This window comes from Microbulbifer sp. A4B17 (genome assembly GCF_003076275.1).
Lineage (GTDB): Bacteria > Pseudomonadota > Gammaproteobacteria > Pseudomonadales > Cellvibrionaceae > Microbulbifer.
In genome coordinates, this window is the sequence record NZ_CP029064.1 from 577,501 (window position 1) to 633,663 (window position 56,163).

Annotated in this window: 60 protein-coding genes, 5 tRNA genes and 2 rRNA genes (1 of these 67 only partly in view); 59 read left to right on the top strand and 8 right to left on the bottom strand. The window is 52.4% G+C overall.

Annotation, left to right across the window (positions count from 1 at the left end):
• Positions 1-971: ribosomal RNA gene (locus BTJ40_RS02540) — 23S ribosomal RNA — on the top strand; it begins 1,911 nt to the left of the window's first position.
• Between the two features lie 203 nt (positions 972-1,174).
• A 5S ribosomal RNA gene (gene rrf, locus BTJ40_RS02545) occupies positions 1,175-1,290 on the top strand.
• Positions 1,291-2,031: 741 nt separating this feature from the next.
• Here rrf and BTJ40_RS02550 read toward each other — a convergent pair.
• Positions 2,032-2,991 carry a hypothetical protein gene (locus BTJ40_RS02550; protein ID WP_108735144.1) on the bottom strand — a complete coding sequence of 320 codons (960 nt, stop codon included), beginning with the start codon at positions 2,989-2,991 and terminating at the stop codon, positions 2,032-2,034.
• Between the two features lie 154 nt (positions 2,992-3,145).
• On the opposite strand from BTJ40_RS02550, the gene BTJ40_RS02555 reads away from it, so the two are divergent.
• The 25 genes from BTJ40_RS02555 to tuf (BTJ40_RS02675) all read left to right on the top strand — a co-directional run bounded on the left by BTJ40_RS02555 (position 3,146) and on the right by tuf (BTJ40_RS02675) (position 29,272).
• Positions 3,146-4,594 carry an alpha/beta fold hydrolase gene (locus tag BTJ40_RS02555; protein ID WP_238152110.1) on the top strand — a complete coding sequence of 483 codons (1,449 nt, stop codon included), beginning with the start codon at positions 3,146-3,148 and terminating at the stop codon, positions 4,592-4,594.
• Complete coding sequence (locus BTJ40_RS02560; RefSeq protein ID WP_108731637.1) at positions 4,591-5,328, top strand: ATP-binding cassette domain-containing protein; 738 nt, start codon at positions 4,591-4,593, stop codon at positions 5,326-5,328. The genes BTJ40_RS02555 and BTJ40_RS02560 overlap by 4 nt, the downstream gene beginning before the upstream one ends.
• Positions 5,325-6,515 carry an ABC transporter permease gene (locus tag BTJ40_RS02565; protein ID WP_108731638.1) on the top strand — a complete coding sequence of 397 codons (1,191 nt, stop codon included), beginning with the start codon at positions 5,325-5,327 and terminating at the stop codon, positions 6,513-6,515. Before BTJ40_RS02560 ends, BTJ40_RS02565 begins: the two co-directional genes overlap by 4 nt.
• 26 nt (positions 6,516-6,541) lie before the next feature.
• A complete protein-coding gene (gene alr, locus BTJ40_RS02570) occupies positions 6,542-7,660 on the top strand; it encodes an alanine racemase (protein ID WP_108731639.1) in 1,119 nt (372 codons plus the stop codon).
• A 5-nt stretch (positions 7,661-7,665) separates the two neighbouring features.
• Positions 7,666-8,667, top strand: coding sequence for a bifunctional biotin--[acetyl-CoA-carboxylase] ligase/biotin operon repressor BirA (birA, locus tag BTJ40_RS02575; protein WP_238152111.1), 1,002 nt, complete (start codon positions 7,666-7,668; stop codon positions 8,665-8,667).
• A complete protein-coding gene (locus tag BTJ40_RS02580; protein ID WP_108731640.1) occupies positions 8,664-9,401 on the top strand; it encodes a type III pantothenate kinase in 738 nt (245 codons plus the stop codon). The genes birA and BTJ40_RS02580 overlap by 4 nt, the downstream gene beginning before the upstream one ends.
• A 203-nt stretch (positions 9,402-9,604) precedes the next feature.
• The gene (locus BTJ40_RS02585; protein ID WP_238152112.1) at positions 9,605-10,105 is read left to right on the top strand and encodes an SPOR domain-containing protein; all 501 of its coding nucleotides are present in this window, start codon (positions 9,605-9,607) and stop codon (positions 10,103-10,105) included.
• Between the two features lie 192 nt (positions 10,106-10,297).
• A tRNA-Thr gene (locus BTJ40_RS02590) sits at positions 10,298-10,373 on the top strand.
• A 108-nt stretch (positions 10,374-10,481) separates the two neighbouring features.
• A tRNA-Tyr gene (locus BTJ40_RS02595) sits at positions 10,482-10,565 on the top strand.
• Between the two features lie 56 nt (positions 10,566-10,621).
• Positions 10,622-10,695, top strand: a tRNA-Gly gene (locus BTJ40_RS02600).
• 69 nt (positions 10,696-10,764) lie between these two features.
• Positions 10,765-10,839 (top strand) — tRNA-Thr (locus BTJ40_RS02605).
• Positions 10,840-10,968: 129 nt separating this feature from the next.
• Positions 10,969-12,162: an elongation factor Tu gene (tuf, locus tag BTJ40_RS02610; protein ID WP_108731642.1), complete on the top strand. Its 1,194-nt coding sequence runs from the start codon at positions 10,969-10,971 to the stop codon at positions 12,160-12,162.
• Positions 12,163-12,259: 97 nt separating this feature from the next.
• Positions 12,260-12,335 (top strand) — tRNA-Trp (locus BTJ40_RS02615).
• A 116-nt stretch (positions 12,336-12,451) separates the two neighbouring features.
• Entirely contained in the window at positions 12,452-12,820 is a 369-nt protein-coding gene (gene secE, locus BTJ40_RS02620) for a preprotein translocase subunit SecE (protein ID WP_108731643.1), read from the top strand.
• 10 nt (positions 12,821-12,830) lie between these two features.
• Positions 12,831-13,364, top strand: a complete 534-nt coding sequence (gene nusG, locus BTJ40_RS02625; RefSeq protein WP_108731644.1) for a transcription termination/antitermination protein NusG — start codon at positions 12,831-12,833, stop codon at positions 13,362-13,364.
• 154 nt (positions 13,365-13,518) lie between these two features.
• Positions 13,519-13,950: a 50S ribosomal protein L11 gene (gene rplK / locus BTJ40_RS02630; protein WP_108731645.1), complete on the top strand. Its 432-nt coding sequence runs from the start codon at positions 13,519-13,521 to the stop codon at positions 13,948-13,950.
• Positions 13,951-14,646 carry a 50S ribosomal protein L1 gene (rplA, locus tag BTJ40_RS02635; RefSeq protein WP_108731646.1) on the top strand — a complete coding sequence of 232 codons (696 nt, stop codon included), beginning with the start codon at positions 13,951-13,953 and terminating at the stop codon, positions 14,644-14,646.
• Positions 14,647-14,923: 277 nt separating this feature from the next.
• On the top strand, positions 14,924-15,418 hold the full coding sequence (gene rplJ, locus BTJ40_RS02640) for a 50S ribosomal protein L10 (RefSeq protein ID WP_108731647.1): 495 nt from the start codon (positions 14,924-14,926) through the stop codon (positions 15,416-15,418).
• 77 nt (positions 15,419-15,495) lie between these two features.
• Entirely contained in the window at positions 15,496-15,864 is a 369-nt protein-coding gene (rplL, locus tag BTJ40_RS02645; protein ID WP_108731648.1) for a 50S ribosomal protein L7/L12, read from the top strand.
• A gap of 297 nt (positions 15,865-16,161) precedes the next feature.
• A complete protein-coding gene (gene rpoB, locus BTJ40_RS02650) occupies positions 16,162-20,235 on the top strand; it encodes a DNA-directed RNA polymerase subunit beta (RefSeq protein ID WP_108731649.1) in 4,074 nt (1,357 codons plus the stop codon).
• A 135-nt stretch (positions 20,236-20,370) separates the two neighbouring features.
• Positions 20,371-24,600 carry a DNA-directed RNA polymerase subunit beta' gene (gene rpoC, locus BTJ40_RS02655; RefSeq protein WP_108731650.1) on the top strand — a complete coding sequence of 1,410 codons (4,230 nt, stop codon included), beginning with the start codon at positions 20,371-20,373 and terminating at the stop codon, positions 24,598-24,600.
• A gap of 250 nt (positions 24,601-24,850) precedes the next feature.
• Positions 24,851-25,225 (top strand): 30S ribosomal protein S12, encoded by a 375-nt coding sequence (gene rpsL / locus BTJ40_RS02660; RefSeq protein ID WP_108731651.1) that lies wholly within the window; start codon positions 24,851-24,853, stop codon positions 25,223-25,225.
• Between the two features lie 110 nt (positions 25,226-25,335).
• Positions 25,336-25,806: a 30S ribosomal protein S7 gene (rpsG, locus tag BTJ40_RS02665; RefSeq protein WP_108731652.1), complete on the top strand. Its 471-nt coding sequence runs from the start codon at positions 25,336-25,338 to the stop codon at positions 25,804-25,806.
• 90 nt (positions 25,807-25,896) lie between these two features.
• Positions 25,897-28,002 carry an elongation factor G gene (gene fusA / locus BTJ40_RS02670; RefSeq protein WP_108731653.1) on the top strand — a complete coding sequence of 702 codons (2,106 nt, stop codon included), beginning with the start codon at positions 25,897-25,899 and terminating at the stop codon, positions 28,000-28,002.
• Between the two features lie 76 nt (positions 28,003-28,078).
• Positions 28,079-29,272, top strand: a complete 1,194-nt coding sequence (gene tuf / locus BTJ40_RS02675) for an elongation factor Tu (RefSeq protein WP_108731642.1) — start codon at positions 28,079-28,081, stop codon at positions 29,270-29,272.
• Between the two features lie 187 nt (positions 29,273-29,459).
• On the opposite strand, the gene BTJ40_RS02680 is transcribed toward tuf (BTJ40_RS02675), so the two are convergent.
• A complete protein-coding gene (locus tag BTJ40_RS02680; RefSeq protein WP_238152113.1) occupies positions 29,460-29,936 on the bottom strand; it encodes an aminoacyl-tRNA deacylase in 477 nt (158 codons plus the stop codon).
• Positions 29,937-30,110: 174 nt separating this feature from the next.
• Here BTJ40_RS02680 and rpsJ point away from each other — a divergent pair, with 174 nt between their 5' ends.
• The 30 genes from rpsJ (at position 30,111) to BTJ40_RS02830 (ending at position 45,320) form a co-directional block, all read left to right on the top strand.
• Positions 30,111-30,422: a 30S ribosomal protein S10 gene (gene rpsJ / locus BTJ40_RS02685; protein WP_010133849.1), complete on the top strand. Its 312-nt coding sequence runs from the start codon at positions 30,111-30,113 to the stop codon at positions 30,420-30,422.
• A gap of 109 nt (positions 30,423-30,531) precedes the next feature.
• Positions 30,532-31,167, top strand: a complete 636-nt coding sequence (gene rplC, locus BTJ40_RS02690) for a 50S ribosomal protein L3 (RefSeq protein WP_108731654.1) — start codon at positions 30,532-30,534, stop codon at positions 31,165-31,167.
• A gap of 18 nt (positions 31,168-31,185) precedes the next feature.
• Positions 31,186-31,800, top strand: coding sequence for a 50S ribosomal protein L4 (gene rplD / locus BTJ40_RS02695; protein WP_108731655.1), 615 nt, complete (start codon positions 31,186-31,188; stop codon positions 31,798-31,800).
• On the top strand, positions 31,797-32,093 hold the full coding sequence (gene rplW, locus BTJ40_RS02700) for a 50S ribosomal protein L23 (protein WP_108731656.1): 297 nt from the start codon (positions 31,797-31,799) through the stop codon (positions 32,091-32,093). Before rplD ends, rplW begins: the two co-directional genes overlap by 4 nt.
• 14 nt (positions 32,094-32,107) lie before the next feature.
• Positions 32,108-32,932 carry a 50S ribosomal protein L2 gene (gene rplB, locus BTJ40_RS02705; protein WP_108731657.1) on the top strand — a complete coding sequence of 275 codons (825 nt, stop codon included), beginning with the start codon at positions 32,108-32,110 and terminating at the stop codon, positions 32,930-32,932.
• 37 nt (positions 32,933-32,969) lie between these two features.
• Positions 32,970-33,248, top strand: a complete 279-nt coding sequence (gene rpsS, locus BTJ40_RS02710; RefSeq protein WP_020411388.1) for a 30S ribosomal protein S19 — start codon at positions 32,970-32,972, stop codon at positions 33,246-33,248.
• A gap of 15 nt (positions 33,249-33,263) precedes the next feature.
• Positions 33,264-33,596: a 50S ribosomal protein L22 gene (gene rplV / locus BTJ40_RS02715; protein WP_020411389.1), complete on the top strand. Its 333-nt coding sequence runs from the start codon at positions 33,264-33,266 to the stop codon at positions 33,594-33,596.
• 19 nt (positions 33,597-33,615) lie between these two features.
• On the top strand, positions 33,616-34,296 hold the full coding sequence (rpsC, locus tag BTJ40_RS02720) for a 30S ribosomal protein S3 (protein ID WP_108731658.1): 681 nt from the start codon (positions 33,616-33,618) through the stop codon (positions 34,294-34,296).
• A gap of 11 nt (positions 34,297-34,307) precedes the next feature.
• Complete coding sequence (rplP, locus tag BTJ40_RS02725; RefSeq protein ID WP_108731659.1) at positions 34,308-34,721, top strand: 50S ribosomal protein L16; 414 nt, start codon at positions 34,308-34,310, stop codon at positions 34,719-34,721.
• Complete coding sequence (gene rpmC / locus BTJ40_RS02730; RefSeq protein ID WP_020411392.1) at positions 34,721-34,912, top strand: 50S ribosomal protein L29; 192 nt, start codon at positions 34,721-34,723, stop codon at positions 34,910-34,912. The genes rplP and rpmC overlap by 1 nt, the downstream gene beginning before the upstream one ends.
• A 2-nt stretch (positions 34,913-34,914) precedes the next feature.
• On the top strand, positions 34,915-35,178 hold the full coding sequence (gene rpsQ, locus BTJ40_RS02735) for a 30S ribosomal protein S17 (protein WP_108731660.1): 264 nt from the start codon (positions 34,915-34,917) through the stop codon (positions 35,176-35,178).
• Positions 35,179-35,224: 46 nt separating this feature from the next.
• Positions 35,225-35,593: a 50S ribosomal protein L14 gene (rplN, locus tag BTJ40_RS02740; RefSeq protein WP_067151032.1), complete on the top strand. Its 369-nt coding sequence runs from the start codon at positions 35,225-35,227 to the stop codon at positions 35,591-35,593.
• Positions 35,594-35,613: 20 nt separating this feature from the next.
• On the top strand, positions 35,614-35,925 hold the full coding sequence (gene rplX, locus BTJ40_RS02745) for a 50S ribosomal protein L24 (protein WP_108731661.1): 312 nt from the start codon (positions 35,614-35,616) through the stop codon (positions 35,923-35,925).
• A 31-nt stretch (positions 35,926-35,956) separates the two neighbouring features.
• The gene (gene rplE / locus BTJ40_RS02750) at positions 35,957-36,496 is read left to right on the top strand and encodes a 50S ribosomal protein L5 (protein ID WP_020411396.1); all 540 of its coding nucleotides are present in this window, start codon (positions 35,957-35,959) and stop codon (positions 36,494-36,496) included.
• A 9-nt stretch (positions 36,497-36,505) separates the two neighbouring features.
• Positions 36,506-36,811 (top strand): 30S ribosomal protein S14, encoded by a 306-nt coding sequence (gene rpsN, locus BTJ40_RS02755; protein WP_020411397.1) that lies wholly within the window; start codon positions 36,506-36,508, stop codon positions 36,809-36,811.
• Positions 36,812-36,851: 40 nt separating this feature from the next.
• Positions 36,852-37,244 (top strand): 30S ribosomal protein S8, encoded by a 393-nt coding sequence (gene rpsH / locus BTJ40_RS02760; protein WP_108731662.1) that lies wholly within the window; start codon positions 36,852-36,854, stop codon positions 37,242-37,244.
• A gap of 12 nt (positions 37,245-37,256) precedes the next feature.
• Positions 37,257-37,790, top strand: coding sequence for a 50S ribosomal protein L6 (gene rplF / locus BTJ40_RS02765; RefSeq protein WP_108731663.1), 534 nt, complete (start codon positions 37,257-37,259; stop codon positions 37,788-37,790).
• 13 nt (positions 37,791-37,803) lie between these two features.
• The gene (gene rplR / locus BTJ40_RS02770; protein WP_108731664.1) at positions 37,804-38,154 is read left to right on the top strand and encodes a 50S ribosomal protein L18; all 351 of its coding nucleotides are present in this window, start codon (positions 37,804-37,806) and stop codon (positions 38,152-38,154) included.
• Between the two features lie 10 nt (positions 38,155-38,164).
• Entirely contained in the window at positions 38,165-38,671 is a 507-nt protein-coding gene (rpsE, locus tag BTJ40_RS02775; protein WP_108731665.1) for a 30S ribosomal protein S5, read from the top strand.
• A gap of 38 nt (positions 38,672-38,709) precedes the next feature.
• Positions 38,710-38,895 (top strand): 50S ribosomal protein L30, encoded by a 186-nt coding sequence (gene rpmD, locus BTJ40_RS02780; RefSeq protein WP_020411402.1) that lies wholly within the window; start codon positions 38,710-38,712, stop codon positions 38,893-38,895.
• A gap of 1 nt (position 38,896) precedes the next feature.
• Complete coding sequence (rplO, locus tag BTJ40_RS02785) at positions 38,897-39,331, top strand: 50S ribosomal protein L15 (RefSeq protein WP_108731666.1); 435 nt, start codon at positions 38,897-38,899, stop codon at positions 39,329-39,331.
• An 11-nt stretch (positions 39,332-39,342) separates the two neighbouring features.
• Positions 39,343-40,689 (top strand): preprotein translocase subunit SecY, encoded by a 1,347-nt coding sequence (gene secY / locus BTJ40_RS02790; RefSeq protein ID WP_108731667.1) that lies wholly within the window; start codon positions 39,343-39,345, stop codon positions 40,687-40,689.
• A gap of 41 nt (positions 40,690-40,730) precedes the next feature.
• The gene (gene rpmJ, locus BTJ40_RS02795; RefSeq protein WP_010133825.1) at positions 40,731-40,847 is read left to right on the top strand and encodes a 50S ribosomal protein L36; all 117 of its coding nucleotides are present in this window, start codon (positions 40,731-40,733) and stop codon (positions 40,845-40,847) included.
• 345 nt (positions 40,848-41,192) lie between these two features.
• On the top strand, positions 41,193-41,549 hold the full coding sequence (gene rpsM / locus BTJ40_RS02800) for a 30S ribosomal protein S13 (protein ID WP_108731668.1): 357 nt from the start codon (positions 41,193-41,195) through the stop codon (positions 41,547-41,549).
• A gap of 87 nt (positions 41,550-41,636) precedes the next feature.
• On the top strand, positions 41,637-42,026 hold the full coding sequence (gene rpsK, locus BTJ40_RS02805; RefSeq protein WP_020411406.1) for a 30S ribosomal protein S11: 390 nt from the start codon (positions 41,637-41,639) through the stop codon (positions 42,024-42,026).
• 15 nt (positions 42,027-42,041) lie between these two features.
• Positions 42,042-42,662, top strand: coding sequence for a 30S ribosomal protein S4 (rpsD, locus tag BTJ40_RS02810; RefSeq protein ID WP_108731669.1), 621 nt, complete (start codon positions 42,042-42,044; stop codon positions 42,660-42,662).
• 44 nt (positions 42,663-42,706) lie between these two features.
• Positions 42,707-43,711, top strand: coding sequence for a DNA-directed RNA polymerase subunit alpha (gene rpoA / locus BTJ40_RS02815; protein ID WP_108731670.1), 1,005 nt, complete (start codon positions 42,707-42,709; stop codon positions 43,709-43,711).
• Between the two features lie 123 nt (positions 43,712-43,834).
• The gene (rplQ, locus tag BTJ40_RS02820) at positions 43,835-44,221 is read left to right on the top strand and encodes a 50S ribosomal protein L17 (protein WP_108731671.1); all 387 of its coding nucleotides are present in this window, start codon (positions 43,835-43,837) and stop codon (positions 44,219-44,221) included.
• A gap of 72 nt (positions 44,222-44,293) precedes the next feature.
• The gene (locus BTJ40_RS02825; protein ID WP_108731672.1) at positions 44,294-44,551 is read left to right on the top strand and encodes a YeaC family protein; all 258 of its coding nucleotides are present in this window, start codon (positions 44,294-44,296) and stop codon (positions 44,549-44,551) included.
• Between the two features lie 133 nt (positions 44,552-44,684).
• Positions 44,685-45,320, top strand: coding sequence for a hypothetical protein (locus BTJ40_RS02830; RefSeq protein ID WP_108731673.1), 636 nt, complete (start codon positions 44,685-44,687; stop codon positions 45,318-45,320).
• 59 nt (positions 45,321-45,379) lie between these two features.
• Here BTJ40_RS02830 and BTJ40_RS02835 read toward each other — a convergent pair whose 3' ends face one another.
• From BTJ40_RS02835 to uvrA, 6 genes are all read right to left on the bottom strand, one after another.
• Positions 45,380-46,834 (bottom strand): pectin acetylesterase-family hydrolase, encoded by a 1,455-nt coding sequence (locus tag BTJ40_RS02835; protein WP_108731674.1) that lies wholly within the window; start codon positions 46,832-46,834, stop codon positions 45,380-45,382.
• A gap of 339 nt (positions 46,835-47,173) precedes the next feature.
• Positions 47,174-48,151, bottom strand: a complete 978-nt coding sequence (locus BTJ40_RS02840; protein ID WP_108731675.1) for a biotin-dependent carboxyltransferase family protein — start codon at positions 48,149-48,151, stop codon at positions 47,174-47,176.
• A gap of 12 nt (positions 48,152-48,163) precedes the next feature.
• A complete protein-coding gene (gene pxpB / locus BTJ40_RS02845; protein WP_192879373.1) occupies positions 48,164-48,892 on the bottom strand; it encodes a 5-oxoprolinase subunit PxpB in 729 nt (242 codons plus the stop codon).
• The gene (pxpA, locus tag BTJ40_RS02850) at positions 48,889-49,638 is read right to left on the bottom strand and encodes a 5-oxoprolinase subunit PxpA (protein WP_108731677.1); all 750 of its coding nucleotides are present in this window, start codon (positions 49,636-49,638) and stop codon (positions 48,889-48,891) included. The genes pxpB and pxpA overlap by 4 nt, the downstream gene beginning before the upstream one ends.
• A 65-nt stretch (positions 49,639-49,703) precedes the next feature.
• Positions 49,704-50,303 carry a hypothetical protein gene (locus tag BTJ40_RS02855; protein ID WP_108731678.1) on the bottom strand — a complete coding sequence of 200 codons (600 nt, stop codon included), beginning with the start codon at positions 50,301-50,303 and terminating at the stop codon, positions 49,704-49,706.
• A gap of 87 nt (positions 50,304-50,390) precedes the next feature.
• On the bottom strand, positions 50,391-53,216 hold the full coding sequence (gene uvrA / locus BTJ40_RS02860) for an excinuclease ABC subunit UvrA (protein WP_108731679.1): 2,826 nt from the start codon (positions 53,214-53,216) through the stop codon (positions 50,391-50,393).
• 159 nt (positions 53,217-53,375) lie between these two features.
• Between uvrA and BTJ40_RS02865 the strand changes: the two genes are divergently transcribed.
• Both BTJ40_RS02865 and BTJ40_RS02870 read left to right on the top strand, forming a co-directional pair.
• Positions 53,376-54,782 (top strand): mannose-1-phosphate guanylyltransferase/mannose-6-phosphate isomerase, encoded by a 1,407-nt coding sequence (locus tag BTJ40_RS02865; RefSeq protein ID WP_108731680.1) that lies wholly within the window; start codon positions 53,376-53,378, stop codon positions 54,780-54,782.
• Positions 54,783-54,872: 90 nt separating this feature from the next.
• Entirely contained in the window at positions 54,873-56,024 is a 1,152-nt protein-coding gene (locus BTJ40_RS02870; RefSeq protein WP_108731681.1) for an MFS transporter, read from the top strand.
• Positions 56,025-56,163: the final 139 nt, after the last annotated feature.

Sequence of the window (56,163 nt, forward strand, 5' to 3'; positions counted from 1 at the left end):
CGAAATTCCTTGTCGGGTAAGTTCCGACCTGCACGAATGGCGTAACGATGGCCACGCTGTCTCCACCAGAGACTCAGTGAAATTGAAATCGCTGTTAAGATGCAGTGTACCCGCGGCTAGACGGAAAGACCCCGTGAACCTTTACTACAGCTTTGCACTGAACTTTGAGCCTATTTGTGTAGGATAGGTGGGAGGCTTTGAAGCAGCGACGCTAGTTGTTGTGGAGCCGTCCTTGAAATACCACCCTGGTATGTTTGAGGTTCTAACTCTGGTCCGTTATCCGGATCGAGGACAGTGTATGGTGGGTAGTTTGACTGGGGCGGTCTCCTCCCAAAGAGTAACGGAGGAGTACGAAGGTGCACTCAGCATGGTCGGAAATCATGCAATGAGCATAATGGTATAAGTGCGCTTGACTGCGAGACAGACATGTCGAGCAGGTACGAAAGTAGGTCATAGTGATCCGGTGGTTCTGTATGGAAGGGCCATCGCTCAACGGATAAAAGGTACTCCGGGGATAACAGGCTGATACCGCCCAAGAGTTCACATCGACGGCGGTGTTTGGCACCTCGATGTCGGCTCATCACATCCTGGGGCTGAAGCCGGTCCCAAGGGTATGGCTGTTCGCCATTTAAAGTGGTACGCGAGCTGGGTTTAGAACGTCGTGAGACAGTTCGGTCCCTATCTGCCGTGGGCGTTGGAGATTTGAGAAGAGTTGCTCCTAGTACGAGAGGACCGGAGTGAACGAACCTCTGGTGTTCCGGTTGTCACGCCAGTGGCATTGCCGGGTAGCTATGTTCGGACGGGATAACCGCTGAAAGCATCTAAGCGGGAAGCCTCCTTCAAGATAAGATCTCCCTGAGGCCTTGAGCCTCCTGAAGGGCCGTGGAAGACTACCACGTTGATAGGCTGGGTGTGGAAGCGTTGTGAGGCGTTGAGCTAACCAGTACTAATTGCCCGTGCGGCTTGACCATACAACAGAGATGGTTACTAACGACTAGCGAAGCTAGCGGATTGTGAGTTAGAGACATATGATCGCTTGCGGTGTATTACTACAGATTGTTTTACCGACTTATTTGGGGTTATCGCCGGTCAACAACATGACCGAGGCAAACAGCGATAACGCGGCAGGCCAAGCACATTGCTTATAAGACCAACGCCAACCCAAGCCAGTTTGCCTGACGACAATAGAGTTGTGGAACCACCTGATCCCTTGCCGAACTCAGAAGTGAAACGCAACATCGCCGATGGTAGTGTGGGGCTTCCCCATGTGAGAGTAGGTCATCGTCAGGCTTCTAATCCGAAAGGGCCACCCAACAGGGTGGCCCTTTTTTTATGGCTGAAAAAAATGATTAAAAAAATAAAGCCCTCAACAAAAACACAAATAGAAAAATAATTAAAAATTAATTTTTGCGGTCTGATTTGAATTTGAAAAAATCAGATAAATTAAAAATAAATAAGAAAAAAACAAAAAATAATCCCAGCTGATTTAACCGGTCTGCCACTCGAAAAAATAAACCGCTAAAAATAGGTATTTAAGCTGACTTCCAGCCAACTCTTCCAGGCTTTACTCAAAAAATGACTCAGTAAAAAGCAAATTAAAAACAAGAAAAAGTACCGCTACCACTCCCGCCAAAAATTAGAATTAGCCCAAAAAACTATCGGTGATTTTTTAGTCGTTATATTAAATCCCTGTAACCACGGGCCCTGTAGCCCATTTATTAAAGTTATACACAAGTCTATCCAGCCTTTCTGTTAATAACGCAAAGCTGTGGAAATCCACGCAAAAAGTGCTGCTTTTTTACTCGCCTCTACTGCAGCCAAGGAAACATGGGGCTGGCAAGGGATATCCCGGAGTTATACACAGCTCTATCCATGGTTTCTGTTGGTAACAAAGGCGCCATAAAACAGCCATCAGTTATTAACAGAGTCATGGGCGATAAATCTGTGGATTACTGTGGCTGATTGGTACGCCAGTGTGTGGGAGATAAACCGTTGGGGATAAAAAAGCCCCACTGGGTGGGGCTTGAGAAGTTAGTAGGCGAAGGCATTATCTGGAACGAGATCAAAATTCATATCGTTCAGGCTGAGATCTTCCAGTGGAACCAGTTCAGAGGGCAGGGCGAAGCGTCGTACAACTTTATCTTGGTGCCAATCCAATACCTCAATGTCTGCTGATTCCTCTTGCTGTAAGTCTTGTAAGAAAGCTTTCAGATCGCTGGTGGTCGCGGTAATCAAAGACTGATAATCGTAGGTACCCAAGAGCTTAACAAAGCGGTATTCATCCTTGGCATCCTCAATACGAAGCCATGCCATTCCACTGGTATTACCATTCTCACCGAGAATAACCGGACCTTGATCATCGTCGAATACCGGGGTGAGCTGATAATCGGGAAGAGGAAGTATTGCCCCCACCCAAACCCAGCCAGAGAGGCTGGTGCGGTTTAATTGCCATTCGCAAAGCCAAACAGTCTGGTCATCGTCTATTCGAAATTCCCGGTATTCCCTTTGACTTAAATAGTTGTCAAAGCTTACTTCTGCATTGGGGTTGTCTTTGCGAAAACTATGAAGTTGTTGAGTCATTTCATAGTTCACTTCCCAATGCTTTTTCAGGCGCCACTGCATTGGGTATTGGCCCCACTCAACGATATATTCTTCTTGCTCGCGAACAGTTTCAACTACGCGCCAAAAAGCACCATCGATAAGTATGCAGGTATCGCCAAGCTTACATCCAGGTGCAATGATGCTGCACTCGGGTGAGGCTTCAGAGGCACTCACTAAGTGTTCGCTACGCCCTTCAATAACATCGTACCAGGGAAAACCATGGCGCAAGGGTGGTGGAAATGCCAGTGGCGGTCGGCCACCGAGCAGTCGTCGGAAAAGTACCGACTTTTCAATTTCAAGATCAGAAAGTGTATAGCCTTCCTGTTGTGTGATTTGGCCCCAGGCAAAGGCGGCTCGAATTAGGTGTTTTTCTCGGTCTGAAAAGCTCATGGGTGCAATCATGGGCAAGTAAATAAGAAACCATACCACTGTGCAGGGATAGGCGCTAATGCAAATGCAATTATCTGTCTTTTGTTGGATGACGACACCTTAGAGGCAGTTCGATACACTGGCTGGGTTAAATGCGATGGATAGGGGGTGAGCGGTGGCCTGGATACAGGGGTGTGTGATCGTTGCGATCGGATTCTTTGTAATGCTGTCTCCGGCAGTTGCAGAGGAGACGGAGGTTAATAACTTCGATTCTTGCTATTTGGATGGTTGGAGTAATGCCCTGCGCTGTAAAAAGATACCTGTTGGTGAAGGTGAAGCCGCGGTAGATTTAGCGATAATGATAGCCCCTGCGGTTAATGATGTTGGGTTGGAACCCCTGTATTTACTGGCCGGCGGTCCCGGCCAAGCGGCCAGCTACCTGACACCGATCCTAAACGCTTTGTATAAAGTCAACCAGAGTAGGGCGATCGTTCTCGTCGATAGGCGTGGTTCAGGTTATTCGGCTGCATTTGATTGTGGAATCGACGGGGAGGTCCATATGGACCTGGATGCGATCACCGATCAATTCGCAACTTGTTACCATGAAAATGCGGCCTTTGCGAAAACCCTGCATAGCCGCCAGGCAGTGGAAGATCTTGAAAAAGTACGGCTTCACTTAGGCCATAAAAAAATAGCTTTATGGGGGGGATCGTGGGGAACCCGTACCGCACTTCTTTACCAGCAATGGTTCCCCGATAGTTTAAGTGTCTTGATTTTGGATGCTGTAGCACCTATAGACACGAAAGTTTTTCTTACCGCACAAGCCGCAGAGAACGCACTTATAAAACTTGAGGAAGACTGTAATCGCGATCCGGTGTGTTCTGCATTTGGCGACTGGAGATCTTCACTGGATAACTTGCTTACCCACTGGGATGAAAGGGCTGTGAATTTCCCGGACCCACATTCTGGCAACAAGATAGAAGCTGAAACTCCTCGCAGCTTTTTGCAAAACCTTATAAGAACCGCACTCTATACGCCTGAGACAGCCGCTCAACTGCCTTACACTATCAGTCAAGTTGAAGAGGGTAATTATTTACCGCTCTCGGGACTAGCCGGACTTTTATCTGACGATGGCAGTATGTCTATGGGGCTCACCTTATCGGTTGCCTGTGCTGAAGAGTTAAATCGTACTTCCGAGGAAGAGTTAGCAGTAGATATCCGCGATAGTTTTTTAGGCGATGCTTTTTTTGAAATTTTTGCTGAGGGGTGCAAGGTATGGCCTGTATCACCTATCGTTTATGGAGTCCCTGAAGAAAGGAGTCATCCGGTTTTAATTATTTCCGGGGAGGCTGACCCTATTACCCCGTATTACTATGCAGAACAAAGCTTGGACTATCTCACTGAGTCAAAGCAATTAGTGGTTCCAGGTGGTGGACATATCAATACCATGCGAGGCTGTATACCAAAGCTAATAAATGACTTCCTAAAATCTCCGCTTAACTCTTTGGATAGTAATTGTATTACTGAAATTCAAAGGCCACCGTTTATGGCAGGCGCTTTTGGCCCGGAAATTGATAAGGCGGCATCTAGTGAATTGCTATCGGGGCAAGGAGATAATAAATGATTGCCGTTGAGTCTATCTACAAACAGTTCGCTGGGCAAAGGGTACTCAATGATCTGAACTTCGACATACCAGACGGCCGGATCACAGCCTTATTGGGAGCCAATGGGGCCGGTAAGACCACATGCCTGAGAATTATAACGGGCTTGGTTAAAGCGGATGAAGGTGCAGTATTTGTTGATGGGCTCAATGTTGCCGAGAAGCCTTTGAAGGTCAGGCGCCAGCTGGGCGTTGTTGGTGATCGTGAAGGGCTTTATGACCGTCTTACCGTGGCTGAGTACTTGTCATTTTTTGCCAGCGCCCAAGGGTTATCCGGTGTAGCACTTCAGCATGCATTAAGCTCCGTTCGAGAAGAATTAGAGTTAGGGAGTTTGTGGCAGCGTCGTACAAAAGGTTTTTCTCAAGGGGAGAGAATGAAAGTGTCCCTGGCACGGGCATTGGTCCACAGACCTAAACATTTAATACTCGACGAGCCTACTCGCGGGCTTGATGTGCTTGCAGCAAGATTACTGAGGAAAACACTTTTAAGGTTGCGCGCTGAGGGCGTAGCCATTTTATTTTCCAGTCATATTATGGCTGAGGTTGCCGAGTTATCGGACCGGGTATTGGTGATGGCTAATGGTGCTATTGTCGATAGTGGTAAGCCTGAAGAACTTATTGAGCGTACAGGCTGTAAAAACCTGGAAGATAGTTTCGTTAGTCTGGCTTATGGGATTGAAGGGGAGGTGGTGGCATGAAATTTTTAAACCTGTTAATTACTCCCGCGATGTCCGCTTTACTAAAAAAGGAGTTATTAGAGGTTTGGCGCGATCGACGAGCACTGTTCTTGTCGTTGCTGTTCGCCATTTTATTTCCAGGAATGATCGCTTCGATGACGCTGTTTATGTTTAAGTCTCAGGGGGAGAGGGCGTTCAAGCTAGCCTTACTAGGAGGCCAGGATTTACCCGTACTGGAGCAGCAGCTGCGCAAAGGGCAGGTAGAACTGGATAGTTTGCCGGAAGGTGATCCTGCTGCTTTGCTCGAGGAAGGTTACGATGCGGTTGTGATAATTGATGAGGGTTTTTCTACGGATTACCGCAATTTCCGTAGCCCAAAGGTTTATTTGTATATCGATAGCTCCGATCGTTTCAGCGGGCAAGGTGCGAGTCATGTTCAACAAAAGCTGGGTGAGCTACAACAGCTTGTTGTTCAACAAAGAATGGTCGCTAGGGGAGTCCCACTAAAAATAATGGCACCCTGGCAGGTACAGGTCAGGGATGTGAGTACACCCTCTACCCGCAGTGCTTGGATTGTTGGCTCAATACCGACACTCTTGATAATGACTTTGTTTATAGGTTGCTTGTCTTCGTCAATTGATGCTTCTGCCGGAGAGCGGGAGAGAATGAGTTTTGAGGTTTTATTGCAGCAACCGCTGGCGGCCTGGCAAGTGGTGTTGGCCAAGGTTCTCGCTGTAGCCAGCATCAGTTGGCTATCTTCGATTCTTGCGCTAATTTCACTGATGGCCGTTTTCCCATTTTTGCCTTTGGCTGAGATGGGGATACAACAAGCCACTACGCTGAGTGGCATGGTTGCTATGGCACTTGCCCTGCTGCCACTGGCTCTTTTAGTTGCTGTTATGCAAATATTATTGGCGTTGAGATCGCAGTCATTTAAGGATGCGCAAACCCAATTGAGCATATTGCAGATTTTACCTGTCACTATGTTGTTAATCCTGGATATGTCAGCCATAGAGTTGAAAGAACCCGTATGGCAGTTGGTCCCCCTGGTGGCACAGCAGCAGTGGTTTAAGGCTCTGCTGGTTGGGGAGGGTGTTTCTGCAGGGCTAATGGTAGCTGGCTCACTGGTCAGCCTTTTGTTGGTTGTTGGGTGTATATTAGGCGGTGCCCGAGCACTGCAGCGAGAGAGTCTGCTCGGAGCTACCTAGCTTAATGATTAGAGAGTTGTACCGGCATGAGTGACAGTGACTTTCGCGAAGGGCTGTTAAGCATCAATCTGAAGGCCATTGCAGATAACTATTTGGACCTGGTCGGTCGGCTGGGGACGGGTACCCGCTGCGGTGCCGTTGTGAAAGCAGATGCTTATGGTCTGGGAATGGCTCACATAGTACCGGCGTTATACGCCCAGGGGTGCCGCGATTTCTTTGTTGCCACCCAGGCCGAGGGGCAGCGCTTGCGCAGTGCTCTCGGCGAAGATGTGAATATCGTTATCCTGACTGGTGTAAGGCCCGGTGCTGAATTGGAGTGCGCCCGCGCCGGTTTGATTCCCACGCTGTTTACCCTCGAACAACTGAGACGCTGGGTGGAGATCCGTGAGCAGTTGCAACTGGAGGCTCCCTGTGCCCTGAAGGTCGATTCTGGTATGACCCGACTGGGATTGTCCCCAGAAGAGTTTGAGCTGTTGCTCAAGGATCGTCCGCTTCTGGAAGCGGCTGATGTACAGATACTTCTCAGTCATCTCGCCTGTGCCGATGAGCCTCTGCATCCCCAGAATCAGATTCAATTGCGCCAGTTTAGAGAAGCGAGTGATCGCTTGCGTGAATTGTGCCCCGATATCCTGCTTAGCCTGGCGAACTCATCGGGTATATTTTTGGGAGAGGACTATCACTTTGATATCGTCCGACCCGGCTCCGCTTTGTATGGCCTGAATCCTGTTCCCGGATCTGAAAACCCGATGCGTCCAACTGTCACTTTAGGGTTGCCAATTGTACAAAAGCGCTATGTCAGTCAGCCCCGGGCGGTGGGATATGGTGCGACCCAGGAAATTCCCGGTAACAGTTGGTTGGCAGTAGCTCGGGGGGGGTATGCCGATGGCATTATGCGATCTCAGGGGGGGCGCGGACGAGGTTGGGCCCATGGGCGGCCCCTGCCTATTATTGGGCGTATATCTATGGATTCCACCACTTTTGATATTTCCGGTCTCAATAAAGAGGAGCGCGACTCCATAAACTCGATCGAGATTCTCAATGAACAGCTTACGGTGGATGAGGTTGCCGGCTATGCCGGGACTATCGGATATGAGGTCCTGACAAGTCTCGGACACCGCTATGATCGCCGCTACATAAAAGGTTAATCAAGTTGCAGGATGTTGCCGTAAAAACACCTCTAGAACAGCTTCGTCCGGTGCTGGAGCTTTTGGCGGATGGAGAAATGCACTCGGGAGAATCTCTCGGGAACGCCCTGGGGGTCAGTAGAGCCGCTGTCTGGAAACAATTACAAAAGCTTGAGCATTACGGTCTGACACTGGAGTCTGTCAAGGGACGCGGTTACCGCTTACCCGATGGGCTCGATTTGTTGTCAGAGCGGGCTGTTAACGCTCACCTGGATTCTTCAGCCAGAAGGCTTTTGCGTGAATTATTTATCTTTGATGAGGTGAGTTCAACAAACTCCCTGCTCTTAGAGCGTATCGAAGAGGGTGGGGGACACGCTGTTGTGATGCTCGCCGAGCGGCAAAGTGCTGGCCGGGGTCGTCGCGGCCGCAATTGGGTCAGCCCTTACGGCACTAGTATCAGTCTCTCGGTGGGCTGGGAGTTTAGTGGCGGGGTGCAGAGCCTGGAAGGTCTGAGTCTCGCTGTTGGGGTTGCCGTGGCCCAGGCGCTCGCCCGTTTCTCTGTACCGGGTGTGCGTCTGAAGTGGCCGAATGATGTGTGGTGCCAGGGGCGTAAATTGGCTGGAGTACTTCTTGAGTTAAAAGGGGATTTAACTGATCGCTGTTCGGTTGTTATCGGAGTTGGATTGAATAATGGTCTTAGCGCTAAGGTTGCTGAGGAGATAGATCAGCCCTGGGCGGATCTGCAGCAGGTTCGCCCCGGAATTGGCCGCAATGAATTAACCGCAGCGATTTTGAGCGAGCTGTTACCGATGTTAGCAACTTATCCGGAGAAGGGCTTTGCGGCCTACCGGGATACATGGTCAACTCTCGACCAGTTTGCCGGGCAGCAGGTTCAGTTGCAATCCGGCAGCCTGAGCTGGCGAGGGGTTGTCGCTGGTGTCGATGAGAAGGGGGCCTTGTTGCTAGATACCGATGATGGGAAAAAGTCATTCCATGGGGGTGAGATTTCTTTACGGGGGCAGGTTTGATCTTAGAGTTGGACGTCGGTAATACCCGCGGCAAGTGGCGATACCTGGTTGAAGGCGAGGTTATCGCCCGTGGGGATATCGAAACAGCTCAGTTGCGAGAGCAGGTAATGCCTTTCGGCTGGGCAGACTTAACGCCCCAGCGTTTTCGGGTGGTGAATGTTGCTGGCCCCATCGTCGCTGAATTTTTGAGCCAGGTGGCCCGTAACCTGTTCACACTGGAGGTTGAGTTTTCCGCAGTTGCGCCACAGTGTGCCGGGGTAATATGTGGCTATGAAGACCACTCCGCCCTGGGAGTGGATCGCTGGCTGGCAATGTTAGCGGCCTACCAGCAATCTTCCCGTGCATCATTAATTGTGGATTGTGGCAGTGCGGTCACTCTGGATTTGCTGGACAATAGTGGACGCCACATCGGAGGATATATCGTACCCGGCTTTGGATTGATGAATCGCGCCCTCAGTGCCGATACCCATGCAGCAAAAAGTCGTGAGGAGTTGGCCCTGACAAAAACATTGGGGGCTGGCCGCAATACCAATGAAGCGATAAACCGGGGCCTCCTGCTAATGGTGTTGGGCGCGGTTGATCGGGCAATGGAGGAGTTGCGGTCCCGCTCTGGTTCACTTCCATTGTTGTGGCTGACCGGTGGGGATGCGCAGTTGCTCTCCGCAGTTTACCAGCACGAGCATCGCCTGGTTCCAGATCTGGTGATGGATGGACTGGCCCTTAGTAATCCATAAAAATTTACTTTGTTATGCGCTGGATAGCCCTTTCTTTAGTTGCTCTGAATACAGTGCTTTTCGCCTGGTATATGTTGGTGTCACCAGTTCCCCAGGTGGCTAGCAGTAAGAGCCCGAACCCTCTCGAATCGGAGGGCAAAACAATTACCCTCGTTAGTGAGATATCTTCTGAAAAACTCCCTGTCCTAGAGAAGAGTGGCAGATTGAGTAAGGAGTCCTTTGAGGTTGAGCAGCTCTGTACCCTGCTGGGCCCCTTTGCGGAGGAGTACCGGGGTGAAGATCTTTTGCAGCGAATCCAGTCCTTGCAGGTCAAGGCAGAGCTGCGAGAAATAGAAATGCAGGGGCAGATGCGCTATTGGGTATACCTGCCGCCATTGAGTTCAAGGCGGGAAGCCTACAATCGCTTGCGTGAGCTACAGTCTCAGGGGATCGACAGCTATGTCATTCCCAAGGGCGCTCTGGAGAATGGAATTTCATTTGGAATTTTTAGTGAGCGGACCAGGGCCGAATCTCATACTGCTGATTTGAAGGGAAGGGGCGTTAGTGCCCAATTTAAAGAAGAGCCGCAGACTTATATGGAGCGATGGATCGTGATGCCCCCCGGCAGCGCGGAAAGCCTCGCCACAGAATTCTGGCGGCAACTGCAAAATGAATACCCGGATTTGGATAGGCGCCCGAATCTTTGTTCGGAAGTGCTTGGTTAACAAAAAGGCGGATTTATCACAAATTTGTCAAGGAGCGTCTCGAATCGCTGTTTTTTTCAGCAGGTTGGAATAGACGACATAAAAAATATGATTTATCTGCAAAAAGGGTGTTGCGTGTCGAGATAAGTTCCCATAGAATCCCGCCTCCATTGACGAGGGTGACTTATCAACTTCGGCAATGAACGGGATAGGGCTGGCGTAGCTCAGTTGGTAGAGCAGCTGACTTGTAATCAGCCGGTCGGGGGTTCGACTCCTCTCGCCAGCTCCATTTTTATCCCGTAGCTGTCAAAATTAGGTTTCGCTGCTAAGTATGTGAAATTTAAAGAAAAATTGTTGACAGTGCAGCGAGATGTGTAGACAATGCACACCGCTTTGAGCAGGGGTTCCCGAGTGGCCAAAGGGATCAGACTGTAAATCTGACGCGAAAGCTTCGGTGGTTCGAATCCACCCCCCTGCACCATATTACACCTTAGGGTGTTGCGCGAAATCGAAGGGTTTCGCATGGAGGTCCCGAAAGCGGGCATAGTTCAATGGTAGAACCTCAGCCTTCCAAGCTGATGATGCGGGTTCGATCCCCGCTGCCCGCTCCAAGTTTTGGGGTTGGTTGGAATGCTCTCCAGGGTGCAACATTTTAAGATGCCGTTATTGGCAAGATTTTAGCTCATGTAGCTCAGGGGTAGAGCACACCCTTGGTAAGGGTGAGGTCGGCGGTTCAAATCCGCCCATGAGCTCCATTTTATATAACCGCAAGAGTGAAAGCTCTTGCGGTTGTTTGTGTCCGGGGTCGGATTTTCCGGGTCGGATGTGCATGTTCTGGACGTGGGTGGTGCCGTTATCGGCTCGCCTATATATAGGAGGCTGCAATGGCAAAAGAAAAGTTTGAACGTTCCAAGCCCCACGTGAACGTGGGCACCATCGGTCACGTTGACCACGGTAAAACCACCCTGACCGCTGCTCTGACCCGCGTATGTGCGGAAGTTTGGGGCGGTGACGCTGTTGCTTTCGACGGTATCGACAATGCACCGGAAGAGCGTGAGCGCGGTATCACCATCGCTACTTCTCACGTTGAGTACGAGTCCCCGACTCGCCACTATGCTCACGTAGACTGCCCGGGACACGCCGACTACGTTAAGAACATGATCACCGGTGCTGCTCAGATGGACGGCGCTATCCTGGTATGTTCCGCAGCTGACGGCCCCATGCCGCAGACTCGCGAGCACATCCTGCTTTCCCGTCAGGTAGGTGTACCTTACATCGTTGTATTCCTGAACAAAGCGGACATGGTAGACGACGAAGAGCTGCTCGAGCTGGTAGAAATGGAAGTTCGCGAACTTCTGGATCAGTACGAGTTCCCAGGTGACGACACTCCGATCATCGTTGGTTCCGCTCTGATGGCCCTGAACGGCGAAGACGACAACGAAATGGGTACTACCGCTGTTAAGAAGCTGGTAGAGACTCTGGACGAGTACATCCCTGAGCCAGAGCGCGCTGTAGATCAGCCGTTCCTGATGCCGATCGAAGACGTATTCTCTATCTCTGGCCGTGGTACTGTTGTAACTGGTCGTGTAGAGCGCGGTGTGATCAACACTGGCGACGAGATCGAAATCGTTGGTATCAAAGAAACCACCACTACTACCTGTACTGGTGTTGAAATGTTCCGCAAGCTGCTCGACGAAGGTCGTGCTGGTGAGAACATCGGCGCACTGCTGCGCGGCACCAAGCGTGACGAAGTAGAGCGTGGTCAGGTACTGGCTAAGCCGGGCTCCATCACTCCGCACACCAAGTTCGAAGCGGAAGTGTATGTACTGTCCAAGGACGAAGGTGGTCGTCACACGCCGTTCTTCAAAGGCTACCGTCCTCAGTTCTACTTCCGTACTACCGATGTAACTGGTGCGGTAGAGCTGCCGGAAGGTACTGAAATGGTAATGCCGGGCGACAACATTCAAATGGTTGTTACCCTGATCGCTCCGATCGCCATGGAAGACGGCCTGCGCTTCGCTATCCGCGAAGGTGGTCGTACCGTAGGTGCGGGCGTTGTTGCTAAGATCATTGAGTAATCTTTGATTTCTGCATCACAATATTCTATGTGGTGCACCAGGTGGGAGAGTTCCTGTAGCTCTCTCATCTTTGAGTGCGAAAGTGCTCACACTGTACAGGCCAGTAGTTCAATTGGTAGAGCACCGGTCTCCAAAACCGGGTGTTGGGGGTTCGAGTCCCTCCTGGCCTGCCATTTTTAATCACTCCGCTTAGATAAGCTTAGGGGTGTCGCAAAACCCTACTTGTCAGTGGGGCTTTTGTGTTTATGAGCGCTAAAAGATTATCTATAGTGCGCTAAGGGCTTCTTATATGAATGCTAAAACAGAAGCGAAAACCTTTCGTCTTGACGGTCTGAAGTGGTTGTTAATAGTGCTGCTGGTGGGCGGTGCTGTTGCAGGCAATTCATATTACGCCGAATTCCCTTTGTTTTACCGAGTGTTGGCAGTAACTGCCATCTGTCTGGTAGCTCTGGTTGTGGCTGTAAATACCGCCAAAGGCAATGCGTTGTGGCAACTGTTGCGCGAAGCGCAAACTGAAGTCAGGCGTGTGGTTTGGCCGACCCGCCAAGAAGCAACCCAGACCACAGCGATTGTGGTTGTTTTCGTGTTGATTATGGCGCTTATCTTGTGGGCGCTTGATTCGGCTCTGGGTTGGGCGGCTTCCAAATTTATCGGCTAAAGGTTGATACATGTCAAAGAATTGGTATGTGGTCCAGGCTTACTCGGGCTATGAGAAGCGTGTCGCCAGCTCCCTGAAAGAGCGCATTGAGCTGAACGAAATGGACCACCTGTTTGGTGAGGTCCTGGTTCCCACGGAAGAAGTGGTTGAGATGCGCGCAGGACAAAAGCGTAAGAGTGAGCGCAAGTTTTTCCCGGGCTATGTCCTGGTAGAAATGGAATTGAATGACGATACCTGGCACTTGGTGAAAGAAACTCCCCGAGTACTGGGTTTTATCGGCGGTAAGGCGGATAAGCCAGCCCCGATTACTGACCGCGAAGCGCAGGCTATCCTGAATCGCATCGACGATTCCGCCGATAAGCCCAAGCCCAAGACTCTGTTTGAACCCGGTGAAATGGTTCGGGTTATCGACGGTCCGTTTAATGATTTCAACGGTGTGGTTGAAGAGGTTAACTACGAGAAGAGTCGCTTGCGAGTGGCTGTATTGATCTTCGGACGTTCCACCCCGGTTGAACTGGAGTTCAGTCAGGTAGAGAAGACCTGATTCCAGTATAAATTTTTTGCCCCCTTTCGCCGCGAGGTGGAAGGGGGTTTTCGCGTCCCCGAAAAATGAGTTTTCATTTCGGGGTTCGGGGAGCTTGCCCTTAAACCTTATGGCTGAGTGGCAGGCGTTAATACCCAACTAGAGGAGAGCTGTAATGGCTAAGAAAGTAGAAGCTTATATCAAGCTACAAGTTAAGGCCGGCCAGGCCAACCCGAGTCCGCCCGTTGGTCCCGCACTGGGCCAGCACGGTGTGAACATCATGGAATTCTGTAAGGCGTTCAACGCCCAGACCCAGAGCCTTGAGCCTGGTCTGCCAGTTCCAGTTGTAATCTCTGTATACAACGACCGCTCTTTCACCTTCATCATGAAGTCGCCGCCCGCCGCTGTACTGCTGCGCAAGGCTGCCAAGATCAAGAGCGGTTCCGGTCGTCCGAACACTGAGAAAGTGGGTAAAGTAACCCGCGCTCAGCTGGAAGAGATCGTAGAAATGAAGAAAGCAGACCTGACTGCATCCGACTTGGACGCGGCCGTGCGCACTATCGCCGGTTCCGCTCGCAGCGCCGGTATCGAAGTGGAGGGTCTCTAAGTGGCTAAATTGAGCAAGCGTCAGCGCGTAATCGCTGAGAAAGTTGAAGCTGGTAAGGCTTACGGCATCGAAGAAGCCGTAGCTCTGCTGAAAGAGCTGTCCAACGTTAAGTTTGCAGAAACTGTAGACGCTTCTGTAAACCTGGGTATTGACCCACGTAAATCCGACCAGGCTGTTCGCGGTGCCACCACTTTGCCGCACGGTACTGGTAAAGAAGTTCGCGTAGCTGTTTTCACCCAGGGTGCTAACGCTGACGCCGCTAAAGAAGCGGGCGCTGACTTGATCGGTATGGACGAGCTGGCTGCCGACGTTAAAGCAGGCAAGATGGACTTCGACGTAGTAATCGCTTCCCCCGATGCGATGCGCGTTGTAGGTCAGCTGGGTCAAATCCTCGGCCCGCGCGGCCTGATGCCGAACCCGAAGACTGGCACTGTAACTCCAGACGTTGCTACTGCGGTTAAAAATGCCAAAGCTGGTCAGGTGCGTTTCCGCGCTGACAAAGGTGGCATTATCCACGGTGGTATCGGTAAAGTTGCTTTCGATGCGAACTCTCTGAAAGAGAACCTGGAAGCTCTGGTTGCCGACCTGAAGAAAGCCAAGCCGGCTTCTGCAAAAGGTGTATATCTGAAGAAGATCACCCTGAGCACCACTATGGGCCCGGGTCTGGTTATCGATCAGTCTTCCTTGAACATCTAAATATCACTGCGGGGTGTGATCACCTCTCAGTAAATCGAACTTTGGGGTCCACCTGAATGCTTTGGCAGAAGGTGGGCCGTCAAAGACCGTAGGTGTCAGGTGCGTTGAGGTTTAGCGTGTCTGGCTTAATCCGAACTTCGGCCAGGTTGGCCATTGAGAGGTTCGAGCCTACGCAGACGGTGTCGCCCAAACCAGTATTTTTACTGGATTTGAGCTTTATGCACCGGAACGGATCGGACGTTTAAGTCCGGTTTTTTTCAAATCCAGGAGTGACACTATGGCTATTGGACTCGAAGACAAGAAAGCGATTGTCGCAGATGTCCAGCAAGCTGCTGAAAGTGCTCTGTCTGCGGTTGTTGCGGATTCCCGCGGCGTAACCGTGAATGACATGACCACTCTGCGCAAAGAGGCTCGCGAGAACGGCGTTTGGTTGAAAGTCGTCCGCAATACTCTGGCGCGTCGCGCTCTGGCAGGTACCGAATACGAATGTCTGACTGACAAATTCGTAGGTCCTAGCATCATTGCATTCTCTAACGAACACCCAGGTGCCGGCGCGCGCATCCTGAGCCAGTTCGCTAAAGGCAATGACAAGCTGGAACTGAAAGGTGCTGCCTTCGAAGGCGCGATCACCGACGTCGCATTGTTGGCAAGCCTGCCGACTTACGACGAGGCGATCGCCAAGCTGATGAGCGTGTTGAAAGAAGCATCTGCTGGCAAGCTGGTTCGCACTATTGCGGCCGTTCGCGACCAAAAAGAGCAGGAAGCTGCGTAATTTATTCGCTAGAGCGAATCGCAGTTTCAAAACGAAATATGAGCAGCTACTGCTCAAACCAATTCAGGTAATGACTCATGTCTCTGACTAAAGAAGATATCATCAATGCTGTTGCCGAAATGTCCGTTAAGGATGTTGTTGAGCTGATCGAAGCAATGGAAGAGAAATTCGGCGTAACTGCTGCTGCAGCAGTTGTTGCTGGCCCGGCTGGTGGCGAAGCTGCCGCTGAAGAGAAAGACTCTTTCGACGTAATCCTGACCTCTGCAGGCGACAAGAAAGTGAACGTGATCAAGGCTGTTCGCGGCCTGACTGGCCTGGGCTTGAAAGAAGCTAAAGGTCTGGTAGACGGCGCTCCGAGCCCGCTGAAAGAAGGCGTAAGCAAAGACGAAGCTGAAGCAGCTAAGAAAGAGCTGGAAGAAGCTGGCGCAGTTGTAGAACTGAAGTAATTCGGTTCTTGCGTCTCCCGCTAGCTGTCGCGTAAAGCGGCGGGTAGCGGTAAGGCTGGTGGATTTTGTCCGCCGGCCTTTTTGCCGTTTGCGGTACTGAGGTTTTTACCGGTGCCGGCGGGATTTAAAAACCGTGGCAAACCTCATTTAACCATAGCGCAGTAGCGCTACCCGAAAGCAAGCGGAGAGGTTTCTGGTCAGTGCAGGCAAGTTGCACTGACCAGAGGCTTCTCGCCCGGAGGGGCTCTGGACCGGAGTCCCACGAAGTCTTGTCACTGATCAAGCTGGGGAATTTGAATGGCTTACTCATATACTGAGAAAAAACGTATCCGCAAGGATTTTGGCAAACTGCCTAAGGTCATGGATGTGCCCTTTCTGCTTGCGATACAGCTCGATTCTTATCGCAACTTTACACAGGCCGACAAGCGCCCCGACGACCGTATGGACGTTGGCCTGCAAGCGGCGTTTAAATCTGTATTTCCGATTGTCAGCTATTCCGGCAATGCCGCCCTGGAGTACGTAAGTTATACGCTGGGTAAGCCCGCTTTTGACGTTAAGGAATGTACCCTGCGCGGCGTTACCTATGCATGTCCGCTGCGCGTGCGCGTGCGTCTGATTATTTACGATAAAGAATCTGCGAATAAGTCCATTAAGGACATTAAAGAGCAGGAAGTCTACATGGGCGAGATTCCGCTCATGACCGACAACGGTACCTTCGTAATCAATGGTACCGAGCGTGTTATCGTATCCCAGCTGCACCGTTCCCCGGGTGTATTCTTCGATCACGACAAAGGCAAGACTCACTCTTCCGGTAAGCTGTTGTACGCCGCGCGTGTCATCCCCTACCGTGGCTCATGGCTGGATTTCGAGTTCGATCCGAAAGACCTGGTATTCGTGCGTATCGACCGCCGCCGTAAATTGCCTGCGACTATTCTGCTGCGCGCCCTGGGTTACACCTCCCAGGAAATGCTGGAAATGTTCTTCGAGACCAGCACCTTTGAGCTGTTGGAAGACCGTGTCAGCCTGGAGCTGATTCCGTCTCGCCTGCGCGGTGATGTTGCTTCTTTTGACATCAAAGACGGCCAGGGCAAGGTGATTGTCGAAGAGGGTCGCCGTATTACCCCGCGTCATATCCGTCAGTTGGAAAAGGCCGGCGTAGAAAAGCTGGAAGCACCGCTTGAGTACCTGTTTGGCCGTGTACTGGCGAACGACATCATCGATGAGTCCACCGGTGAGATCGCGATCGACTGTAATACCGAGATTACTGATGAAGTAATCGCCAAGCTGCGTGTACTGAACGTTAAGAGTTTCCAAACGCTGTACACCAACGATCTGGATCGCGGTCCGTTTATCTCCGACACCCTGCGTGCAGAGCCGTCTCGCACTGTGTTGGAAGCGCTGGTAGAGATCTACCGTATGATGCGCCCGGGCGAACCGCCCACCAAGGAGTCCGCAGAAGCGCTGTTCGAGAACTTGTTCTTTACCGACGAGCGTTACGACCTGTCCGCTGTTGGCCGCATGAAGTTCAACCGTCGCCTGGGTCGGGAAGACGAGACTGGCCCCGGCACTCTGAGTAAAGAAGATATCGTCGAAGTTCTGAAGACTCTGATCGATATCCGCAACGGTCAGGGCATGGTCGACGATATCGATCACCTGGGTAACCGTCGCGTGCGTTCCGTAGGCGAAATGGCTGAAAACCAGTTCCGCGTTGGTCTGGTACGTGTAGAGCGCGCTGTTAAAGAGCGTCTGTCCATGGCGGAGTCCGAAGGCCTGATGCCTCAGGACCTGATCAATGCCAAGCCGGTTGCCGCTGCCGTGAAGGAATTCTTCGGTTCCTCGCAGCTGTCCCAGTTTATGGACCAGAACAACCCGCTGTCGGAAGTGACTCACAAGCGTCGTGTTTCCGCCCTCGGCCCGGGTGGTTTGACCCGTGAGCGCGCTGGCTTTGAGGTGCGCGACGTACACCCGACTCACTACGGCCGCGTATGTCCGATTGAGACGCCGGAAGGACCGAACATCGGTCTGATTAACTCCCTGGCTACTTACGCCCGCGCCAACCATTACGGTTTCCTCGAGAGCGCCTACCGCAAAGTGGTTGACGGCAAGGTAACTGATGAAATTGCGTACCTGTCCGCGATCAATGAAGCCAACTTCATTATTGCCCAGGCGTCTGCGGAAGTAGACGACAACGGTAACTTTGTTGATGACCTGATCAGCGTGCGTCACCAGGGCGAATTTACCCTGAAAGCACCGGGCGAAATCCAGTATATGGATGTTTCCGCCAAGCAGGTGGTTTCCGTAGCTGCGGCGATGATTCCATTCCTTGAGCACGATGACGCCAACCGTGCATTGATGGGATCGAACATGCAACGTCAGGCGGTACCGACCCTGCGCGCTGAAAAGCCGCTGGTGGGCACCGGTATGGAGCGCACTGTAGCGCGCGACTCCGGCGTGTGTGTGGTTGCCAAGCGCGGCGGCATTATTGAGCGCGTTGACTCCAGCCGTGTGGTTGTTCGCGTGGCCGACGCTGAGGTGGAAGCCGGTGATGCAGGTGTGGATATCTACAACCTGACCAAATACATCCGCTCCAACCAGAATACCTGTATCAACCAGCGCCCGATCGTTAATACTGGCGATCGTGTAGTCCGTGGCGATATCCTCGCCGATGGTCCCTCTGTAGACCTGGGTGAGCTGGCTCTGGGCCAGAATATGCGTATCGCATTTATGCCCTGGAATGGTTACAACTTTGAGGACTCCATCCTCATCAGTGAACGCGTTGTACAGGAAGACCGCTTCACCACTATTCACATTCAGGAGCTGACCTGTATTGCCCGTGATACCAAGCTGGGCAGTGAAGAAATTACTGCGGATATTCCCAATGTGGGCGAATCTGCGCTGAATAAGCTGGACGAGTCCGGCATCGTATACATCGGCGCAGAAGTAGGCGCTGGCGATATCCTGGTCGGTAAGGTCACTCCGAAGGGCGAAGCCCAGCTGACTCCGGAAGAAAAACTGCTGCGCGCGATCTTCGGGGAGAAAGCTTCCGACGTTAAAGACACCTCTCTGCGCGCGCCCAGTGGCACTCGCGGTACAGTGATCGACGTTCAGGTATTTACCCGCGACGGCCTGCAGAAAGACCAGCGCTCCCTCGATATTGAGAAGTCACAGCTGGACGAGGTCCGCAAGGATCTGAACGAGGAATATCGCATTGTAGAAGGTGCGACCTTCGAGCGTCTGCAACAAGCTCTGCTGGGCCAAAAGGCCGCCGGTGGCAAGGGCGTTAAGAAGGGCGATGAGATGACCGCTGAAGTCCTCACCGCTCTGCCGCGCGAAGACTGGTTCAAGCTGCGTATGGAAGACGACAGCCTGAACGACCAGCTGGAAAAAGCGGAAGCTCAGCTGAAAGAGCGTCGCAAGCTGCTTGACGAAGCCTTCGAAGACAAGAAGAAGAAACTGGAGTCCGGCGATGATCTGGCTCCGGGCGTGCTGAAAATCGTCAAGGTTTACCTGGCGATCAAACGCCGCATCCAGCCGGGCGACAAGATGGCCGGTCGTCACGGTAACAAGGGTGTTATCTCCGTAATCAAGCCTGTTGAGGACATGCCTTATGACCAAAACGGTGAGCCGGTAGATATCGTCCTGAACCCGCTGGGCGTTCCCTCGCGGATGAACGTTGGTCAGGTTCTGGAAATGCACTTGGGCATGGCCGCTAAAGGCCTCGGCGTTAAAGTCGACAAGATGATCAAGGAGCAGCAGGAAATCGCCAAGGTGCGCGGATTCCTGGAAGAGGTCTACAACTCCACTGGCGGACGCAAGGAAGAACTCGACGAGTTCTCCGATGAGGAAGTCATGACCATGGCGCAAAACCTGCGTCGCGGTGTACCTATGGCGACCCCGGTATTTGACGGTGCCGATGAAAGTGAGATCAAGCAGCTGCTGCGTCTTGCCGATATCCCGGATTCCGGTCAGATCACCCTGCACGACGGCCGTACCGGCGATGCTTTCGAGCGTCCGGTAACTGTGGGCTACATGTACATGCTGAAGCTGAACCACTTGGTAGACGACAAGATGCACGCGCGTTCTACCGGTTCCTACAGCCTGGTTACCCAGCAGCCGCTGGGTGGTAAAGCCCAGTTCGGTGGTCAGCGCTTCGGGGAGATGGAAGTGTGGGCGCTGGAAGCTTACGGCGCTGCATACACCCTGCAGGAAATGCTCACGGTTAAATCCGATGACGTGGAAGGTCGTACCAAGATGTACAAGAACATCGTGGACTCCGACCACCGTATGGAGCCGGGCATGCCGGAATCCTTCAACGTACTGGTTAAGGAAATCCGCTCTCTCGGTATGAACTTCGAGCTTGAGCACGAGTAAATCCGAACCCGTACCGAAGCCTGTTGGCAGGTGAAATGAGACAAGTGCCAGCGCCCCTCGAAGCAGTGGGGCAGCTGGCTAGCCCGGCGGCTAGTACGAGCGCCGGGTTGACTACCCCCTAGTGGAGGAAAGGCCTTGAAAGATTTATTAAATCTGGTGAAGTCCCAGGAGCAGCTGGAAGAGTTTGATGCGATTCGTATCGGTCTGGCATCACCGGACATGATCCGCTCCTGGTCCTACGGCGAAGTGAAAAAGCCGGAGACCATCAACTACCGTACCTTCAAGCCTGAGCGTGAAGGCTTGTTCTGTGCCAAGATCTTTGGCCCGGTAAAAGACTACGAGTGCCTGTGCGGTAAGTACAAGCGCATGAAGCATCGCGGCATTATCTGTGAGAAGTGTGGCGTTGAAGTGACCAAGGCCAAGGTTCGCCGTGAGCGCATGGGTCACATCGAGCTGGCCAGCCCGGTTGCACACATCTGGTTCCTGAAGTCCCTGCCGTCCCGTATCGGCCTGCTGCTGGACATGACCCTGCGCGATATCGAGCGCGTGCTTTACTTCGAATCTTACGTGGTTACCGAGCCGGGTATGACTACCCTGGAGCGCGGCCAGCTGCTGAATGACGAGCAGTACTTTGAGGCGATGGAAGAGTTCGCCGACGAGTTTGAAGCGAAAATGGGTGCCGAGGCGATCCAGGAGCTGATGGCGGATATCGAGCTGCCCGCAGAAATCCAGCGCCTGCGTGAAGAGATCCCGGCGACCAACTCCGAAACCAAGATCAAGAAACTGTCCAAGCGCCTGAAGCTGCTGGAAGCCTTCTACAAGTCCGGCAACAACCCGGAGTGGATGGTGATGAAGGCTCTGCCGGTTCTGCCGCCGGATCTGCGTCCGCTGGTACCGCTGGATGGCGGTCGTTTTGCGACCTCCGATCTGAACGACCTCTACCGTCGTGTGATCAACCGTAACAACCGTCTGAAGCGTCTGCTTGAGCTGAACGCGCCGGACATTATCGTGCGCAACGAAAAGCGCATGCTGCAGGAGTCTGTTGACGCACTGCTGGATAACGGCCGTCGCGGTCGCGCCATCACCGGCTCCAACAAGCGCCCGCTGAAGTCCCTGGCTGACATGATTAAAGGTAAGCAGGGTCGTTTCCGTCAGAACCTGCTGGGTAAGCGTGTTGACTACTCCGGTCGTTCCGTGATCGTGGTAGGTCCGACCCTGCGTCTGCACCAGTGTGGTCTGCCCAAGAAGATGGCACTGGAACTGTTTAAGCCGTTTATCTTTGGCAAGCTGGAATCCCGTGGCCTGGCCACTACGATCAAAGCTGCCAAGAAGATGGTTGAGCGCGAGGAAGCCGTCGTTTGGGATATCCTCGACGAAGTGATCCGCGAGCACCCGGTACTGCTTAACCGTGCACCGACCCTTCACCGTCTGGGTATCCAGGCGTTTGAACCGGTACTGATTGAAGGTAAGGCAATCCAGCTGCACCCGCTGGTTTGTGCGGCCTATAACGCCGACTTCGATGGTGACCAGATGGCGGTACACGTACCGCTGACGATCGAAGCGCAGCTGGAATCCCGCGCGCTGATGATGTCCACCAACAACATCCTGTCGCCTGCCAACGGTGAGCCGATCATCGTACCGTCCCAGGACGTGGTACTGGGTCTGTACTGGATGACCCGCGAGCGCGTTAACGATAAAGGCGAAGGTATGTTCTTCTCCGATATCAAAGAAGTGAGCCGCGCTTTCTACGCCAAGCAGGTTGGTCTGCAAGCGAAGATCAAGGTGCGTATCCGCGAAAATATCGTGGGCGAAGACGGTGAGAAGCACGAGACTATCTCCATTCAAGACACCACTGTAGGCCGCGCGCTGCTGTGGAATATCGTGCCGGAAGGCCTGCCGTTTGCGCACGTCAACCAGCCGATGAAGAAAAAGGCAATCTCCCGCGCCCTTAACGAGTGCTACCGCAAGGTAGGCCTGAAGGCGACGGTTATTTTTGCTGACCAGCTGATGTACACCGGTTTCGACTTCTCTACCAAGTCCGGTTCCTCCATTGGTGTGAACGACTTTGAGATTCCGGCTGAAAAAGCTGAACTGATCGATGCCGCTGAAGCGGAAGTGAAAGAGATTGAAAGCCAGTTTGCTTCCGGCCTGGTAACCCAGGGTGAGAAGTACAACAAGGTTATCGACGTTTGGTCCCGCACCAACGACAAGGTAACCCAGGCGATGATGGCCGGTATCAAGAAAGAGAAGGTGATCGACCGCGAGGGCAACGAGACCAAGCAGGACTCCTTCAACTCCGTATACATGTACGCCGACTCCGGTGCTCGTGGTTCTGAAGCGCAGATCCGTCAGCTCGCTGGTATGCGTGGTCTGATGGCCCGTCCGGATGGCTCCATTATCGAGAACGCCATTACGGCAAACTTCCGTGAAGGTCTGACTGTACAGCAGTACTTCATCTCGACCCACGGTGCTCGTAAAGGTCTGGCGGATACCGCACTGAAAACCGCTAACTCCGGTTACCTGACCCGTCGTTTGGTTGACGTGGCTCAGGACGTGGTAATTACCGAGCTGGATTGTGGCACCGACGACGGTCTGACCATGGCGCCGGTAATCGAGGGCGGTGACGTTATCGAATCTCTCGGTGACCGTATCCTCGGCCGTGTAGTGGCCCGCGATGTACTGAAGCCAGGCAGTGACGAAATCGCTGTGTCTGCCGGCACTATGATCGACGAGAAGTGGGTAGAGCGCATCGAAGCCATGGGCATCGATGAAGTTCTGGTTCGCTCCCCGATCACCTGTGAGACTGCGCACGGTATCTGTGCCCAGTGTTACGGCCGCGACCTGGCCCGTGGCCACCGCGCCAACCCGGGTGAGTCTGTGGGCGTTGTTGCCGCACAGTCCATCGGTGAGCCGGGCACACAGCTGACCATGCGTACCTTCCACATCGGTGGTGCTGCAAGCCGTGCCTCTGCTGCGGACAGCATCCAGGTGAAGCAGGGCGGTACCGTACGTCTGCACAATGTTAAGACGGTTAAGACCGAAGCCGGCACTCTGGTAGCCGTATCCCGTTCCGGTGAACTGGCTATTGCCGACAGTGCCGGTCGTGAGCGCGAGCGCTACAAGCTGCCTTATGGTGCTGTGATCAGCGTCTACGAAGGTGCTGAGGTAGACGGTGGCCAGATCGTGGCCAAGTGGGACCCGCACACCCACCCGATCATCACCGAGGTTGCCGGTTGGGTGAAACTGTCCGGCATGGAAGAAGGGCTCTCCATTCGCAAGCAGACCGACGATATCACTGGCCTGTCTTCTATCGAGATTATCGATCCGGCAGAGCGCCCGGCAGCGGGTAAAGATCTGCGCCCGGCTGTAACCCTGCTGGATGAGAACGGCGAAGAGCTGACTCTGGCTAACAGTAATGCGCCTGCGCACTACGCCTTGCCGCCGCGTGCAATCCTCAGCCTGGCTGAAGGTAAGCAGGTGAACGTGGGTGACGTAATCGCACGTATTCCGCAGGAATCCGGCGGTACCAAGGATATCACTGGTGGTCTGCCCCGCGTTGCCGACCTGTTTGAAGCGCGTAAGCCGAAAGAGCCGTCCATTCTGGCGGAAATCTCCGGTACCGTTTCCTTCGGTAAAGAGACCAAAGGCAAGGTTCGTCTGCAGATTACCCCACGCGACGGCAAGCCGCTGGCCAATGGTAAGGACCACTACGAGGTTCTGATTCCAAAACACCGCCAGCTGACCGTGTTCGAAGGTGAAACCGTAGAGAAGGGTGAGGTTATCTCCGACGGCCCGTCCAACCCGCACGATATTCTGCGCCTGAAAGGTGTTGAAGAGCTGGCTCGCTACATCACCAACGAGATCCAGGAGGTTTACCGCCTCCAGGGTGTAGGCATTAACGATAAGCACATCGAAACCATCGTGCGTCAGATGCTGCGTAAAGTTGAAATCACCGAGATGGGTGATTCCAGCTTGATTAAGGGCGATCAGGTTGAATACCAGCGCGTGATCGAAGAGAACGAACAGCTGCGTGCCGAGAACAAGCAGCCCGCTCAGTTCGAACGCCTGCTGCTGGGTATTACCAAAGCGTCCCTGGCAACTGAGTCCTTCCTGTCGGCGGCTTCGTTCCAGGAAACCACCCGCGTTCTGACCGAAGCGGCGGTAACTGGTAAGGAAGACAACCTGCGCGGCTTGAAAGAGAACGTGGTTGTGGGCCGCCTGATCCCGGCTGGTACCGGTCTGGCTTACCACAGCGAGCGCAAGCGCAAGCGCAGCCTGCAGCTGGAAGAGGCCTTCGGTGAAGGACCTTCCGCAGCTGAGGTTGAAGCGGCTCTGACTGAGGCACTGAAGTCCTCAGGCGAATAAGGCGTATCCCACTCTATCTGCTGATGGAGTGGGATAGGTTGGGGCACTTCGGTGCCCGATCTGATATTGGCGACTGTCTGTGATGTAAGCACTTACTTCCGTCGCCGATTGACTAGGCGGGTTGTCGCTTATAGAATGCGGCCCCCGCTTATGTGGGGTGTTCCGTTTGATCCCAGGATCGGACGATACACACAGACGATAGGCCCTCACTGTTAGAGGTGGGGGCATTTTATTTTTGGAGTGATTTTTAATGGCAACGATCAACCAGTTGGTTCGTAAGCCGAGAAAACGCAAAGTTGAAAAAAGCGACGTTCCTGCTCTGCAGGCCAGCCCGCAGCGTCGCGGAGTTTGCACTCGTGTGTACACCACTACACCGAAGAAGCCGAACTCTGCACTGCGTAAGGTTTGCCGTGTGCGTCTGACCAGCGGTTACGAAGTAACTTCGTACATCGGTGGTGAAGGCCACAACCTGCAAGAGCACAGCGTGGTACTGATTCGCGGCGGTCGTGTAAAAGACCTGCCGGGTGTGCGCTACCACACTGTACGCGGTGCACTTGACTGTGCCGGCGTAAACGATCGCAAGCAGGGCCGTTCTAAGTACGGCGCCAAGCGACCTAAAGGTTAATCACCTTTAACGATTTGCGTTTCGGTTTCCAACCGGAGTAAGGCTGAGCTCGCCGGATTGTAAGGTTTTACGGCGGCGTCTCAGAATAACCCTGAAGAGAGGCAATACCCATGCCGAGAAGACGAGTAGTCGCCAAGCGCGAAGTACTACCCGATCCCAAGTTCGGGAACGTCACCCTGGCCAAGTTCATGAACCACGTCATGATCAGCGGCAAGAAGTCAGTTGCAGAGCGTATCGTATACGGTGCCCTTGAGACTGTTTCTGAAAAATTGAACAAAGACCCGATCGAAGTATTTGAAGAGTCTTTGGAAAATATCGCGCCTATGGTGGAAGTTAAATCCCGCCGTGTTGGTGGTGCGACCTACCAGGTGCCTGTAGAAGTGCGCCCCTCGCGCCGTATGGCTCTGGCGATGCGTTGGTTGGTAGAGTTCTCCCGTAAGCGCGGCGAGAAGTCTATGGCCCAGCGTCTGGCCAACGAGATGATCGACGCAGCCCAGAACAAGGGTGGCGCGGTCAAGAAGCGTGAAGATGTACACCGTATGGCGGAAGCCAACAAGGCGTTCTCTCACTACCGCTTCTAAGTCTGATGAATACCAACATCGGAAATTAATACCGAAAGGCAGCACGGAAATTTCCAGGCTGCCTTTTGCCGTTATATCGAGGATACAACTGTGGCACGTAAAACGCCTATCGCACGTTACCGTAACATCGGTATCTGTGCCCACGTAGACGCCGGTAAAACCACCACTACCGAGCGCGTACTTTTCTACACTGGTCTATCCCACAAAATTGGTGAAGTACACGAAGGTGCTGCCACCATGGACTGGATGGAGCAAGAGCAGGAGCGTGGTATCACCATTACTTCTGCTGCGACTACCTGTTTCTGGTCTGGCATGCAGCAGCAGTTCGACCAGCACCGTGTAAACATCATCGATACCCCGGGACACGTTGACTTCACTATTGAAGTTGAACGCTCCCTGCGCGTACTCGACGGTGCTGTTGTTGTACTGTGTGGTTCCTCTGGTGTTCAGCCCCAGACTGAAACCGTATGGCGCCAGGCAAACAAATACGAAGTACCGCGCATGGTATTCGTAAACAAAATGGACCGCGCCGGTGCGAACTTCCGCAACGTTGTGAGCCAGCTGAAAGATCGCTTGAACGCGAACGCTGTACCTCTGCAGATGACTATTGGCTCTGAGGATGAGTTCAAGGGTGTTGTTGACCTGGTGAAGATGAAGGCCATTCTGTGGAATGAAGCCGACCAGGGCATGACTTTCGACTACGCTGACATTCCCGCAGAGCTGCAGGACGAGTGCGACGAAATGCGCGAGTACCTGGTAGAAGCGGCCGCTGAAGCCAGCGAAGAGCTGATGGAAAAATACCTGGAAGAAGGTGAGCTGTCCGAAGAAGAAATCAAGGCAGCTATCCGTCAGCGTACCCTGGCCAACGAAATTGTACCGGTTCTGGGCGGTTCTGCGTTCAAGAATAAGGGCGTACAGGCTGTACTGGACGCAGTTATCGAATACCTGCCGGCGCCGACTGAAGTTAAGGCGATCGAAGGTACTCTGGAAGATGGCGAAACTGTTGAGAGCCGTGAAGCTGACGACAATGCGCCGTTCGCTGCACTGGCGTTCAAAATTGCTACCGACCCCTTCGTTGGTACCCTGACTTTCTTCCGTGTTTACTCCGGTAAGCTGGAGAGCGGTACTGCGGTATACAACTCCGTAAAAATGAAGAAAGAGCGTGTCGGTCGTATGGTGCAGATGCACTCCAACGATCGTCAGGAAATTAAAGAAGTACTGGCTGGTGACATCGCTGCTGCGATTGGTCTGAAAGACGTAACCACTGGTGACACCCTGTGCTCCGAAGACAACAAGATTGTTCTGGAGCGTATGGAATTCCCGGAGCCGGTAATCTCTGTTGCGGTTGAGCCCAAGTCCAAGCCGGACCAGGAAAAAATGGGTATTGCCCTCGGCAAACTGGCCCAGGAAGACCCGTCCTTCCGCGTGAAGACTGACGAAGAAACCGGTCAGACCATTATCTCCGGTATGGGTGAATTGCACCTGGATATCATCGTTGACCGCATGAAGCGTGAATTCAACGTTGAAGCAAACATCGGTAAGCCTCAGGTTGCCTACCGTGAAACTATCCGCAACACCTCTGAGATCGAAGGTAAGTTCGTTCGTCAGTCCGGTGGTCGCGGTCAGTACGGTCACGTATGGGTGAAGTTTGAGCCCGCCGAAGACGAGTCTCAGGAAGGTCTGGAATTCGTTAACGAAATCGTGGGTGGTGCGGTACCGAAGGAATACATCCCTGCGGTACAGAAAGGTATCGAAGAGCAGATGAAGAACGGTGTTCTGGCTGGCTACCCGCTGCTAGGCCTGAAGGCGACTCTGTACGACGGTTCCTTCCACGATGTGGACTCTAATGAAATGGCGTTTAAGATCGCCGGTTCTATGGCGACCAAAAAGCTGTCCAGTCAGGGCGGTGCGGTTCTGCTTGAGCCGATGATGAAGGTGGAAGTCGTAACTCCGGAAGAGAACATGGGTGACGTGGTTGGCGATCTCAACCGTCGCCGTGGCCTCATCCAGGGTATGGAAGACAACCCCTCCGGTAAGGTTGTAAACGCGGAAGTACCTCTGGCAGAAATGTTCGGTTACGCAACCGACCTGCGTTCTGCTACTCAGGGCCGTGCTACCTACACCATGGAGTTCCTGAAGTACGCCGAAGCGCCGAAAAATGTTGCCGATGAGATCATCGCCAAGACCAAGGCCTAATTAACTTCTGCTCAAAGGGGGTCGGGCCAACAGCTGGGGCCCCTTTGGCAAACTTTTAGCTAGAGGACATCTAAAGATGGCAAAAGAAAAGTTTGAACGTTCCAAGCCCCACGTGAACGTGGGCACCATCGGTCACGTTGACCACGGTAAAACCACCCTGACCGCTGCTCTGACCCGCGTATGTGCGGAAGTTTGGGGCGGTGACGCTGTTGCTTTCGACGGTATCGACAATGCACCGGAAGAGCGTGAGCGCGGTATCACCATCGCTACTTCTCACGTTGAGTACGAGTCCCCGACTCGCCACTACGCTCACGTAGATTGCCCGGGACACGCCGACTACGTTAAGAACATGATCACCGGTGCTGCTCAGATGGACGGCGCTATCCTGGTATGTTCCGCAGCTGACGGCCCCATGCCGCAGACTCGTGAGCACATCCTGCTTTCCCGTCAGGTAGGTGTACCTTACATCGTTGTATTCCTGAACAAAGCGGACATGGTAGACGACGAAGAGCTGCTCGAGCTGGTAGAAATGGAAGTTCGCGAACTTCTGGACCAGTACGAGTTCCCAGGTGACGACACTCCGATCATCGTTGGTTCCGCTCTGATGGCCCTGAACGGCGAAGACGACAACGAAATGGGTACTACCGCTGTTAAGAAGCTGGTAGAGACTCTGGACGAGTACATCCCTGAGCCAGAGCGCGCTGTAGATCAGCCGTTCCTGATGCCGATCGAAGACGTATTCTCTATCTCTGGCCGTGGTACTGTTGTAACTGGTCGTGTAGAGCGCGGTGTGATCAACACTGGCGACGAGATCGAAATCGTTGGTATCAAAGAAACCACCACTACTACCTGTACTGGTGTTGAAATGTTCCGCAAGCTGCTCGACGAAGGTCGTGCTGGTGAGAACATCGGCGCACTGCTGCGCGGCACCAAGCGTGACGAAGTAGAGCGTGGTCAGGTACTGGCTAAGCCGGGCTCCATCACTCCGCACACCAAGTTCGAAGCGGAAGTGTATGTACTGTCCAAGGATGAAGGTGGTCGTCACACCCCGTTCTTCAAAGGCTACCGTCCTCAGTTCTACTTCCGTACTACCGACGTAACTGGTGCGGTAGAGCTGCCGGAAGGTACTGAAATGGTAATGCCGGGCGACAACATTCAAATGGTTGTTACCCTGATCGCTCCGATCGCCATGGAAGACGGCCTGCGCTTCGCTATCCGCGAAGGTGGTCGTACCGTAGGTGCGGGCGTTGTTGCTAAGATCATCGAGTAATAGTTACTCCCGATCTAAATAAAAAGCCGCAGCGGACGCGCTGCGGCTTTTTTTATGCCCAGTAATCACCCACTCACACTAAATGGTATTGTTTGGCCGCGAGTGTCATCCCTCTCTGCTGACGGCTCAATATTGAGTCCTTCCCGGCGTATCTGCGGCCGCCAATATTTGCTTTTGATCTAAAAATCTATGGCCAATCCCGGCTCAAATCACAGCTTCTGCTGCCCGCAAACAGCTTGGCGAATTGGGCGCCGCTCATCTCAACCAGCTCTTCGTGGTCACCGGCCTCAAAGTAGATGGTTTCACGGTGTCCAAGACTGGCGTCTAGCAGGGTAGTAATGCCGTAAGCCTGTCCGAGGGCGGGTAGGGCGCCCAGTTCGCAGTCTGGGAATATGGCGCCGAGTTCGGTTTCCGAGACCATTTGCAGTGAGTTTCGCCCCGTTTCATTGTGAAGTGAGCGCATATCGAGGCTACTGCTGGCTGGGATTACAGCCATTACGTAGCCCTCAATATCCTGGAGCAAAATCGCTTTTGCCACTTGATCTTCGCGCACGTGGGCAGCGCGGGCGCTTTCCCGGCTTGTGCGGGTGTGTGGATGCTGAATCAGGTGGTAATCGACCGATTGGTCATTCAAATATTGACTCAGTGTTGCGGCGATAGTCATTGTGGATACCTCGTTCCGCCTAGGGTACTCAATTGTAGTTTCAGCAGATTGAAATTTGATCAGCCTGTACAGTTGACAGCCTGCTGTGCTCCCCGTAGAATTCGCGCTCCTTTTCGCCCGCCCTCGGGGCTGCGTAAGAGGACGTTCTTTAGTTAATAATTGGAGTTTGATTCCATGCAGGGTCAACGTATCCGTATTCGCCTGAAGGCTTTCGATCACAAGCTGATCGACGCGTCCACTCAGGAGATCGTAGAGACGGCTAAGCGCACTGGCGCACAAGTTCGCGGTCCTATCCCGCTGCCGACTCGCAAAGAGAAGTACACCGTACTGATTTCCCCGCACGTTAATAAAGACGCTCGCGATCAGTATGAGATCCGTACTCACAAGCGTTTGCTGGACATCGTTGAGCCTACCGAGAAAACCGTCGACGCGCTGATGAAGCTCGATCTGGCGGCCGGTGTTGAGGTCCAAATTAGTCTCGGCTAACACTTTTACTAACTACCGAATCCCGGGCGAAAACGGTCCGGGTAGTGTAACGCTCTGAAATTGGGCGGCCGCAGTGGGTTAAAGCCCCGTGCACTGAGAGGTTAAAAAGATGACTATAGGTATTGTCGGCCGCAAGAGCGGCATGACTCGCATCTTCACTGAAGATGGCGTATCCATTCCGGTAACCGTTGTTGAGGTTGCTCCGAATCGCGTCACCCAAGTGAAAACTCAGGAAACTGACGGTTACAGTGCTGTTCAAGTAGCAGTAGGCAGCCGCAAAGCTTCCCGTGTCTCCAAGCCCGCAGCGGGCCACTTCGCCAAAGCCAATGTAGAGGCTGGCACAAATCTTTTCGAACTGCGCACTGACGGTTCTGAAGAGACTTTCGAAATCGGTTCTGAAATTACTGTTTCCAGCTTCGAAGCTGGCCAGATGATCGACGTAACCGGCACTTCCAAAGGTAAAGGCTTCCAGGGCGGCGTTAAGCGTTGGAATTTCCGCACCCAGGACGCAACCCACGGTAACTCCCTGTCTCACCGCGCACCCGGTTCTATCGGTCAATGTCAGACTCCTGGCCGCGTATGGAAAGGCAAGAAGATGGCCGGACACATGGGTGCTGAGCGCGTAACCGTGCAAAACCTGGAAGTGGTTCGTGTCGATGCCGAACGCAACCTGCTGTTGGTTAAAGGCGCTGTACCCGGTGCACCCGGTGGCAACGTTATCGTTCGTCCGGCAGTTAAAGCCTAAGTCTGAGGGGAAATAGATATGGAACTGAATATCGCTACTCCCGAAGGCGCTAAAGGCACAGTAGCTGTCTCTGAAGTGACTTTCGGACGTGAGTTCAACCAAGATCTGGTACACCAGGCAGTTGTGGCCTACATGGCCGGCGCTCGCCAGGGTACCAAGGCGCAGAAAAATCGTTCCGATGTTTCTGGTGGTGGTAAGAAGCCATGGCGCCAAAAAGGTACTGGCCGCGCACGTGCCGGTACTATCCGCAGCCCGCTGTGGCGTTCCGGTGGCGTAACCTTCGCCGCTGATCCGCGCGATCACAGCGTTAAGCTGAACAAAAAAATGTACCGCGCTGCACTGCGTTGCATTCTGTCTGAGCTGGCTCGTCAGGAGCGCCTGGTAGTGGTTGAGTCCTTCGATGTGGACGCGCCCAAGACCAAGCAGCTGGTAAGCAAACTGGCTCAGTTCGACCTGTCCGATGCGCTGATCGTGACTGAAGAGGTTAGTGAAAACCTCTACCTGGCCGCACGCAACTTGCACAAGATCGACGTCCGTGATGTACAGGCGATCGATCCAGTAAGCCTGATTCGCTTTAATAAGGTCGTGGTTACCGTTTCTGCGCTCAAGAAAATTGAAGAGGTGCTGGGATGAACCAAGAGCGACTCTACAAAGTACTGCTGGGCCCGGTAATTTCCGAAAAAGCTGCTGTGCTGGCCGATAGCGCCAACCAGGTAGTTTTCAAGGTTTCCACCGACGCCGAAAAAGCTGAGATCAAGGCTGCGGTTGAGAAGCTGTTTAACGTTTCCGTTGAGCAGGTTCGCACCGTGAACGTAAAAGGCAAAACCAAGCGCACTCGCCACGGCATGGGCCAGCGCAGCGACTGGAAAAAAGCCTACGTTCGCCTGGCTGAGGGCAGCGACATCAATTTTGAAGCTGCTGAGTAAAGGGGACCGTTACAATGGCAATTGTAAAAACAAAACCGACCTCCGCCGGCCGTCGTCACCTGGTTAAGGTTGTTAACACCGACCTGCACAAGGGTGCTCCTTACGCTCCTCTGTTGGAGAGCAAGAGCAAAAGTGGTGGCCGTAACAACAATGGTCGTATCACTACCCGTCACATCGGTGGTGGTCACAAGCAGCACTACCGTGTAATCGACTTCAAGCGCAACAAAGACGGTATCCCGGCTAAAGTTGAGCGTCTGGAGTACGATCCCAACCGCAGCGCACACATCGCTCTGGTGTGTTACGCCGACGGTGAGCGTCGTTACATTATCGCACCGAAAGGCCTGAAAGCAGGTGCCACCATTCAGTCCGGCGATGCCGCACCGATTGTTGTGGGTAACACTCTGCCTCTGCGCAACGTTCCGGTAGGTTCTGTAATCCACGCGATCGAGCTGAAGCCAGGCAAAGGCGCTCAGCTGGCCCGTTCTGCTGGTGCCTCTGTGCAGCTGGTAGCTCGTGAAGGTCAGTATGCGACCATTCGTCTGCGTTCCGGCGAAATGCGCAAGGTTCTCGCTGAGTGCCGCGCAACCCTGGGTGAAGTGAGCAACTCCGAGCACAGCCTGCGCAAGCTGGGTAAAGCTGGTGCTGCACGCTGGCGTGGTGTTCGTCCTACCGTTCGCGGTGTGGCGATGAACCCGGTAGATCACCCGCACGGTGGTGGTGAAGGCCGTACCTCTGGTGGTCGTCATCCGGTTACTCCGTGGGGCGTTCCGACCAAGGGTAAGAAAACGCGCAAGAACAAGCGCACCGATAAGATGATAGTACGTCGTCGCGGCAAGTAAGCCGCGCGATGTCTGAGCAGCTAGAGAGGAATCGACAGTGCCACGCTCATTAAAGAAAGGTCCCTTTATTGATCTGCATTTGATCAAGAAGGTGGAGGCGGCGATTGAAGCAAACGATCGTCGACCGATTAAAACCTGGTCCCGCCGTTCCATGATTATGCCGGAAATGGTTGGACTGACGATTGCCGTACACAACGGTCGTCAACACGTGCCCGTTTTGGTTAACGAAGAAATGGTTGGCCATAAACTGGGCGAGTTCGCTGCTACCCGCACTTACCGCGGTCATGCTGCGGACAAGAAAGCGAAGAAGCGCTAAGCCGAGGTTAAAAAGATGGAAGTAGCAGCAAAATTACGCGGCGCACGTCTATCGGCGCAAAAGGCGCGACTGGTAGCTGATCAGGTTCGCGGCAAAGGCGTTGAAGAAGCCCTGGATATTCTTGCATTTAGCAATAAAAAGGGTGCGGCGATCGTTAAGAAAGTACTGGAATCAGCCATTGCTAACGCTGAGCACAACGAAGGTGCTGACGTTGACGAGCTGAAAGTTTCCACAATTTTTGTGGACGAAGGTATGACCATGAAGCGCATTAAACCGCGTGCTAAAGGTCGTGCCGATCGCATTCTTAAGCGTACTTGTCACATCACTGTGAAAGTAGCCGAGAAATAACAGAGCAGGCGAGAAAACCATGGGACAAAAAGTACATCCTACCGGCATTCGTCTGGGTATCGTTAAAAAGCATACCTCTGTTTGGTATGCCGGCAGCGACGAGTACGCAGACAAGCTGTACACGGATCTGAAAGTTCGCGAATACATTCGCAAAAAACTGGCCCACGCTTCTGTGAGCCGTATCGAGATCGAACGTCCGGCAAACACTGCACGTGTGAAGATTCACACTGCACGTCCGGGCATCGTGATCGGTAAAAAAGGTGAAGACGTAGAACGTCTGCGCAAAGAAGTTAGCGCGCAGATGGGCGTACCTGTGCACATCGACATCGAAGAAGTGCGCAAGCCTGATATGGACGCGGCTCTGGTTGGCCAGAACGTTGCCCAGCAGCTGGAACGCCGTGTTATGTTCCGTCGCGCTATGAAGCGTGCCGTACAGAACGCTATGCGTCAGGGTGCCGAAGGTATCAAGATTCAAGTAAGTGGCCGTCTCGGTGGTGCTGAAATCGCACGTACCGAATGGTATCGCGAAGGTCGTGTGCCCCTGCATACCCTGCGCGCGAACATCGACTACGCCACTGCTGAAGCGATGACTACTTACGGCATCATCGGTATCAAGGTGTGGATCTTTAAAGGCGAAGTTATCGGTGACGAAGTGCCCGATGAGAAGCCGGCAAAGAGCCGCAAGAAAGCTGCTAAATAAGGGGTACGCAGATGCTGCAACCAAAGCGTACAAAATTCCGCAAGGTACAGAAGGGTCGCAACCGCGGTCTTTCTCAGCGCGGCTCTAAAGTGAGCTTTGGCGAGTTTGGCCTTAAGGCTATCGGTCGCGGTCGCATTACTGCGCGCCAGATCGAAGCGGCTCGTCGCGCAATGACTCGTCACATTAAACGTGGCGGTAAAATCTGGATTCGTGTGTTTCCGGACAAGCCAATTACCAACAAGCCCCTCGAAGTTCGAATGGGTAAAGGTAAAGGTGGCGTTGAATACTGGGTAGCTCAGATCCAGCCGGGCAAAGTCCTCTATGAGATGGAGGGTGTGTCCGAGGAGCTGGCTCGTGAGGCTTTCGCACTAGCTGCGGCCAAGCTGCCTGTAAAAACAACTTTCGTTAAGCGTTCGGTGATGTAATGAAGACTGCAGATCTACGCGAAAAGTCAGTTGAAGAGCTGAACCAGGAACTGCTGAACCAGCTCGAAGCTCAATTTAAGCTTCGTATGCAAAAATCCACCGGTCAACTGGCTCAGACTCATCTGCTGAAGCAGACTCGTCGCGACATTGCTCGCATAAAGACTGTGTTGACCGAGAAGGCAGGTAATTAATCATGGCTGAAGCAAAACTGAAGCGTACTCTGACCGGTAAGGTTGTGAGTGACAAGATGGATAAAACCATCACCGTTTTGATCGAGCGCCGTGTTAAGCACCCGATCTACGGCAAAATTGTAAACAAGTCCACAAAGCTCAAGGCTCATGACGAGAACAATGATTGCAGCATCGGTGATGTTGTAACCATCGAGGAATCTCGTCCGCTGTCCAAGAGCAAATCTTGGGCTTTACAGAAAATTGTAGAGCGTGCGGCGAAGGTATAACCCCTAGCGCATTGACTGCCGAATTGAAAGGTTTCGGAGAGAGACAATGATTCAAGCGGAATCCTACTTAGAAGTAGCTGACAACAGTGGGGCTCGCCGCGTCATGTGCATCAAGGTGCTGGGCGGCTCCCATCGTCGTTATGCCGGCGTGGGCGACATTATTAAGGTAACCGTTAAGGAAGCCATTCCCCGCGGTAAAGTGAAGAAAGGTCAGGTAATGAACGCCGTTGTGGTTCGCACCAAAAAAGGTGTGCGTCGCGCGGACGGTTCCCTGATTAAATTTGACGATAACGCAGCGGTGCTGCTGAACCAGCAACTGGCGCCGGTTGGCACCCGTATTTTTGGTCCGGTAACTCGCGAATTGCGCGGTGAGAAGTTCATGAAGATCATCTCCCTCGCTCCCGAAGTTATCTAGGCCTCGAGCGGAGAAGAGTTATGCGCAAGATCAAGCGTGACGACGAAGTGATCGTTATCGCCGGTCGTGACAAGGGCAAACGTGGTTCAGTACGTAAAGTACTGAACGACGGCCGTCTGATTGTCTCCGGCATACAGATGATCAAAAAGCACCAAAAGCCAAACCCACAGATGGGTATTGCAGGTGGCATCGTTGAGAAAGAAGCTGCTATCCAAGCTTCCAACGTAGCCATCTTCAACCCTAACACCCAGAAGGCTGACCGGGTGGGCTTTAAAGTACTGGAAGACGGCACTAAGATTCGCGTCTTCAAATCCAGCGGCGAAGCCATCTAAGGCTCTTGACGCAAAAGCAGGTTGGTAGATCATGGCAAAGCTTAAAGAGCTCTACACTAAGGACCTCGTGGCCAAGCTAAAAGAAGAGCTTGGTCTCGAGAATGTGATGGCAGTGCCGCGCATCACCAAGATCACCATCAACATGGGTGTTGGTGAAGCGATTGGTGATAAGAAGGTGCTGGAGCACGCTGTCAACGATATGACAGCAATTACTGGTCAAAAGCCCATCGTTACTAAAGCGCGCAAATCTATTGCGGGCTTTAAGATTCGTGACGGTTGGCCGATCGGCTGCAAGGTAACTCTGCGCGGTGAGCGCATGTATGAGTTCCTGGAGCGTTTGGTTGACATCGCGATTCCGCGTATCCGCGACTTCCGTGGCATTAGCCCGAAGCAGTTCGACGGCCGCGGTAACTTCTCTATGGGCGTGACTGAGCAAATCATCTTCCCGGAAATTGACTACGACAAAGTAGACAAGCTCCGCGGTCTGGATATTTGTATTACCACTACAGCTGCAAACGACGATCAAGGTCGTGCGCTGCTGAAAGCGTTCAACTTCCCTTTCAAGGGTTAAGAGGATTCCATGGCGAAGAAATCCATGATTGCGCGCGAAAACAAGCGCGCTCGAACCGCAGCTAAGTACGCCGAGAAGCGTCAAGAGCTGAAGGCGATCATCGCCAGTTCCACTGCTTCCGAAGAGGAGCAGTGGGAGGCTCAACTCAAGCTGCAGAAAATGCCGCGCGATGCAAGCCCGGTACGTCAGCAACGCCGCTGTCGTATTACTGGTCGCCCCCACGCTGTATACCGCAAGTTCGGCCTGTGCCGTAACAAGCTTCGTGAAGCTGCGATGCGTGGTGATGTTCCTGGCCTCGTGAAGTCCAGCTGGTAATTACCAGCTGGTTTAAGGCAGATTTGAGGAGTCTCATAAGATGAGTATGCAAGATCCGTTGGCAGATATGCTGACTCGCATCCGCAATGCCCTGGCGCGCGGAAAAGCGGAAGTCACCCTGCCATCATCCAAACTGAAAGTAGCTGTGGCCAATGTCCTGAAAGACGAAGGTTACGTTACTGATTTAAACGTAAGCGAAGGCGCTAAGCCGGAACTGACCATTGCTCTGAAATATTTCCAGGGCAAGCCGGTTATTGCCGAGCTGAATCGCGTTTCCCGTCCGGGCCTGCGCGCTTACACTGGTAAAAAAGCTCTGCCTACCGTACGTGGTGGCCTGGGTATCGCGATCGTTTCCACCTCTAATGGTGTGATGACTGACCGCGCTGCACGTCAGGCTGGTATCGGTGGCGAAGTGCTTTGCACCGTATTCTAAGCGGGGGTTGCAATGTCTCGAGTAGCAAATAGTCCGGTAGTTATCCCCGCAGGTGTAACCGTAGACCTGAAAGGTCAGAACATCGCTGTTAAAGGCGGTAGCGGTAACCTTGATATGGTTATTCACGGTGACGTAGAAGTGAGTGAGGCTGAAAGCCAGCTGACTTTTGCCGCGCGCAATAACTCCAAGCAGGCCAGAGCTCTGGCGGGTACTACCCGTGCTTTGGTCAATAACATGGTGATAGGCGTAAGCAAGGGCTTCGAGAAGAAGCTGCAGTTGCTGGGTGTTGGTTATCGTGCGAAAGCAGCCGGTAAAGCGGTTAACCTGACCCTGGGCTTCTCCCATCCGATCGATTATCAGTTGCCGGAAGGTGTGACTGCGGAAACTCCATCCCAGACTGAAATCGTACTGAAGAGCAGCAATAAACAGCTGCTGGGCCAAGTGGCCGCTGAGATCCGTGCGTTCCGTCCGCCGGAGCCCTACAAAGGTAAGGGTGTCCGTTATGCCGACGAGCGCGTGTATCGCAAAGAGGCCAAGAAGAAGTAAGTAGGGCATAGATATGAACGTTAAGAAAGCATCTCGCTTGCGTCGTGCACGTCGTGCCCGCGCCAAGATCCGTGAGCTGGGCGCCGTTCGCCTCACCGTGAACCGCACCCCGCGCCACATTTACGCACAGATCCTGTCTGCCGAAGGCAATGCGGTATTGGCTTCCGCCTCTACCCTGGACAAGGACCTGCGCTCAGGTAAAACCGGCAACGCTGACGCCGCTGCCGCAGTTGGCAAATTGATCGCTGAGCGCGCAAAAGCCGCTGGCGTTGAACAAGTTGCCTTCGATCGTAGCGGCTTCCGATACCATGGCCGTGTTAAGGCCCTGGCTGACGCTGCCCGCGAAGCCGGTCTGAAATTCTAAGGGTTGAGTTATGGCTAGAGAGAAAGACAAAAGCAACGACGAAGGCCTGCAGGAGAAGCTGGTCCAGGTCAATCGCGTTGCCAAGACTGTTAAAGGTGGTCGTATCTTCGCCTTTACCGCACTGACCGTAGTTGGTGATGGCAATGGCCGTGTCGGCTTTGGTCGCGGCAAGGCGCGTGAAGTGCCTGTAGCGATTCAAAAGGCGATGGAAGCTGCACGCCGCAACATGATCCAGGTAGATCTGAATGGTGACACCATCCAGTACGCTACCAATGGTCGCCATGGCGGTTCCAAGATTTACATGCAGCCCGCCTCCCAGGGTACCGGTGTAATTGCCGGCGGTGCTATGCGCTCCGTTCTGGAAATGGCTGGTGTACACAACGTATTGGCTAAGTGTTACGGCTCCACCAACCCGGTGAACGTAGTACGTGCAACTTTCAAAGCTCTGGAGCAAATGCAGAGCCCGGAAGATGTGGCTGCCAAGCGCGGTAAATCTGTCGAAGAGATTCTGGGCTAATCACAGCTCGGATTTAAGGTTATTGGTGGGTTAAGACCATGGCTAAAAAGACCATTAAAGTGACCCAGACCAAAAGCATCAACGGACGCCTGAAAAGCCATCAGGCGTGCGTTGCGGGTCTGGGCCTGCGCCGCATCGGCCACACAGTGGAAGTGGAAGATACTCCTTCCGTGCGCGGCATGATCAATAAAGTTAACTACCTGGTTAAGGTTGAAGGGGAATAACATGCGTTTGAACGACTTGTCTCCTGCACCGGGCCACAAGCACAGCGCCAAGCGCGTTGGTCGCGGTATTGGTAGCGGATTGGGTAAGACCGGTGGCCGCGGCCACAAAGGTCAGAAAGCGCGTTCCGGCGGCAGCGTTCGTCCGGGCTTCGAAGGCGGTCAGATGCCTTTGCAGAAGCGTCTTCCTAAGTACGGTTTCACTGCTCGTGTTTCTCGCTTTACCGCAGAAGTACGTCTGGCTGAGCTGGCGAAGGTAGAAAATGACGTAATCGATTTGGCAGCGCTTAAGAATGCCGATATTATCGGCAGCCATATTAAACGCGCCAAAGTGTTCCTCTCAGGTGAGCTGACCAAAGCTGTTACCGTTAAGGGTCTGGGAGTTACCAAAGGTGCAAAGGCAGCGATTGAAGCTGCTGGCGGTAAAATAGAAGACTAATCGAGGCGCCAATGGCACGACCAGGATCCGGTGGAAATCCCCTGGGCAACAGCAAGGGATTGGGCGAGCTTTGGGCTCGCCTTCGTTTTCTGTTTCTAGCGATTCTTGTTTATCGACTGGGGACACATATTCCGGTGCCCGGCATTGATCCGGAAAAGCTGTCAAACCTGTTTAACCAGAACCAGGGAACCATCCTTGGCCTGTTTAACATGTTCTCAGGCGGCGCCCTGGAAAGGATGAGTATTCTGGCGCTGGGCATCATGCCCTACATCTCCGCGTCCATCATCATGCAGTTGATGAGCGCGGTGACTCCCTCTCTGGAAGCGTTGAAGAAGGAAGGGGAGGCCGGTAGGCGTAAGATTAACCAGTACACCCGCTATCTGACGGTAATACTGGCCCTGATTCAGGGTATCGGTATGACTTTCGGTCTGGCTGGGCAGAACCTGGCTTACTCATCTGAGCCCGCGTTTGGTTTTTACTTTGTGGCGGTAACGTCACTGGTGACTGGTGCTGTATTTATGATGTGGCTCGGTGAGCAGATCACTGAGCGCGGTGTTGGCAACGGCATTTCCATGCTGATTTTTGCCGGAATCGTCGCCGGTCTGCCCGGTGCCATCGGCCAGGCATTTGAACAGGCGAGACAGGGTGAGCTGCACATTCTCATGCTGTTGATAATTGGTGTTATCGCTCTTGCCGTAGTGTTCTTTGTGGTTGTTATGGAGCGCGGCCAGCGTCGCATCACAATCAACCACGCCAGACGCCAAGCGGGACGTTACTCTGCAGCTCCGGCTGCACAGGCGAGCCACTTGCCGCTGAAGGTGAATATGGCTGGTGTAATCCCGGTGATCTTTGCCAGCAGCATCCTGTTGTTCCCGGCCACACTGGCTCAGTGGTTTGGCCAGGGCGGGGAGGGTCTCGGTGCAGAGATTCTGCAGTGGATGGCGTTGCAGCTTGGACCAGGGCAACCGCTGAACATTATTCTGTTCGCACTGTTGATTGGTTTCTTCTGTTTCTTCTACACGGCGTTGATGTTCAACCCGAATGAAGTTGCAGATAACCTGAAAAAGTCCGGTGCTTATGTGCCAGGTATTCGCCCTGGAGAGCAGACGGCCCGCTATATCGATAGCGTGCTGACTCGCCTCACCCTGGTGGGTGCTGTGTATATCGCACTGGTATCCCTGCTGCCGCAGTTCCTGGTAGTTGGGTTTAACGTTCCCTTCTATCTGGGGGGTACCTCACTGCTGATCGTTGTAGTAGTAGTGATGGACTTTATGGCACAGGTACAATCGCATCTGCTGTCACACCAGTACGAAGGCTTGATGAAAAAAGCGAACCTGCAAAGCTACGGTCGTCGCTAGCGCGTCACCTGCTCGCAGTTTGATTGAATTGAGGTAAGGTCATGAAAGTACGTGCTTCTGTAAAAAAGATCTGCCGTAACTGCAAAATCGTACGTCGCAAAGGCGTTCTGCGGGTAATCTGCAGCGCTGAGCCACGTCACAAGCAGCGTCAAGGCTAAGAAGGGGCCAGCCCCTTGCGGAGAGCGCCCACCGGGCGCCTCTGTAAAAGCTGGAAGAATTCGCTATCCGATACAGCCCCGTATCGGATAGCAGTACCCCGGAAAGTTTTTTTGGGGTGGGAAGTTAGCAAAAGCAAACTTCCAACTGGGGGCGTTGACTGTCGTCTTCATCCGCTTCGGGGGACCGATGCGGACGTTGGCTATTGCAAATTAGTGTCTGAAAAGCTATTCTTGCGCGCCTTTTTGGTGGCGCCGCCGGTTTTTTAGTCGCTGTCAGCGCCGAAATCAAAGTAGAGTCACATACTTAATATAAAGCAGTGACTCCAATACGTGGAGTACGCCTCTATGGCACGTATTGCTGGTGTCAATGTACCAGACCACAAGCACGCCGTAATCTCCCTGACCCACATTTATGGGGTTGGTCGCACTACGGCTAAGTCTATTTTGGCAGCGGTTGGTATCGCTGAATCCACCAAAATCCGCGAACTGTCTGAAGAGCAGATCGAAACCATCCGTGGTGAAGTTGCAAAACTGACCGTGGAAGGCGACCTGCGCCGTGAAGTATCCATGAACATCAAGCGTTTGATGGACCTGGGTTGTTATCGCGGTCTGCGTCACCGTCGCAGCTTGCCGCTGCGTGGTCAGCGCACCAAGACCAATGCTCGCACCCGTAAGGGTCCGCGCAAGCCGATTCGCAAGTAAGCCTTAATTAAGGCGCGAAATCGCGGTTCAAGATGCCCCGTCCGGTTTATCGCCGAGGGGATTTGATACAGGATTTAGGATACTGGTATGGCTAAGCCAAAAACTACTGTTCGCAAAAAGGTCAAAAAGACCGTTGTCGACGGTATTGCCCACATCCACGCATCGTTCAACAACACGATCGTGACGATCACTGATCGCCAGGGTAATACCCTCAGCTGGGCCACCGCAGGTGGATCCGGCTTCCGTGGCTCACGTAAGAGCACCCCGTTTGCAGCCCAGGTTGCCGCCGAGCGCGCAGGTACTGCAGCTCAGGAGTACGGCCTGAAAAACCTTGATGTAGAAGTAAAGGGCCCTGGCCCCGGTCGCGAATCTGCTGTTCGTGCACTGAACAACTGCGGCTACAAGATCACCAACATCACCGACGTGACGCCAATCCCGCATAACGGATGTCGTCCACCTAAAAAGCGTCGCGTGTAAGAGGGGGCTGACGAAATGGCACGTTATATTGGACCAAAATGTAAACTGTCCCGTCGTGAAGGGACTGACCTGCAGCTGAAGAGTGGTGTTCGTCCACACGACTCCAAGTGTCGCGCAGAATCCAAGCCTGGCCAGCACGGCGCTGGTCGCGGTCGTCTGTCCGACTACGGCATTCAGTTGCGTGAAAAGCAAAAAGTTCGTCGTATCTACGGCGTACTGGAAAAGCAGTTCCGTAACTACTATAAGGAAGCAGCACGTCTGAAGGGCGCTACAGGTGAAAACCTGCTGCAACTTCTCGAGCAGCGTCTGGACAACGTGGTTTACCGCATGGGCTTCGGCTCAACTCGCTCTGAAGCGCGTCAGCTGGTTTCCCACAAAGCGATTCTGGTAAACGGCACTACCGTTAACATCCCTTCTTTCCAGGTTAAAGAAGGCGACGTTATCGCTGTGCGTGAGAAAGCCAAGAAGCAGCTGCGTATCCAGAATTCCGTTTCCCTCGCTGCCCAGCGTGGCGATGTCGAGTGGGTAGACGTAAACGCGAGCAAACTGGAAGGCACTTTCAAGCGCACTCCGGATCGTGTCGATCTGCCGGCAGAGATCAACGAAAACCTTATCGTGGAACTGTACTCCAAGTAACAATTAGTCCACTTTAAGGAATGCAACTGTAAACAGGTATGGCTATGCAGACTGCTGTCAACGAGTTTTTGACACCGCGTCGTATTGACGTCACCGAGTACAATCCGAATCACGCCAAAGTGATTCTGGAGCCCCTGGAGCGTGGCTTTGGCCACACTCTTGGCAATGCGCTGCGTCGCATCCTGCTGTCCTCCATGCCGGGCTGCGCCGTCACCGAGGTGGAAATCGAAGGTGTCGAGCACGAGTACAGCGCGATCGAAGGTGTGCAGGAAGATGTAATTGAAATCCTGCTCAACCTGAAAGAAATCGCCGTTGTTATGCACGGTAAGGATCAGGCGGTATTGAGCCTGAGCAAAAAGGGCCCAGGTGCAGTGACTGCTGGAGATATTCAGGTAGATCACGACATCGAGATCGTTAACCCTGAGCACGTGATCGCCAATATTACTGGTGATGTCGAACTCAACCTGCGTCTCACTGTAGCGCGCGGCCGCGGCTATCAGCCCGCCGATGCTCGCCGTGAGGAGGAAGAGGAAAGCCGTGCAATTGGCCGTCTGCAGCTGGATGCTTCTTACAGCCCGGTTCGTCGCGTTTCCTACAGCGTGGAAAGCGCGCGCGTAGAGCAGCGCACTGACCTGGACAAGCTGGTTCTGGATCTGGAGACCAATGGTACTCTGGACCCGGAAGAGGCGATTCGTCGCGCCGCCACAATTCTGCAGCAACAGCTCGCAGTATTTGTGGACCTGGAAGGCGAAAAGGATGCACAACCGAAGGCTGAAGAGCCCGAAGTTGATCCGGTACTGCTGCGCCCGGTAGATGACCTGGAGCTGACTGTACGTTCGGCTAACTGTCTGAAAGCAGAAAACATTTACTACATCGGTGATCTGATTCAGCGCACTGAAGTAGAACTGCTTAAGACCCCGAACCTTGGTAAGAAGTCTCTGACTGAGATCAAGGACGTACTGGCTTCCCGTGGTTTGTCCCTGGGTATGCGCCTGGAAAACTGGCCGCCGGCCAGCCTGAAGGGCGACAGCAAGTTAAGCCCCCTGTAAGCATTTGGTAGTCGCGGCTTTGCTGCGACTAGTCGAAAGAACCCGAGCGGTGCTACAGCTTAGCGCGACACCGCTCCAGAACGACCTGCTGTGACAGCAACTTAGGTCGTAAGGAATTGAGTCATGCGTCATCGCTATAGTGGCCGTAAATTCAGCCGCACGAGCGCTCACCGCAAGGCCATGTTCAAGAACATGAGCGCCTCTCTGGTGGAGCACGAACTGATCAAAACCACACTGGCCAAAGCCAAAGAACTGCGCCGCGTTGCCGAGCCGCTGATCACTCTGGCTAAGAAAGACAGTGTTGCTAACCGCCGTCTGGCTTTCGCTCGTATCCGTGATAAGGATGCTGTGCGCAAGCTGTTCGACGAGCTGGGTCCTCGTTACGAAGCCCGTCCTGGTGGTTACATCCGTATCATGAAGTGCGGTTTCCGCGCTGGTGATAAGGCGCCGATGGCATACGTTGAGCTGGTAGACCGTCCTCAAGTAGAAGACGAAGCTGCTGAAGCTTAAATGTTATTAGCCATAGCGCTACGGAAGGCCGGTCTTTGACCGGCCTTTTTTTTGCGGTAAGGAGATTTTTGTATGTCTTTTGAGCAGCTGTTAAAGAGTTTGAACCCGGAGATTGTGGGCAGTCTAAAACGGGCAATTGAGCTTGGAAAATGGCCCAATGGTGTTGCGCTAACCCCTGAGCAACGCAGCCTCTGCGCAGAAGCGGTTTCCAATTGGGAATCTGCAAATCTGCCACGGGAGCAGCAGGTGGGCTATGTGGCGCCGAAGACCAAAAGCGAACCTTGCGTAGGCAAGAAAGACGATGAGCAGGCTGTGAACTGGGTTGGTTAGTTAACAAGCCTGTAAGATATTGGCACTCTATTCATTGGTGAGGGCGTTATTTTCTTTCATGCTCTCCCAATTCTCTGCTTAGATAGTTACCGACGAATAAATACATAACTTCTAGTTTGCTCGGTAACTGATTATGAAAAAACTGATTTTGCTTGCCGGAGCAGTAACGCTCGCCGTTGTAGGGATTGATCATTACGATATTGATGTGCGCTCAAGTGTGGCGAAAGTGCGCCATATGATAGAGCCGCTGAAAGATGATAGTGAGTTAGTTCAAAAAATTTCTGACAATATTCCCTGGTCTCAGTTGGAAAATACCGAAGTTGAGGAGCTGCTAAATCATCCTCGTGTTAAAGCCTATCTTGACCGGGAAAATATTAAGCAGGCCCTTAAGGATTATTTTGCAGACCTGGGAAACCTCTCCGGTGAGGAAGCATGGGATGCAATTGAAAAGATAGAAAGGGAAGCTCGTATTACAGGCTATGAAGCGCTTTCTATGAAATTGGCATGGCTGGAAAAAAACAGCCTCAATCAGGCGGAGTTCACTCAGCGGGCTGAAGAGCTATTCAATGCTTATCGGGATAAAGCGCAGACAGTGATCAGGGATTACGATCCCCATGTTGAGGTGCCGGGTTTTTCTACCTATAAGGATTTGGAGCGCTCTATCGTTGAGGAAGTTCAGCAGATGACTTCTTTTCCTGATGGTATGAGCAGGCATGAATACTTGCGCAAGCGCCTTCAGGATGCCCGCGAGGCTGTATACGGTAGTTAGTTTTGCTGTTTGCCCAAGCGCTGCCAGAGACTTACCGGCAGCGCTAAAGGTCACTTCTTTTACATAAATAGGCCGATCAGATCATAGAACCAGTTACTGTTGTTCTCATAATCTGAAACTTCATCGGTTTCGTAGGCCCGAATCATTCCCCCACCATTGTGATTGACAATGTTGTCGAGGAAATCCTTCAGTTCAAGCCCATGCTCGGCAATCTCACCATAATTTAAATCAATAATGGTTGTGCAATGGCTTTCATTGAGATTGCGGAACATTGGGAAGTAATACCCCCAATTACTGGTTTGATCCAACAATGGAATCAAATTTTCATGGGTATCCTTCTGCCAGCGCTGCCGCAATTTACTCAAGCGAGAGTCTGCATCGGGATCATTATAAATATCCTCATAGAATCTCTCGTAGGAATAAGATGAAAAATTTCCGTCAGCGAGGAAGTGCGTAATACCCAATCTATCTGAGGGGAATTTATTGGAAAGCGCAGCATAAAGTGAGGCTAGCTGATTGGCTTCAAATCCCGGTGTTATGGCTTTTAACATAGTGATGGGATTTTCCGAGCTTTCATCGCTATCGGCGGTATAGGTAGTCCAAGAGCGCAGCACTTCTTTATGTAGCGGTAAAGAGGGATATTGGGTGCTGTCACTCCCGTCTAAAGGTGCCTGATAGAGAGGGCCTGAATCATCGAGGAGATAGCCATAATCGACATTCATATCCTCGCGCAACTTTGAATAATTAAACAGAGCACCAATACTGCCTGCACTACAACCCGCAGCGAGCATCTGCTTCGGTTTTTGCAAATTATTTTTCACCCAGGAAGTAACTGCCTGAACGTTGCGTAATCCATTGTGGTGCCAGATAAGGTCGGGGTTCTCGCCAGTAGTGTCCTCGTATATTTCAGTTTTATCGCCTACGTAGATATCCCCTGTGCAATACGGTACATAAACCATATTCCACTCGCCAGTTTTGTACTGGTCGTAGGGATGATGCGTATAGATCAAGGGAGATACGCCGGCGGTAGTGAGGTTCTCAAAATTCGTAAAATCTAATAAGTGCACATTGCTTAGGTAATCATCGGGAATGCCATTAGGGTTGCGAGCCCCACGAATACCAGCCTGCCCTGAGCAGCTTTCATAATCCCAGCATGCCCCACCACCCTCGAAATAAAAAATGGTGTTACTAGTGTCTGGAACCCGGTGAACAAAGAACTTATAGGGTGAGCCATTTCCGCACATAGCGCCGGTACTGGCAGGTACGTCAATTTTTTGCCAGGTATTGTAGTCTCCCGGATCAAAATCATCATTAAATCCCGGATCATCCATAGTTAGCGGATACATCCCCTGGGCTTGCTGTGAGGTTACTGGCGCATCTGCATTCGGAGGGTCAAATAAATGTTTAAGAGTGGTCCAAAAACTGTAGTCACCTGGTTCGGCATTGGCATGCGTAGTGATAAGTAGTGAGCTTGCTAAGAGTATCGAAATAAAACCACGGAGAATTTTTATCATTATTAATCCCCTTTAGGTATTGTGTGTTATCTCTTCGGATTGCGGCTGGCTGGACCTGAATTTATTATTTGGAGTTTTATGTGCTCCCTCTTAATGGTCAACTTGCACGCTAGTCCAAATCGCTGTTTGGGTAAAACCCAATGAGGTTAGTTAATAATGATGTTTTGGTCTAGGTGGATAGGTCAAGAAAACTTATCGGTCACTTATTTTGCATTAAGTATTTTTTATTTTATCCAAAAATATTTTACTTTATAAGTTGTTGAAAATTTTTCGCTTATTTTGGCGCAATTTTAGTTTTTCGTTCTAGGTGACGTAATATGTTTGTGCTGATAGGAGAGTCTAAATAGAGAGGATTTCCCCCTGTTGACGCCCCAGACTTTCCTGTAAATTGATTAATAAATCTTGCTTCTTTTTGAGAACCTTCTGTGCTTCTTCAGTGCTTATTTCTTGAAAGGAGACTCTATCGTTGGGAGATAGCTGGCCCAGACGGTGGAGTTCTGATTTTATAATATGGCCAATGCGCGGGTAGCCCCCAATTGTTTGTCCTTCAATAAATGAGATGATGGGATTTCCATCGGGAGGTATTTGGATGCTGCCAGGGTAGAGTCCGGAAGATAACAATTGTATTTTGACAGGTTCTATTTTTCTTAATTCTGTGGAGCTTTTAGGGGATAGGCGTATACCCATGCGATTGCTTTGGGCAGACACCTGGTAAATTGACTGGTGGAAATGCTCAATAAACTCCCTTGGGAATGAATCGCGCTCTGGCCCAGCGACGATTCGCAGGTGTGAGTTATGTGAGTAGTTGATGTGAAACTTTTTATCGAGTACAGCTTCTTTTGCAATGCGGATTTCTTTTAGCTGAATCACTTCACCAGAAGTTATTGGCTTGCCATTATTTGCGCCAAACTTACTGATGATATGAGTTGCTGAGCTGCCTAATATAATGGGTGTGTCTATTTGTGCGGAAACTGCAAGATAGATTCTTGCGCCAGAAGCCGCCTGGGAAATATCCAAAATATCACCAGATTTGATCTTATAGGTCCTGAAATTATCAATCGGATCGTTATTTAGTGAGCCACTGAATTGCCCTCCGGCTATAGCGATACTGAGATCACAGAGGAATTCGATTTTAGGGCCGAGTAAGGAGATTTCAAAAGTTGGATTTCCTAGAGGGTTTTCCAGTAGCAAGTTAGCAATTTTCATTGATAAGGAGTCGGCTGCTCCTCCCCAGGGGATTCCAAAGTTCATCAGGCCCGAACGACCGAGGTCCTGAATACTTGTCTGTAGTCCTGCACGAAGAAAGCGAATACCCATTGGTTCTCCTCTTTAGGGTGGATTATTTTTATCGCGCTGGGATAGTTTGTAGAATTCCTGAGAGTCTATAGCGTAAAACTCGATTTCATCCAAAGGTGCAGCGATAAAGGGGGAGGGTTTGGATGGTTGAAAGAGGTTAAGCGGTGTCTGACCGATAATTTGCCAGCCACCTGGTGTGGATTGAGGGTAGATACCCGTTTGCTTTCCGCCAATACCGACTGCACCTGCGGGTATTTTGGTTCGGGGAGTTTCTTTTCTTGGACAATAGAGTTTTGGATCAAGCCCTCCAAGGTACAAAAAGCCTGGGGTAAATCCCAGCATATGGACCAAATAACGCCGTGCAGTGTGCCGCTCAATAATTTCCTGTATGGATAATTCGGCGTGCTCTGCTAAAGCTTTCAGGTCGGGAGAGAATCCCTCTTCATAGCATACGGGAATGCGTACTATCCGAGATTTTTTCGGGGTGGATACAGGGCCGCTAAGGAATTCTTCGGTAGCTTTCGTTAGCAGTTTATAAAGAGTTGTATGATTACAAACAGAGGGGTTGAAAATAACTGTCAGGCATTGATATGCAGGAACTATATCAATAATACCAGGATAGGCTTGCTCTAAAATAGTTACTCTTAAGCCTATGATCGTCCGGCTTAGTGCCTCGCAAGGTTCGCCGGAGAATCGAATATCTACGGCGCAATCTCCGTTAGCAATAATAGCCAGTGGCATTTGAGGGCCAGAGTGTGTCACCGAGCTATGCTCACGCCGTTTGCTTTGAGGTGTTGCTTGAGCTGCTTTGCAATAACTGGAGCCTGGGGGTTATCACTGTGAAGGCAGATAGTATCTACGAAAAATTGTAGTTTGCCACCATGATAATCTTTAAATTGCAAACCCTTTGCCAGGCAGACTGCCTGCTCAAGGCACTTTTCTGTCTCAGTAATAATTGCATTTGTCAGCGAGCGAGGAGCTAGCTGGCTTTTGTTTAGATATTGCCTGTCCATAAAGCCTTCGCGAATGATTGATTTACTTTTTTCGGAGGCAGCGAATTGCATAGCACCGTTGGCTAATCCCACAATTTTTAGGGAAGGATAAACTTCATTAAATAGCCTAATAATACTCTTGGCTAACTCGATATTTGATTCTGCATCGTTATAGAGAGCGCCATGTAGCTTAATATGATCCAGCTTTGCTCCAAGCTCTTGTGCAATATTTTCCAGTTGGCCTATTTGTTCGCAAAGAGAGTCAAGTAATTTTTTCTTAGATATAGCTAAAGATTTTCGGCCAAAATTTTTCCGGTCGGGATAGCTGGGGTGAGCGCCAATTTTTAAGCTGTTTTGGAGAGCGTTTTCGATCGATCTGCTCATGATCTCGGGAGTGCCAGCGTGACCGCCGCAAGCTATATTGCAGCGGGAAATAAATGGCATGATTTGGGCGTCCCTGTCACAGCTGTGCAAATCAGTACCTTCACCCAGGTCGCAGTTTATATCAATATTCACTGTGGCATCCTGCTTGTATTAAATTTGAAATGGCTTAAGCGTTTAGAATCTGCCTGGTAAGGTGGTTAATTGTCTGGGCACTGGTTTACTTCCATAGAGATTTTCTTTGAATTTGATTCATAGCAATTTCCCAGCGGAGAACAGAAGCAGGCAGAAATTGAAAGGTTCCATCTCTCTTTATCAACTTTTTCCCATAGTTCAGAAGTTGCAGTGCCACGACTTAAAGAATAGAAAGGATACTCCGACTGTGCGGGAATGATAACTCCATTTATTTCTGATGAACTTTGAAATCCCTCATCAAGGGGAGGGTGATGATTTTTAAGGTTTTTATTATATTTACCCATCATCATTTTATGCTCCTCCTGGCAGCAGGCTTGTAAAAAAGCATGGGTACTTGAGTATTCTGTATTTTTATATTTGAAGCTAACGGACTTTAGGATGGCGGGTCCGGACCCGGCATTGTGGAAGTTAAAGGTGATCAAGTTTCGATTACTCTCTTCGTCATAGTTCTCATGGCTGAACTGAATAACCGGCATTGTCATTATTTTGACTTGTTGATTGGCAGCTCTGGCTTGTAAATAGGTGGCATAAAAGGACGCCAGAGAAATCATAATTGCACTTACCGCGATCACTAAATTTAAGCGGTCGCGATTGAATAACTTCATATCTTGTTGCACCTATCTACTAGTTATTTTCAAGTGAGCTGATAAAAAAGGATGCCGATTGATAGTTCGGTATCCTTTCTTATTTAATCAGTTCAGCATTGTTTTTAGAAAACGCCCGGTATGGGAAACGTCCATTTCTGCGACATCCTCAGGTGTCCCTGTGGCAATAATTTGTCCACCGCCAGATCCACCCTCCGGGCCCAGGTCTACTATCCAGTCCGCAGTTTTGATCACATCCAGATTGTGTTCGATCACTACGATGGTATTGCCGTGATCGCGCAGGCGATGTAGAACATCCAGTAGTAATTGGATATCGGCAAAGTGCAGGCCGGTAGTCGGTTCGTCGAGGATGTACAGGGTTTGCCCAGTGTCCCGTTTGGATAGTTCGCGGGAGAGTTTTACCCGTTGGGCTTCACCTCCTGAGAGAGTGGTGGCAGCCTGACCAAGCTTGATATAGGAGAGCCCTACATCTATCAGGGTTTGCAATTTCTTCGCGATTGCAGGCACTGGGTCAAAGAATTCCCGTGCATCTTCCACGGTCATTTCCAATACTTCGTGGATATTCTTGCCCTTGTAGTGCACCTCCAGGGTCTCGCGGTTGTAGCGTTTACCGTGGCAGGTATCGCAGGGTACATAGACATCCGGCAAGAAGTGCATTTCCACCTTAATCACCCCATCGCCCTGGCAGGCTTCACAGCGCCCACCCTTGACGTTAAAGCTGAAGCGTCCAGGTTTATAGCCCCGTGAACGGGCCTCTTGGGTGCCGGCAAACAAGTCGCGAATTGGGGTAAAAATACCGGTATAAGTTGCTGGGTTTGAGCGAGGAGTGCGCCCGATAGGACTCTGATCAATATCCACGCATTTGTCGAAGTGCTCCAGGCCGTGCACCTCCTTATAAGGGGAGGCTTTAAGGGTTGTTGCTTTGTTAAGTGCAGTAGCTGCAAGTGGATAGAGGGTTGTATTAATCAGGGTGGATTTACCAGAGCCCGATACACCGGTAACACAGGTAAGTAATCCTACCGGGATCTCAAGGTCGACGTCCTGTAAATTATTTCCACTGGCGCCTTCGAGGCGCAGCAAATAGTCCGAGTCGGGTACGTAGCGCTCTTCCGGTACGGCAATTTTCTTTTTGCCGGAGAGGTATTGACCGGTGAGGGATTTTTTACACTTGGCAATTTTATCGGCGGTACCCGCTGCCACGACTTCTCCACCATGGACACCGGCACCGGGGCCAATATCGACAATAAAGTCGGCACTGCGAATGGCATCCTCATCGTGCTCTACCACGATAACGGTGTTGCCGATATCGCGCAGGTGAGTGAGGGTGTTGAGCAGACGCTCGTTGTCTCGCTGATGTAGGCCGATAGATGGCTCGTCGAGAATATACATTACGCCCACGAGGCCGGCGCCGATCTGGCTGGCGAGACGGATGCGCTGCGCTTCACCGCCGGAGAGGGTTTCTGCACTGCGGTTCAGGGTCAGGTAATTCAGGCCAACATCGACGAGGAAGCGGAATCGATCGCGCAGCTCTTTGAGAATCTTATCGGCAATCTCTTTCTGGGCGCCTTTAAACGTCAGCTCGTGGTCGAAGTACTCGAACGCATCGCCTACAGGCAGCTCAGTGATTTGTGCCAGGGTGCGGTTATCCACAAAGACATGACGGGCCTCGCGGCGCAGGCGGGTACCGTGACACTCTGGGCATTTTTGTGTGCTCAGATACTTGGCTAATTCCTCCCGAACCGATTGGGATTCGGTATCCCGGTAGCGGCGCTGGAAGTTGGGGATAATGCCCTCGAAGGTGTGCTGGCGCACGGTGACATCGCCGCGATCATTGACGTAGCTGAAGTCGATTTCTTCGTCGCCACTGCCCTGCAGGATAACCTTGCGGTGGGCTTTGCGTAATTTTTTCCAGGGCTTATCCAGATCGAAACCGTAGTGCTCGGCGAGGGAGTCGAGCATGTGGTAATAGTAAATATTGCGTCTGTCCCAACCGCGAATGGCGCCCTCGGAAATACTGCTTTCCGAATCGATAATTACCTTGTCTTCATCAAAGAACTGTTTGACGCCCAGGCCGTCACAGCTGGGGCAGGCACCGGCGGGGTTGTTGAAGGAGAACAGGCGCGGTTCCAGCTCATCCAGTGAGTAGTCACAGACGGGGCAGGCGTGGCGGGCAGAGAAGAGACGATCTTCCTGGTCTCCATCCATAAAACTGATGGAGGCGATACCGTCGGTGAGATTCAGAGCGGTTTCGAAGGATTCCGCCAAACGCAGTTGCAGATCCTCACGAACCTTAAAGCGGTCTACCACCACCTCAATGGTGTGCTTGCGGCGCTTATCCAGTTTGGGGGTGTCGTCCAGGTCACAGATAACCCCGTCGATCCGTGCCCGCACAAACCCGTCCCGGCGCAGTTGTTCAAACACGTGCTGGTGCTCACCCTTTCGATCGCGAACTACCGGCGCCAGCAACATAATCTTGCTGCCTTCCGGTAAAGCCAGCACCTGATCCACCATCTGGCTGATCGTCTGGGCTTGCAGAGGTTCGTCGTGCTCGGGGCAGCGGGGTTCTCCAACCCGGGCGAACAGCAGTCGCAGGTAGTCATAGATTTCTGTGATGGTGCCCACGGTGGAGCGGGGGTTGTGAGAGGTGGACTTCTGCTCGATAGAAATGGCCGGTGACAATCCCTCGACGGTATCCACATCCGGCTTTTCCATCATCGACAGGAATTGACGGGCGTAAGTGGAGAGTGATTCCACGTAGCGGCGCTGTCCCTCTGCGTAAAGGGTGTCAAAGGCCAGGGAAGATTTGCCGGAACCGGACAGGCCGGTGATAACGATCAGTTTATCGCGGGGAATGTCCAGATCGATATTCTTCAGGTTGTGGGTGCGAGCACCCCTTACATAAATCGTGTCCACGCTCTACCTATATGCTGCTAATACTGGGCCGGGCCTCGGACTTGCTCCGCGCGGGGCGATCACAACTGCGGTGCCGGAAAAACAGTCAAGTATAAACTCGCCACCTGATGTGCGAAAATTGTCTTTCGCAATACCCGACATTCAGGCAGATAGCATTCGATGATTCCTGTGATTCTCTGTGGTGGCACTGGCTCGCGCCTGTGGCCACTCTCGCGTGAGGCCTACCCTAAACAGTTCCTACCCCTTATTGGTGGTGAGACGATGTTACAGGCAACTTTAAGGCGCCTGGAGGGCATTGAGCCACTACAGGCGCCGATACTGGTATGCAATGAAGAGCATCGCTTTGCCGCCGCCGAGCAATTGCAGGAAATCGGCCACGGTGCTCAGTCCATTTTACTGGAGCCCTGCGCGCGCAATACTGCACCGGCTATCGCCCTGGCTGCCCTGGCAGCACTGGAGTCCGGCACTGATCCTTTACTGCTGGTATTACCGGCAGACCACGCCGTTTCCGACGAGGTAAACTTTCAGGAATCTGTAGAGTCGGCTCGAGCCCTGGCAGAGCAGGGACATCTGGTCACTTTTGGCATTGTGCCGACCCGGGCGGAGACCGGCTACGGCTACATTCGGCGCGGGGATAAATTGGCGGAAACTGCCTGGAAAGTGGCGGAGTTCGTCGAAAAGCCGGACACTGAAACCGCTGAGTCTTACCTGGCATCCGGGGAATACTCGTGGAACAGTGGCATGTTCCTGTTCCGCGCCTCCCGCTATCTGGAGGAGTTGGAGCGGTACCGTTCCGATATTCTCGCAGCCTGCCGCAGTGCCTATCAGAGTGCCGCGAGGGATCTGGATTTTACCCGGGTGGATAGAGAGGCTTTTGCAGCCTGCGCAGATGAGTCTGTGGATTACGCAGTAATGGAGCCGACTGAATCCGCTGCAGTTGTACCTATGGATGCGGGTTGGAGCGATGTAGGCTCCTGGCAGGGGCTGTGGGAGTTGGCAAAACGCGATGCCAATGACAATTTGCTCCAGGGCGATGTGTTGCTCGAAGACTCCCAGCGCTGCCTGGTGCGTGGTGAGAGCCGGTTGGTCAGCCTTCTCGGTGTATCCGACCTGGTTGTTGTTGATACTGACGACGCGCTTCTGATCGCTGACCGGCAACGGGTCCAGGAAGTCAAAAAACTGGTCAGTAACCTTAAGAGCACTGGCCGCAGTGAGGCCCAAAGGCATCGCAAGGTATATAGGCCCTGGGGCTATTACGACTCGATTGATGCGGGTCCACGCTTTCAGGTGAAGCGTATCGTGGTGAAGCCGGGCCAGCAGTTATCCCTGCAAATGCATCACCACCGCGCTGAACACTGGGTTGTGGTGCAGGGGACCGCCAAGGTTACCCGAGGTGAAGAAGAGGTCCTGATCACCGAGAACCAATCGACTTATATTCCCCTGGGGGTGGTCCACCGCTTGGAGAACCCCGGTACGATTCCCTTGGAGCTGATTGAGGTGCAATCCGGCAGTTATCTCGGGGAGGACGACATTGTCCGCCTCGATGATGAGTACGGTCGTAACTAGTTGTGGATAAAAGTTGTGCTGTTTCCCCTACAGCCGGGAGGCGGCTCACTGTACAATGCGCGCCCTATTTGATGCTGTTCCGGGATTTGCATGAATTCCATTGAGCGCCGCGCCCTGGGTGGGCTGGCTTCCCTGTATGTCTTTCGTATGCTGGGCCTGTTTATGGTCCTGCCGGTTCTCACTGTGTACGGCGAGGGCTATCGCGATAGCACGCCCATGCTGCTGGGGCTGGCAATGGGTGCCTATGGCCTGAGTCAGGCGATACTCCAAATTCCTCTGGGGCTCCTGTCCGATCGCTGGGGGCGCAAGCCGGTTATTTATACCGGCCTTGCACTATTTGCCCTGGGCAGTGTTATCGCTGCGCTGACCGACTCGGTTTACGGCCTTATCGTGGGGCGGGTGCTACAGGGGTGTGGTGCGATTGCCGCTGCTGTGATGGCGTTGGTTGCAGATTTAACCCGCGATGAAAAGCGGGGTATTGCGATGGCGATTATTGGAGCGTCAATCGGTATCGCATTTATGTTGGCAGTGATCCTTGGGCCCGCTCTGGCGGGAGTCGGCGGTTTACCTGCGATTTTCTGGGTCACTGCTGGATTGGCTTTACTGGGCGGCCTCTTGGTGTGGCGGGTCGTGCCTGCTCCTGAGGCAGCGCGTCGCCCGGCAGTTTATGGCAGTGGTTTTCATACTGTAGTTAAAAGCGGCCTTGTATGGCGCTTGGTTTCCGGGGCCTTTTTTTCCCACTTGTTGCTCACGGCATTGTTCGTTGCCTTGCCGCTGGTGCTGGTCGATAGATTGGATTGGCCGGCGAGCGAACACTGGAAACTGTATGGGCCGCTAATGCTCGGCACCTTCCTGGTGATGTTGCCAATGATGAGGGCGGCAGAGAAAAGTGATCGGGTGCCTTTCGCGCTTAATTTTGCTTGTTTAGCTTTGATCGGTGGCAGTGCGGCCTTGTTGTCTGCAAGCACCTGGGTGCTGGTAGTCTTACTGGCAGTGTTCTTCACCGGTTTCAACCTGCTTGAAGCCCTGCTGCCGGCGCAGCTAACCAGGAAGGCTCCGGCGGAAGCGAGAGGTGCAGCTACGGGGCTCTATGCGACTTTACAGTTCTTTGGCACCTTTGTCGGCGGTAGCCTGGGTGGCCTGCTGTTCGGTCTGGGGGGCGCTTCCGCAGTTGCTGCTCTGGGTTTGGCTGTGCTGCTGCTATGGATGTTGCTGTGGTGGGGTTTGCGCGAGAGAGCGTGAAGGTAGCGCTTACTAACACTGAGCCGCTATTGTATCCTACTGGATAAAAATACAATATTTACCAATGGTGCAATGCAGCGCTGACGGTATTTCATAACACTTGATAGATTAATTGATTGTTTAAATAGTTTATTGCCCC

Bases quoted from the DNA above. Each gene is read 5' to 3' on its own strand.
- rpsG (WP_108731652.1), top strand. From the start codon at position 25,336: ATGCCGAGAAGACGAGTAGTCGCCAAGCGCGAAGTACTACCCGATCCC.
- rplR (WP_108731664.1), top strand. From the start codon at position 37,804: ATGAACGTTAAGAAAGCATCTCGCTTGCGTCGTGCACGTCGTGCCCGC.
- rpoA (WP_108731670.1), top strand. From the start codon at position 42,707: ATGCAGACTGCTGTCAACGAGTTTTTGACACCGCGTCGTATTGACGTC.
- BTJ40_RS02825 (WP_108731672.1), top strand. From the start codon at position 44,294: ATGTCTTTTGAGCAGCTGTTAAAGAGTTTGAACCCGGAGATTGTGGGC.
- nusG (WP_108731644.1), top strand. From the start codon at position 12,831: ATGTCAAAGAATTGGTATGTGGTCCAGGCTTACTCGGGCTATGAGAAG.
- rpsK (WP_020411406.1), top strand. From the start codon at position 41,637: ATGGCTAAGCCAAAAACTACTGTTCGCAAAAAGGTCAAAAAGACCGTT.
- rplK (WP_108731645.1), top strand. From the start codon at position 13,519: ATGGCTAAGAAAGTAGAAGCTTATATCAAGCTACAAGTTAAGGCCGGC.
- rplB (WP_108731657.1), top strand. From the start codon at position 32,108: ATGGCAATTGTAAAAACAAAACCGACCTCCGCCGGCCGTCGTCACCTG.
- BTJ40_RS02835 (WP_108731674.1), bottom strand. From the start codon at position 46,834: ATGATAAAAATTCTCCGTGGTTTTATTTCGATACTCTTAGCAAGCTCA.
- rpsL (WP_108731651.1), top strand. From the start codon at position 24,851: ATGGCAACGATCAACCAGTTGGTTCGTAAGCCGAGAAAACGCAAAGTT.
- secE (WP_108731643.1), top strand. From the start codon at position 12,452: ATGAATGCTAAAACAGAAGCGAAAACCTTTCGTCTTGACGGTCTGAAG.
- rplV (WP_020411389.1), top strand. From the start codon at position 33,264: ATGGAAGTAGCAGCAAAATTACGCGGCGCACGTCTATCGGCGCAAAAG.
- tuf (WP_108731642.1), top strand. From the start codon at position 28,079: ATGGCAAAAGAAAAGTTTGAACGTTCCAAGCCCCACGTGAACGTGGGC.
- BTJ40_RS02680 (WP_238152113.1), bottom strand. From the start codon at position 29,936: ATGACTATCGCCGCAACACTGAGTCAATATTTGAATGACCAATCGGTC.
- rplF (WP_108731663.1), top strand. From the start codon at position 37,257: ATGTCTCGAGTAGCAAATAGTCCGGTAGTTATCCCCGCAGGTGTAACC.
- secY (WP_108731667.1), top strand. From the start codon at position 39,343: ATGGCACGACCAGGATCCGGTGGAAATCCCCTGGGCAACAGCAAGGGA.
- rpsJ (WP_010133849.1), top strand. From the start codon at position 30,111: ATGCAGGGTCAACGTATCCGTATTCGCCTGAAGGCTTTCGATCACAAG.
- rplP (WP_108731659.1), top strand. From the start codon at position 34,308: ATGCTGCAACCAAAGCGTACAAAATTCCGCAAGGTACAGAAGGGTCGC.
- rpsM (WP_108731668.1), top strand. From the start codon at position 41,193: ATGGCACGTATTGCTGGTGTCAATGTACCAGACCACAAGCACGCCGTA.
- BTJ40_RS02870 (WP_108731681.1), top strand. From the start codon at position 54,873: ATGAATTCCATTGAGCGCCGCGCCCTGGGTGGGCTGGCTTCCCTGTAT.
- rplO (WP_108731666.1), top strand. From the start codon at position 38,897: ATGCGTTTGAACGACTTGTCTCCTGCACCGGGCCACAAGCACAGCGCC.
- rplL (WP_108731648.1), top strand. From the start codon at position 15,496: ATGTCTCTGACTAAAGAAGATATCATCAATGCTGTTGCCGAAATGTCC.
- BTJ40_RS02840 (WP_108731675.1), bottom strand. From the start codon at position 48,151: ATGGGTATTCGCTTTCTTCGTGCAGGACTACAGACAAGTATTCAGGAC.
- rplC (WP_108731654.1), top strand. From the start codon at position 30,532: ATGACTATAGGTATTGTCGGCCGCAAGAGCGGCATGACTCGCATCTTC.
- BTJ40_RS02865 (WP_108731680.1), top strand. From the start codon at position 53,376: ATGATTCCTGTGATTCTCTGTGGTGGCACTGGCTCGCGCCTGTGGCCA.
- BTJ40_RS02550 (WP_108735144.1), bottom strand. From the start codon at position 2,991: ATGAGCTTTTCAGACCGAGAAAAACACCTAATTCGAGCCGCCTTTGCC.
- BTJ40_RS02855 (WP_108731678.1), bottom strand. From the start codon at position 50,303: ATGAAGTTATTCAATCGCGACCGCTTAAATTTAGTGATCGCGGTAAGT.
- rpsQ (WP_108731660.1), top strand. From the start codon at position 34,915: ATGGCTGAAGCAAAACTGAAGCGTACTCTGACCGGTAAGGTTGTGAGT.
- BTJ40_RS02830 (WP_108731673.1), top strand. From the start codon at position 44,685: ATGAAAAAACTGATTTTGCTTGCCGGAGCAGTAACGCTCGCCGTTGTA.
- BTJ40_RS02565 (WP_108731638.1), top strand. From the start codon at position 5,325: ATGAAATTTTTAAACCTGTTAATTACTCCCGCGATGTCCGCTTTACTA.
- alr (WP_108731639.1), top strand. From the start codon at position 6,542: ATGAGTGACAGTGACTTTCGCGAAGGGCTGTTAAGCATCAATCTGAAG.
- rpsC (WP_108731658.1), top strand. From the start codon at position 33,616: ATGGGACAAAAAGTACATCCTACCGGCATTCGTCTGGGTATCGTTAAA.
- rplX (WP_108731661.1), top strand. From the start codon at position 35,614: ATGCGCAAGATCAAGCGTGACGACGAAGTGATCGTTATCGCCGGTCGT.
- rpsE (WP_108731665.1), top strand. From the start codon at position 38,165: ATGGCTAGAGAGAAAGACAAAAGCAACGACGAAGGCCTGCAGGAGAAG.
- rplJ (WP_108731647.1), top strand. From the start codon at position 14,924: ATGGCTATTGGACTCGAAGACAAGAAAGCGATTGTCGCAGATGTCCAG.
- rpmC (WP_020411392.1), top strand. From the start codon at position 34,721: ATGAAGACTGCAGATCTACGCGAAAAGTCAGTTGAAGAGCTGAACCAG.
- rplE (WP_020411396.1), top strand. From the start codon at position 35,957: ATGGCAAAGCTTAAAGAGCTCTACACTAAGGACCTCGTGGCCAAGCTA.
- tuf (WP_108731642.1), top strand. From the start codon at position 10,969: ATGGCAAAAGAAAAGTTTGAACGTTCCAAGCCCCACGTGAACGTGGGC.
- BTJ40_RS02560 (WP_108731637.1), top strand. From the start codon at position 4,591: ATGATTGCCGTTGAGTCTATCTACAAACAGTTCGCTGGGCAAAGGGTA.
- rpmD (WP_020411402.1), top strand. From the start codon at position 38,710: ATGGCTAAAAAGACCATTAAAGTGACCCAGACCAAAAGCATCAACGGA.
- rplQ (WP_108731671.1), top strand. From the start codon at position 43,835: ATGCGTCATCGCTATAGTGGCCGTAAATTCAGCCGCACGAGCGCTCAC.
- rpmJ (WP_010133825.1), top strand. From the start codon at position 40,731: ATGAAAGTACGTGCTTCTGTAAAAAAGATCTGCCGTAACTGCAAAATC.
- rpsD (WP_108731669.1), top strand. From the start codon at position 42,042: ATGGCACGTTATATTGGACCAAAATGTAAACTGTCCCGTCGTGAAGGG.
- rplN (WP_067151032.1), top strand. From the start codon at position 35,225: ATGATTCAAGCGGAATCCTACTTAGAAGTAGCTGACAACAGTGGGGCT.
- rpoB (WP_108731649.1), top strand. From the start codon at position 16,162: ATGGCTTACTCATATACTGAGAAAAAACGTATCCGCAAGGATTTTGGC.
- rpsH (WP_108731662.1), top strand. From the start codon at position 36,852: ATGAGTATGCAAGATCCGTTGGCAGATATGCTGACTCGCATCCGCAAT.
- rplD (WP_108731655.1), top strand. From the start codon at position 31,186: ATGGAACTGAATATCGCTACTCCCGAAGGCGCTAAAGGCACAGTAGCT.
- rplW (WP_108731656.1), top strand. From the start codon at position 31,797: ATGAACCAAGAGCGACTCTACAAAGTACTGCTGGGCCCGGTAATTTCC.
- rpsN (WP_020411397.1), top strand. From the start codon at position 36,506: ATGGCGAAGAAATCCATGATTGCGCGCGAAAACAAGCGCGCTCGAACC.